This is a genomic window from Bifidobacterium colobi (genome assembly GCF_018555455.1).
GTDB classification, from domain to species: domain Bacteria; phylum Actinomycetota; class Actinomycetes; order Actinomycetales; family Bifidobacteriaceae; genus Bifidobacterium; species Bifidobacterium colobi.
Map to the genome: position 1 here is coordinate 1 of NZ_JAFEJU010000006.1, position 56604 is coordinate 56604.

Here is a 56604-nt window from a genome sequence, read left to right on the forward strand (position 1 = left end):
CGACCTATTCCAGACACACATTATGGCCGACCTCAAGTTCCCCACCAACACAACTTAAACATGAGAAACACTTACTGCCACAAAGGAAAACAAGCCAAAACAGACACACATTTTGGCCTATAACCCCTGATTACAGCGTCGGCATTTTTTTGACTGACGGTTTTTCCACGTTGACTGACGGTTTTCTAACGTTTTTTGTTATAAATCCGTCAGTCGGTGTTATAAATCCGTCAGTCAAAGGTTGTGAGTGACGGTGTAGGCCGCATGGGGGTGGAAGGATGCGCGACCGGCGTGTGAAATGTCAGCAGTGGCGATATACTAGTGGATTGTTGTGTTTCCCTAAGGGGTCCTTCAAAGCGCTATCCCACTCGCCATCGAGGACTTTCAGGGAGCCCACGGATAATGAGGTTCAACGCTTTTTGGATGCGGTCCTAACCAAACCACGCCAAGCAGCCGAGACCCGGAACACAATATATAGAAAAGGTACTCCAGTGAAAACTTTCACTCCGAAGCCAGCTGATCTGACTCACGACTGGTACATCGTCGACGCCACCGACGTGGTGCTGGGCCGTCTTGCCTCCCAGGTTGCAACCCTGCTGCGCGGCAAGAACAAGCCGACCTACGCTCCGCACGCTGATCTCGGCGATTACGTCATCGTCATCAACGCCGACAAGATCGCTCTCACCGGCAACAAGATGGGCAAGGAACTGTATTCTCACTCCGGTCGTCCCGGCGGTCTGCGTCGTGACTCCTACGCCGAGCTGCTTGAGAACAACCCTGAGCGCATCATCAAGGCCGCTGTCAAGGGCATGCTGCCGAAGAACCGTCTGGCCAAGGTGCAGCTTGATCGTCTCCGCGTCTTCCGCGGTGCCGAGCATCCGCACACCCCGCAGCAGCCGAAGACCTTCGAGATCGCTCAGATCTCGCAGCAGGCCAAGTGAAACCTGAGAGGAGATAGATATCATGGCTGAAAACACCAACGACTCCCAGGTTGTCGAGACCGAAGAGGAGCTCACCAACTACACCACCGAGACCAACGCTGGCGCTGGTACCGGCACTTCCGCTATCGAACCGGGCTACGGCACCGGTCGTCGTAAGGAAGCTGTCGCCCGTGTCCGTCTGGTTCCGGGCACCGGCAAGTGGACCATCAACGGCCGCACCCTGGAGGAGTACTTCCCCTCCAAGCTGCTGCAGCGTGAGGTCAACTCCCCGATCGTTCTGCTCAAGCTCGAAGGCAAGTTCGACGCTATCGTCCTCGTTGACGGCGGCGGCACCACCGGCCAGGCCGGCGCTATCCGCCTCGGCGTTGCCCGCGCTCTGAACGCCATCGATCGTGACGCCAACCGCGCCGCCCTGAAGAAGGCTGGCTTCCTGACCCGCGACTCCCGTGTCGTGGAGCGCAAGAAGGCTGGTCTGCACAAGGCACGTCGCGCACCGCAGTTCTCCAAGCGTTAATTTCGCTGCGAACTGTTTCTACCGAGCACAAAGAACCCCTCGTGGATTACCGCGAGGGGTTCTTTGTATGTATTTGTGTATATATCGGGACTGCGGACCGCGGTGTGCTGGTGGCGCTGGCACACCGCGTAGCTTAAGCGTTCCGAGCTGCTAGCGCTGAACCTGCTTCATCAGCGTGATGCTCAGCGCAGGCATCGTCCATACACTGGAGCTCGCAACCGGAGTTTCTTCCGAAGCGTCGGTACCAGTGACAGAACCGTCATTGTTGACACGTTCCGCTGAGGATTGACCGATGGTATTCAGCGTTTCAGTCACCCGCATGAGCTGTTCGGCTTCCATGGTCTCCTTATCGACCGTGGAATCATTGCCGTCGGCAGCATCAGCACTTTTCACTACAGGGAATTCGGCAGTCGCTGTGGACTCCTCGGTATTGAGCTGCGTGGTATGCGACTGCACGGTGCGCGTTGCAGTCGACTCGCCCTGAGCGGCAGACGCATCCACACTAGACTGCTCAGCAGCTGCCGCCTTAGCCCGTGCCTCTTCAGCCAAACGGCGCACGGTTGCGTCGGCGTTCTGCACATGCTGCATCCAGACACTGATATCTTCCGAATCCTGATCAGCCACAATATGGCCGCCTTGCCCGGGCCAAAGCCCATTGACTTCGGCGGAACACCATTTAGGAATCCATGTGCTATCGCTCGGCAGATGGAAGTCGCGGTTTTCAGCCACGCCGTTGACTACAATGCACACATCCACCTCAGTGTTGGACAGCAGTCGCATGGTGAAGCTGCGGATGCCAAGATCGAACCAATCACGCTCAACAGGGGAGGAGCCGTCCGGCAGGAACCATTTCACGCGGCTTGAGGGCTTCAAGAGCCCCAACTGGGTAAGCCTGGTGAAGAAGTCCTCATGATGGTACAGGTCGAGGGATTTACGCAGCGAAACCAGATGCGAGACCGTTTCCAAACGCCGCATTTCACGCGTCTTCTGCGGTGAATACAGCCAATCCCAGTTCATCCAGGTCAGATCATTGTCTTGGCAGTAAGCGTTGTTATTACCGTCTTGTGTGTTGCGGAACTCGTCGCCGGCGAGCATCATCGGTGTGCCGAGCGAGAGCAGCAGCATGCCGGTAAGGTTCATGGCTGCCTGTTCGCGCGAGGCAATGATCTCCGGTTCCGTGGTCACACCCTCCACACCGAAGTTGGCGGAATGGTTTACGGAAGAGCCGTCGTTGTTGTTCTCGCCGTTGGCTTCGTTGTGCTTGGTGCGGTAGCGTGTCAAGTCCGTAAGCGTGAAGCCATCATGGCAGGACACGAAGTTGATGGAGGCCGTGGCGCCGCGGCCGGGGTCGGTGGCGTACAGATCGGCGGAACCACACAGTCGCGTGGCCATTTCCTGCAAGCTGGTGCGGCCATAATCCGCGCTGCCATCCACATCCTCCAGCCAGAAGGTGCGGGCGGTGTCGCGGAAGCGATCGTTCCATTCGGCGAATGGGATGCCGAACTGTCCGGTGCGCCAGCCGAGATTGCCAAGATCCCAAGGCTCCATGATGAGCTTCAAGTTGCCGAGCAGCAGATCGGAACGCAGTGCGTACAGGAATGGGTGATGCTGCGTGAACTCACCGTTGAGACGGGCAAGCGTAACACCCAGATCGAAACGGAAACCGTCGATACCGATGCGCTTGGCCCAGTATCGCAGCGAGTCAACGGCGAACGTCACCACATGGGTGTTCGTGAAGTCGAACGTATTGCCACAGCCAGTGGTGTCTTCCAAACGGCCTGCATTGGACTTCTGATGGCGGTAGTAGGCGATGTCATCCAGTCCACGCCAGCAGACGGTCGGGCCTTCCACGCCACCTTCGCAGGTGTGGTTGTACACCACATCCATAATCACTTCGAAGCCGGCCTCGTGGAGGGCGCGCACCATATTGATGACCTCTTGGCGTACGGCGGTGGCGCCTTTCTCCTGTGCGGCCTTGGTGGCATAGGAGGGTTCGGGGGAGAAGTAGCTTAACGTGGAGTAGCCCCAGTAATTCTTGCGGCCGTGCTCCTGCAGGAACAGCTCATCCTGTTTGGCCTGGATAGGCAGCAGCTCGATGGAAGTGACACCAAGGTTCTGCAAGTAAGCCAATGTGATGGGATGCGCAAGTCCCGCGTAGGTGCCGCGCAGTTCCTCGGGAAGCCATGGTGCGTTGGCGGTAAAGCCTTTGACATGCATCTCGTAGATCACGGTTTTGCGCCACGGCACATGCGGATGATCCGGATCACCCTCGTGCTTATGCACGTCGCGGTCGTCGATGGCCACCGACACCGGCACATGACCCAAAGAATCAATGGTGCTCATGGCTCCATATGCCGAACCGATGACTTTGCGATCCTTAACGGTGCACTCATAGGAGAAAGCAGCCGGATCCAAATCCATGGAGCCCTCAACGCCCTTGCCATACGGGTCGAGCAGGAACTTGTACGGATTGAACCGCACGCCATGCTTCGGATCCCATGCGCCGTCCACACGGTAGCCGTACTGCATGCCGTCCCACGCTTTAGGCAGATGTACATACCACAAGCCGTAATTCGGGCCGGTCATGCGGAAAATAGTCTCGCGCAGATACAGATGCTCAAGAATGCGCGTGCACACGGGGAATTCATGAATCTGTTGAATAAACGAGGTATTTGGATCGGAGAACAGGCGAATCGCGTCTTGGAAGAACGCGCTGGGCTTATCGATAGGCTCAAGCACACACAGCCAGACCTGTTCGGCGGTTTCCGAGCGAACCACGACGTCCGCTCCACCGTCATCGGTGAAATATAAACCTGGGCGAGTGGCATAACGATGCAACGGTGGATTTCTCATACACCCATTGTAGGCGCGGGTATGTGCTTGTGGCTGGAAGGCCATTATGCGAGCTATCGCAGTACACTGACAGTCGACTGTCCGCATGGGCGCTCGTATGTGGATCGCCGTGGCATGGTGATGCTTACGCTGCCGGTATTCTTGGTGCTGACCCTGTTGTTTGTTCAAAGGAGAACGTTTATGGCCAGGCCGATGACCGCATTCACCACTGATTTTCAGCATTCCGGTATGCCGACCGAGCATTTGGACGAGACCATCGAGTTCTACACGAAAGTACTCGGATTCGAACTGTTGGGTGTATTTCCCAACGGGGAGAACCGTTGCGCATTCCTCAAATACGGGCATCTGACAATCGAGACATGGGAGGGTGACCCTGCTCCGGGCATAGCCGGCGCAATCAATCATTGGGCATTCGATACGCCGGATATCGAAGCGGCCTGGGCGAACGCACAGGAACTGGGGCTCACATGCAGGGAAACCGAAATCCAATCGATCCCCACATTCTGGGAGCATGGTATCCGCTACTTCAATGTGTTTGGTCCCAATGGCGAGACCATTGAATTCTGTCAGATTGTGCAGTAAGTGCACTCGGCAGACAACCCACGTTCAGACAGCGAAATAGCTGGAGAATAGCTCGTCAAGATACTGCTGACAATACCGTAATGCTGCGCCGATGATTTCCTGATCCTCGGCGCAGTGGCTTTTCCTCACGATGAAATGCTCGGTGCCGAATGAGCTGCGTTGTATGACGCGCTCGCGAAGTTCGTCGATTTCACTATCGGACAGCAGATCAGCGGCTTCACCGCCAATGATTACGTCGCCGGCCACAATGGAACGCGCGTTCACAATGGCTTGCGCCACATAATCAAGCCATTGGCTCATACGCTCGCGATGATGCCGTTCGCCCTGCTCGAGCACGCTGAAGAAGCCGGGGATGCTTTCGTAATCCTCAGGAAGTGTTTCCAGTGAGCAATAGGCGTCCATGCACCCGCGCTGCCCGCAATAACAGGGGCGGCCATCAGGCACCAGCACCATGTGTTCGATGGCGCCATTGCATTGGTTGGCTCCTTGATGCAGTTTGCCGTCGATGATCAGTGAGCCGCCGGGGCGACGATCCAAATACAGGCATAAGGCATCCTCAACGGTTGGATCGAACCAGAGTTCGGCCATGGCCGCAGCATCTGAATCATGAATCATCAGGCATGGATGGTGCACGGATTGGCTCAACGTGCTCAAAGTAAGCCCAGTGTTGCCCATAACCGGGCCGAATGTGACCGATGATCCATCAGGTGCGATGATGCCTCGTATGGTGAACGCCGCTCCTAGGACATGGCCGAATTTGCGCTCGATATCGGCTGCGAAATTGTCGATGATGCCGCCGATACGTTGGTAGTACACGTTGGTATTGCGGTATGGCAATGGGGTGGTGCTGCGTGCGATAACCGCGCCGAACAGGTTTACCGCGCGCAACTGCACATGATTGTCGTACATGCCTACGCCGATGGCAATGCAATGGTTGGGATTGAAGTTATAACGTTGCGCTTTGCGTCCGCCGGTGGAGTCTTCGAAGGTGCCTTTGGCGATAATATGGTCCGCTTCCAATGCGCGCAGGTTCTGCGTGATGGTTGGAATGCTGAGCTGCAAGTCGCGTTCAAGATCCTGTTTGGTGGCGTGCTGGTTAGTGTAGAGATAGTGGGCGATGGCACTGCGATTGTGTGCTTTGACTTGTGCTGGTGGCAGTGCCTTCATGATGTCCTCCATTGGGCTGTTGTCAGGTAAGTTAGCGATAGCCGAGTCTGTGCATGGTTTGCTGTGTGCATAAGCGTGATTCATGCGCGCAATCGCCGGAAACCTGAGCGTATTGGCACTTAGTAAAACACGTTTTATGGAAATATGCAACCAAGTCATACTTTTAGAAAACGAATTTAATAAAGTTTTGACTGCGGCACTGGTTGACTGTTGTTATTTTTGATAAAAACCGCACAAAATCATTCAAAAAAAGGATAGATGGCCTTGTTTTTGGGTTAAAAATAACAGAAACAAACAAAAAGCGAGCAAAAGCAAACATGAAACGCCGTTGATTTTGTGCGCATGCAGACCATAAACCCGTTCGGTATATTGTGACTCAGGTCACAGTGACTGTGACAATGCAAAAAACACGAATACCAAGCACTTTGCCAACACCCCAAGCGAGATCGAGGAGGACCTAAATTGGCAGAAGCAAAGAAGGTCGAAGCTACGAAGCCGACCCCGGAAGAGAAACTGGCTGCAGCAGAAGCTGAGGTCAACGCGCTGGTTGAAAAGGCGCAGAAGGCATTGGTCGCCTTTGAGGATTTGGATCAGAAGCAGGTCGACCGCATCGTTGCCAAGGCGTCCATCGCCGCACTGAACAAGCACCTCGTGCTGGCCAAGATGGCTGTGGACGAGACCGGCCGCGGTCTCGTGGAAGATAAGGCCACCAAGAACATCTTCGCTTGCGAGCATGTGACCAACTACCTCGCCGGCCAGAAGACCGTCGGCATCATTCGTGAAGACGACGTCATGGGCATCGATGAAGTGGCTGAGCCGGTCGGTGTGGTCGCCGGTGTCACCCCGGTCACCAACCCGACTTCCACCGCCATCTTCAAGTCTCTGATTGCGTTGAAGACCCGTTGCCCGATCATCTTCGGCTTCCACCCGGGTGCACAGAAGTGCTCCGTCGAGGCCGCCAAGATCGTGCGTGACGCCGCTATTGCAGCCGGCGCTCCTGAGAACTGCATCCAGTGGATCGAGCACCCGTCCATCGAAGCCACCGGCGCCCTGATGAAGCACCCGGGCGTGGCCACGATTCTTGCCACCGGCGGTCCGGGCATGGTTAAGGCCGCATACTCCTCCGGCAAGCCCGCCCTCGGCGTGGGCGCCGGCAACGCTCCGGCGTACGTTGATTCCGATGTGGACATCGTGCGTGCCGCCAACGATCTGGTGCTCTCCAAGCACTTCGATTACGGCATGATCTGCGCCACCGAGCAGGCCATCATCGCCCACAAGGACGTCTACGCTCCGCTCATCAAGGAATTGAAGCTGCGTAAGGCTTACTTCGTCAACGCCGAAGAGAAGGCCAAGCTCGAACAGTACATGTTCGGCTGCACCGCTGGCTCCGGACAGACCCCGAAGCTCAACTCCGTGGTGCCGGGCAAGTCCCCGCAGTTCATCGCCAAGGCCGCAGGCTTCGAAATCCCGGCTGACGCCACCATTCTGGCTGCCGAGTGTAAGGAAGTCTCCGACAATGAGCCGCTGACCCACGAGAAGCTCGCTCCGGTGCAGGCCGTTCTGAAGGCCGACAACAAGGAGCAGGCCTTCGAGATGTGCGAGCAGATGCTGAAACTCGGTGCCGGACACACCGCCGCCATCCACACCAACAACCAGGAGCTCGTGCGCGAATACGGCGTCCGTATGCACGCCTGCCGCATCATCTGGAACCAGCCTTCCTCCCTCGGCGGCATCGGCGATATCTACAACGCCATTGCCCCGTCCCTGACCCTGGGCTGCGGCTCCTACGGCGGCAACTCGGTTTCCGGCAACGTTCAGGCCGTGAATCTCGTCAACATCAAGCGTATTGCTCGGAGGAACAACAACATGCAGTGGTTCAAGATCCCGCCGAAGACCTACTTCGAGCCGAACGCCATCAAGTACCTGCGCGACATGTACGGCATCGAAAAGGCCGTGATCGTGTGCGATAAGGTCATGGAACAGCTTGGTATCGTCGACAAGATCATCGACCAGCTGCGCGCACGCTCCAACCGTGTGACCTTCCGCATCATCGACTACGTCGAGCCGGAGCCGTCCGTCGAGACCGTCGAAAAGGGCGCCGAGATGATGCGCGAGGAGTTCGAGCCGGACACCATCATCGCGGTCGGTGGCGGTTCCCCAATGGATGCCTCCAAGATCATGTGGCTGCTCTACGAGCACCCGGAAATCGCCTTCTCCGATGTGCGCGAGAAGTTCTTCGATATCCGCAAGCGCGCCTTCAAGATTCCGCCGCTGGGCAAGAAGGCCAAGCTCGTGTGCATCCCGACCTCTTCCGGTACCGGCTCCGAAGTCACCCCGTTCGCAGTGATCACCGATCACAAGACCGGCTACAAGTACCCGATCACCGACTACGCCCTGACCCCGTCCGTGGCCATCGTCGACCCGGTGCTGGCCCGCACCCAGCCGAGGAAGCTTGCTTCCGACGCCGGCTTCGATGCCTTGACCCACAGCTTCGAGGCCTACGTGTCCGTGTACGCCAACGACTTCACCGACGGTATGGCGCTGCACGCGGCCAAGCTCATCTGGGACAACTTGGCTGAGTCCGTCAACGGTGAGCCGGGTCTCGCCAAGACCAACGCCCAGGAGAAGATGCACAACGCCGCCACCATGGCCGGCATGGCATTCGGCTCCGCGTTCCTCGGCATGTGCCACGGCATGGCCCACACCATCGGTGCACTGTGCCACATCGCCCACGGTCGCACCAACTCCATCCTGCTGCCGTACGTGATTCGCTACAACGGCCAGATTCCGGAGGAGCCCACCTCCTGGCCGAAGTACAACAAGTACATCGCCCCGGAGCGTTACCAGGACATCGCCCGCAATCTTGGTATCGACACCGGCAAGACCCCGGCAGAAGCCGTGGAGAACCTGGCCAAGGCAGTCGAGGACTACCGCGACAACAAGCTCGGCATGAACAAGAGCTTCAAGGATTGCGGCGTGGATGAGGACTACTTCTGGAGCGTGCTCGACCAGATCGGTATGCGCGCCTACGAGGACCAGTGCACCCCGGCCAACCCGCGCATCCCGCTGATCAACGACATGAAGGACATCGCCATCGCGGCATACTACGGTGTCTCTCAAGCCGAAGGCCACCAGATTCGCGTGGAGCGCGAAGGCGAAGCCGCCACGGAGGAAGCCTCCGAGCGCGTCTGAGTCATAAGAGCGCACTGACCGCCTATCGGTTATAAGAAAAGCCCGTCCATCAGGACGGGCTTTTTCCATGGTGTGGTGTTTTCCCGGTATTTTCCCATGGTGTGGCAAAACCTGCATGGTGTGGTGACGTGAAATGGCGGAATTACGCGAATATGTAGGTTTTGTGTTGCCACACCGTGGAGAGTTCCTGTCTTAGGAGCTATAGATATGCCAGTGCATTGGCGATAATGCAGCCGAAAGCCATTACGCTGGTACAGCATTCCGTAATGCCTACGATTACGGGCTTTATCGTATGGCGCCGAGCAATCAGCGGCAAAGCCACAGCACGGGAGAACAGGATCACACCCAATATCACCAGATACCAGCTGTGGCCTGCGGCTGCAATCCACCAAGCCAACAGAGCGATATGCCAAATCCATGATGCGGCAACATAGGAGTGCTTACCGCGTTCCCGAATCATCGTCTTGACAAACAGCACCGAACCGAACTGAGTTGCGGCAAAGCAGAGCACCAACACCAAGCCTGGGAGCGAAACCTGCGGAATATCAGGGGAGTTCGCAGCATAATGAAACGTAATCATCGCCATCACACTGGCCGCAATCACCGCAGCGGCATTAGCCCACAGCGAGCGTTCGCGTCGGAACCATGCACCGGCGAATGCAGCCGCCGCCAACACCATATATAACGGAGCCCATATCAGCACATCGATGTGCATAATCAAGAATGGTATGCCAGCACAGACAAGAGCGGTCGTATAGCCGACCACTGGCGGCAGAAAACGTGAAGCGCCATGGGACTTCAGCCAACGTGCGGCAGTGAATTCCACGCAATAGCACAGCGCCCAACACAAGAGCACCCACCATCCGGCAGCATTCACAGCGGCATCAGGTTTGGCGGCCGACCATACCGAGCCACAGACCGCACCGGCGAGCGCAGGCGCCAATGCCATAACCCAAGCGCCGGGCTGATCAGGAATCCAATCGCGTGCAGTGGTGCGCCGGGGCTGAGGATCGCGCGCAACGTTGCGCCGGGGCTGAGGATCGCGCGCAACGTTGCGCCGCATACCGTTCGGTTGCGGTTGCGGTTGCTGACTGTGCGGGGAAGAATGCTCGCTCATATATATAAGGTATCAATCCGTGCGCGTATCACCCTCGGCACTGGTGATTGCCTCAGCGATATTGTCTTGACTGAAGTCATGGTTGCGATATCCGGGGTCATCCACCGGCAGATGGGTGACCAACGTATCGAATACCTGGCTGTATATCTCGCCGTGTCCGAGTACCGCATCAAGCACATGGCCGCCGAAGGTATGGTCATCGGAGAGGAAGTGTTCATGGAATCCTGCCACTGCGGCACCGTGGAACATCACGGGGGAGAAGTAGCCGAGCATGGTGCCGGTTACGTCGTGGCGCAGAAAAATGGCCTGTCGATCGGCCACTTCCAGCAACGTGGGGTAAGGGGCCTGCTGTTTGATGACGGCCCGGGTTTTCATGAAGCTGAAGGTGCCGTGCACTTTCACTGAGAAGAACGTGTTGGCTCTGCCGTTGGCCTCCACAATGCGATCGTTCAGCTCTTCGAGACCGATGTCGTTGCGTTCGCACTGATATTGGAAAGCAGCCCGGTGAGAATTGGCGAATGGCATGGTGAAATCATCCGGAACCTGTTCGGCGACACCTGACTGCCCGACCTTATAGGCCACGCCATTGAGGATGATGAGTTCGCCGTCCAGCCCCTCTCCGGTGCCGATGCCGGTATCGCCATGCTTGAGCAGTTCGCCGATGGTGGTGGTGCCTTCCAGCAGGCCCGGGACCAGCAACGCCAGTGTGCCGTGCTGATAGAGCACGTTGGCACCGTGCTCGGTGATTGGATGAATGTTCTTGGCCAGTGATTGTGTCACGCTGCTTACCCTAATGCAGCGGCGCTATGCTCACAATTGCCGGTATATAAAACGGTAGGTGACTTCCGTCACGTTCTGCGCAGGCTGATGTATGTCGGCAATGAGGCCGATCGATGAGGCAACACGCCGAAATGAAGGATATGGGATTTAGTCCCGCCTCAATGGTTCAATAAACAAGTTGCCTGATTTGGGCTCGCAAATTGGAATTAAAAATAGCGAGCGCGGGCTGGGAACCACCGCAGGGTGAAGTCCAGAAACCGCGCACTGATGTCGGATGACCGCCAGAGGACGTATGTCCAAGGGAGGCCATGCGTGCCGGTGCCCTCAAGAAGCAGGTTGGTAAACAGTACAACGAATATCGCTAGAAAGGGCGGACGGCAATGGCGGGACAGAAAATCCGCATCAGGCTTAAGTCCTATGACCACGAGGTCATCGACCAATCGGCGAAGAAAATCGTCGAAACGGTGACGAACGCGGGCGCAACTGTGGTTGGCCCCGTTCCGCTGCCGACTGAGAAGAACGTTTTTGTTGTTATTCGTTCTCCTCACAAGTACAAGGATTCTCGCGAGCACTTCGAGATGCGCACTCACAAGCGCCTCATTGACATCGTAGACCCGACCCCCAAGGCCGTGGATTCTCTGATGCACATCGATCTGCCTGCAGACGTCAACATCGAGATCAAGCTGTAAAGGGAGGAGGAAGCATTATGTCTAATCGCAAGGCTCTGCTGGGCAAGAAGATCGGCATGTCCCAGGTGTGGGATGAGAACGGCTTCTTCGTGCCCGTTACTCTCGTCGACGTGTCCACCAACGTGGTGACCGCCGTGAAGACCGAGGAAACCGACGGCTACAAGGCTGTCCAGCTCGGCTACGGCGCCATCGACCCGACCAAGGTGACCAAGCCGCTCGCCGGCCACTTCGCCAAGGCTGGTGTCACCCCTCGTCGTCACCTCGTTGAGGTGCGTACCGACGATGCCGATCAGTTCGAGGCCGGCCAGGAGCTGACCGCCGAAGTGTTCGCTGAGGGTGCTGAAGTCGATGTTACCGGCACCACCAAGGGTAAGGGCTTCGCCGGCACCATCAAGCGTTGGGGCTTCAAGTCCTACCGCCGTTCCCACGGCTCTCACAAGAACGAGCGCCGTCCCGGTTCCGTGGGTGCATGCGCTACCCCGAGCCGTATTCTCAAGGGCAAGCGTATGGCTGGCCGCATGGGTCATGTGACCGCCACCACCCAGAACCTGACCATCGTTTCCGCTGATGTCGAGAACGGCATCCTCGCCATCAAGGGCGCCATTCCGGGCCCGAAGAACGGCATCGTTCTCGTTCGTTCGGCTGTGAAGGGAGCCTGATAAACCATGGCAAACGTTACTCTGAACGTCACCGACGCCAAGGGCCAGGCTGCAGGCACCGTTGAGGCTCCTGCTGAGATCTTCGGCGTTTCCGCTGAAGACGTGCAGGCCCACGTCCCGCTGATTCACCAGGTCGTTATCGCTCAGCTCGCTGCTGCTCGTCAAGGCACCCACGCCACCAAGACTCGTGGCATGGTTTCCGGCGGCGGCAAGAAGCCTTGGAAGCAGAAGGGCACCGGTCGTGCTCGCCAGGGCTCCATCCGCGCCCCGCAGTGGTACCACGGCGGCACCGTGTTCGGTCCGCAGCCGCGCGACTACTCTCAGCGCACCCCGAAGAAGATGAAGGCCGCCGCTCTGCGCTACGTGCTTTCTGACCGTGCCAACGCCGGCCGCGTTGCCGTTGTGGACTTCGGTATCACCGATACCCCGTCCACCAAGGCCGCTCTCGCCGCTCTGACCCCGGTCACTTCGGACAAGTTCACCACGGTCGTCTTCACTCGCGACAACGTCAACGAGTGGCTCTCCGTGCGTAACATCCCGACCGTTCACCCGATTTTCGTCGATCAGCTCAACACGTACGATGTGGTTACCGCTCAGTACGTGGTCTTCACCAAGGAAGCTTTCGAGGCTTTCGTGGCTGCCAAGACCGAGCCGAAGGAGGCCTGATTTAGATGGTCGCTATTCACAAGCCCGCACACGACGTGATCCTGAAGCCCGTCGTCTCCGAGAAGAGCTACGCCGCTTCCGACCGTGGCCAGTACACCTTCGTGGTGGCCAAGGATGCGAACAAGGTTCAGATCAAGCAGGCAATTGAAGAGATCTTCAAGGTCAAGGTGACGAACGTCAACACCCTCAACCGCGCTGGTAAGAAGCAGCGCACCCGCACTGGTTTCGGCCAGCGTGCTTCCCAGAAGCGCGCTATCGTGACCGTTGCCGAGGGCCAGACGATCGACATCTTTGGCAACTGAAGGCTAGCCGAGAAAAGTTAAAGGAAGAACTATATTATGGCTATCCGCGTTTACAAGCCGACGACTGCAGGCCGCCGCAACGCGTCCGTCTCGGATTTCTCCGATCTGACGCGCTCCACGCCTGAGAAGTCGCTGGTTCGCAAGAAGTCCAAGACCGGCGGTCGTAACTCTTACGGCCGTATCACCTCCCGCCATCGCGGCGGCGGTCACAAGCGCCAGTACCGTCTCATCGACTTCAAGCGTTGGGACAAGGACGGCGTGCCCGCCAAGGTTGCTGAGATCGAATACGATCCGAACCGTTCCGCTCGTATCGCCCTCCTGCACTTCGCAGATGGCGAGAAGCGTTACATCATCGCACCGAAGGGCATCAAGCAGGGCGACGTCATCGAGACCGGTGCTCAGGCTGATATCAAGCCGGGCAACAACCTGCCGCTGGCCAACATCCCGACCGGTACCGTGGTCCACGCCATCGAGCTGAAGCCGCTGGGCGGCGCCAAGATCGCTCGTTCCGCTGGTACCTCCGTCCAGCTCGTTGCTAAGGATGGCGCTTACGCTCAGCTGCGTATGCCGTCCGGCGAAATCCGCAACGTCGATGCTCGCTGCCGCGCAACCGTCGGCGAGGTCGGCAATGAGGATCACGCCAACATCCAGCTCGGCAAGGCTGGCCGCGCCCGCTGGATCGGCCACCGTCCGATCACCCGTGGTGAGTCCATGAACCCGGTCGACCACCCGCACGGCGGTCGTACCCGCGGTGGCAAGCCGCCGGTTTCCCCGTGGGGCAAGGGCGAGGTTCGTACTCGTCGTCCGAAGAAGGCTTCGAACAAGATGATTGTTCGTCGTCGTCCGTCTGGCAAGAACCGCAAGTAAGGGAGTATCGAGAAGATGACTCGTAGCATCAAGAAGGGCCCCTTCGTCGACGCCCACTTGCAGAAGAAAGTCGACGAGCAGAACGAGAAGGGCACCAAGAACGTCATTAAGACTTGGTCTCGTCGTTCGATGATCACCCCTGATTTCATCGGACACACCTTCGCCGTTCACGATGGTCGCAAGCATGTCCCGGTGTTCGTCACCGAAGCCATGGTTGGTCACAAGCTGGGTGAGTTCGCCCCCACGAAGACCTTCAAGGGTCACGTGAAGGACGACAAGAAGGCCCGCCGCTAAAGGATAAGGAATAGAACATGGAAGCTAAAGCAATCGCTCGTCACGTCCGCGTGACGCCGCGCAAGGCTCGCCGCATGGTCGACCTCATCCGCGGCAAGAAGGCGACCGAAGCCATCACCATTTTGAAGTTCGCCCCCCAGTCTGCAGCCCTGCCGGTTCGCAAGACCCTGGAGAGCGCCATCGCCAACGCTCGCGTTCTGGCCGACAAGGCCGGCGAGCCGTTCCGCGAGAACGACCTGGTCATCAAGGAGACCTACGTTGATGAAGGTGTGACCCTCAAGCGCTTCCGCGCTCGTGCACAGGGCCGCGCTGCTCGTATCAACAAGCGCACCTCCCACATCACGGTCGTCGTGGCTAACAAGGAAGGAGCCCGCTAAAGATGGGTCAGAAGATCAATCCGTTTGGCTACCGTCTGGGCATCACTGAGAACCACCGCTCCAAGTGGTTCTCCGACTCCAACAAGGCCGGCGAGCGCTACCGCGACTTCGTCCTGGAAGATGATCAGATCCGCAAGGAGATGAACAAGGACCTCGAGCGCGCTGGCGTGAGCAAGATCGTGATCGAGCGCACTCGCGACCGCGTCCGCGTGGACATTCACACCGCCCGTCCGGGCATCGTGATTGGCCGTCGTGGCGCTGAGGCCGAGAAGGTTCGTGCCAAGCTCGAGAAGCTGACTGGCAAGCAGGTCCAGCTCAACATCTTCGAAGTCAAGAACGCCGCGCTGGATGCCCAGCTCGTCGCTCAGGGCATCGCAGAGCAGCTGACCAACCGCGTCACCTTCCGCCGCGCTATGCGCAAGGCTCAGCAGGATGCCATGCACGCAGGTGCCAAGGGTATCCGTATCAAGCTCTCCGGCCGCCTCGGTGGCGCCGAAATGAGCCGTTCTGAGTTCTACCGCGAGGGCCGCGTTCCGCTGCAGACCCTCCGCGCCCTCATCGATTACGGCTTCTTTGAAGCTCGTACCACCTACGGCCGCATCGGCGTCAAGGTGTGGATCTACAAGGGCGACATGACCGAATCCGAGTTCGAAGAGCAGCAGGCTCAGCAGAACAACCGCCCGGGCCGTCGCGGCGATCGCCGTCCGCGCCGTGGCAACCGTTCTGCCGCCCAGCAGCAGTCCGCAGCCAAGGCTGAGGCTCCTGCAGCCGAGGCCGCTCCTGCAGCAGAAACGAAGGAGTGAGCAAGAATGCTTATCCCCAAGAGGACTAAGTACCGCAAGCAGCACCGCCCCGTGCGTTCTGGCATGTCCAAGGGCGGCAACGAGATCAACTTCGGTGATTTCGGTATCCAGGCTCTTGCCCCGGCTTACGTGACCAACCGCCAGATCGAAGCCGCACGTATCGCCATGACCCGCTACATCAAGCGTGGTGGCCGCGTGTGGATCACGATCTTCCCGGATCGTCCGCTGACCAAGCACGCTCTCGGTGCTCGAATGGGTTCCGGTAAGGGTGCTCCGGAGTTCTGGATCGCCAACATTCGCCCTGGTCGCGTGATGTTCGAGATCGGTGGCGTGTCTGAGGACGTCGCCAAGGAAGCTCTGCGTCGCGCTATCGACAAGCTCCCGATGAAGTGCCGCATTATCGCACGTGAAGGTGGTGACATCTGATGGCAAACGGTACCGCTGAATACTCCATCAAGAATCTGAACGAGAAGACCAACGCGGAAATCGAAGGCTTCCTCAAGAAGTCCAAGGAAGAGCTGTTCAACCTGCGCTTCCAGCACGCGACCGGTCAGCTCGACAACACCGCCCGTCTCAAGGCTGTCAAGCGTGACATTGCTCGCATGTACACTGTGCTTCGTGAGCGTGAGCTTGGCATCAGCCAGGAGCCGGCCGCTACCGAATCCAAGGAGAAGTGATTATGGCTGAAGAGCGTAACTTCCGTAAGGTTCGCCGCGGCTACGTCGTGTCCGACAAGATGGACAAGACGATTACCGTCGAGCTCGAGCAGCGTTCGACCCACCCGCTGTACGGCAAGGTCGTTCGTTCCACCAGCAAGGTCAAGGCCCATGATGAACACAACGAAGCCCACATTGGCGACCTCGTGAGTATTATGGAGACTCGGCCTCTGAGCAAGACCAAGCGCTGGCGTCTCGAAAGCATTATCGAGCGCGCCAAGTAAGTAAAGTTCGGCAAGGCTCGCCATTTACCGGGGCACCTCGGGAAACCTAGGTGCCCCGGTAAATGGGGAGAACCAGCTCGGCTAAGGAGAATCAATGATTCAGCAGGAAACGCGGCTTCATGTCGCCGACAACACGGGTGCGAAGGAAATCCTCGCCATCCGAGTGCTCGGCGGATCGAAGCGACGCTATGCCGGCATCGGCGACGTGATCGTCGCCTCCGTCAAGGACGCCATCCCTGGCGGGTCGGTCAAGAAGGGCGATGTGGTGAAGGCTGTCGTCGTCCGTACTGTCAAGGAATCTCGTCGTGCAGACGGTTCCTACATCAAGTTCGACGAGAACGCCGCCGTCATTCTCGGCTCCGGCCGCGAACCGAAGGGCACTCGTATCTTCGGACCGGTTGGTCGTGAACTGCGTGAGCACAAGTTCATGAAGATCGTGTCCCTCGCCCCGGAGGTGATCTGACATGGTAGCCAAGATCAAGAGCGGCGATCTGGTCAAGGTCATCCGCGGCAAGGACCGTGGTAAGGAAGGCACCGTCAAGCAGGTGCTGTCCAACGACCGCCTGATTGTCGAAGGCGTTCAGATCGTCAAGAAGCACGTGCGTGCCACCCAGCAGGGCCAGCAGGCCGGCATCGTGGCTACCGAGGCTCCGATCCATCGCTCCAACGTGATGGTCATCGACCCGGAAACCAAGAAGCCTACCCGCGTGGGTGTCACCATCAAGGAAGAAGCGCGTGACGGCAAGGTCAAGACCGTGCGTGTGCGCGTTGCCAAGAAGTCCGGAAAGGAGCTGGCATGACCGATACCACTATCGAAGCGCCGGCCACCCCGCGCTTGAAGGTCAAGTACAACGAGCAGATCATCCCTGAGCTCGAGAAGGAGTTCAAGTACTCCAACCCGATGCAGGTCGCTCGCGTCCAGAAGGTCGTCGTCTCCATGGGTGTGGGTGCCGCTGCTCGCGACTCCAAGCTCATCGAAGGCGCCGTCAAGGACCTCACCCTGATCACCGGCCAGAAGCCGAAGATCACCAAGGCCAAGAAGTCCGTCGCACAGTTCCACCTGCGCGAAGGCCAGGCCATCGGCGCATACGTCACCCTGCGCGGCGACCGTATGTGGGAGTTCCTGGATCGTCTGCTGACCCTGGCTCTGCCTCGTATCCGCGACTTCCGCGGCATCAACGGCCACCAGTTCGATGGCCAGGGCAACTACAACTTTGGTCTCACCGAGCAGTCCATGTTCCACGAGATCGATCCGGATTCGATCGATCATGTGCGCGGTATGGACATCACCGTGGTGACCTCCACCAAGGACGACAAGGAAGCCTACGCCCTGCTGAAGCAGCTCGGCTTCCCCTTCAAGGAGAACTGATATGGCAAAAACCGCTCTTAAGAACAAGGCGGCCGGCAAGCCGAAGTTCAAGGTCCGCGCTTACACGCGCTGCCAGGTCTGCGGTCGTCCCCACTCCGTCTACCGCAAGTTCGGCCTGTGCCGCATCTGCCTTCGTGAGAAGGCCCACCGCGGCGAGCTGCCCGGAGTTACGAAGTCCAGTTGGTAAACATCGACGCTGAAGGTCCGCGGCCCGTTCCGCCCATCAGGGCGGAACAGCGGCGGAAACCACGGCGAGAAAGGGCATGAAGCCCAAAATGACAATGACAGATCCGATCGCAGACATGCTGACGCGTCTGCGTAACGCGAGCGCGGCTAAGCACGAAACCGTGGATATGCCGTACTCGAAGTTCAAGGCGAATATCGCCGAGATCCTGAAGCGTGAAGGCTACATCCAGGACTTCACCGCTAAGGAAGCCAAGGTCGGCCAGACTCTTGAGGTCACCCTCAAGTACGGTCCGAACGGTGAGCGTTCCATTCAGGGCATCAAGCGCATCTCCAAGCCGGGCCTTCGTCGTTACGCGAAGTCCGACTCCCTGCCGATGCCGCTCGGTGGCCTGGGTATCGCCATCATCTCGACTTCCTCGGGACTGCTGACTCAGAAGGAATGCCTCGACCGAGGCATTGGCGGCGAGATTGTCGCCTTCGTGTGGTGAGAAAGGAGAGCTGAAACATGGCATCGCATATTGGTAAGCTCCCCATCGCCATTCCTGCTGGCGTTGAAGTCAAGATCGAGGGTCAGAACTTCTCGGCCAAGGGTGCTAAGGGTTCCGATTCCTACGTGATTCCGGAAGGCATCTCCGCTGCCGTTGAAGGCAACGAGATTATCGTCACCCCGGCTGATGACCTGCGTCCGACCCGTGCAAAGCACGGTCTGGCTCGTTCCATCATGGCCGGCATGGTCAAGGGCGTGCACGATGGCTACTCCAAGACTCTTGAGATCGTCGGCACCGGTTACCGCGCCGTCGCCAAGGGCCAGGGCATCGAGTTCTTCCTCGGCTACTCCCACACCATCACCGTCAACCCGCCTGCTGGCATCACGCTGAAGGTCACCGATCCGACTCACGTCGTGGTCGAGGGCACCGACAAGCAGACCGTGGGTCAGGTTGCCGCCAACATCCGCAAGCTGCGCGCTCCGGAACCTTACAAGGGTAAGGGTGTCAAGTACTCCGACGAGCACATCCTGCGCAAGGCTGGAAAGGCTGGTAAGTGATATGAGCGTTGCAATTCTCGGAAAGGGCAAGAAGGTCGCCCTCAAGCGCCGTCACGCACGTATCCGCAAGCGCATCTCCGGTACCGCCGAGCGTCCGCGCCTGGTGGTCACCCGCTCCAACCGCCACATGGTTGCCCAGGTGGTGGACGATACCAAGGGCATTACCCTGGTGTCCGCCTCCACCCTGCAGGCCGACTTCGCCGGCTTCCAGGGCACCAAGGTTGAGGCTGCCAAGAAGGTCGGCGAGCTGATCGCTGACAAGGCTAAGGCCGCCGGCATCACCGAGGTCGTCTTCGACCGCGGTGGCAACAAGTACACCGGTCGCGTCGCAGCTGTGGCTGAAGGCGCCCGCGAGGGAGGTCTTGCACTGTGAGCGACAACGAAGCAAAGGAAACCCAAGTGGCTGAAGAAACTCAGAACACTGTGGCGACCGAATCCAACAACGAGGACCGCAAGGGTCGTCGTGGCCAGCGCGGTGAAGGCCGTCGTGGCGAGCGTCGTAACCGTCGTGAAGAAAACCGCGGCGACGAACTGCTCGATCGCGTGGTGACCATCAACCGTGTGTCCAAGACCCACAAGGGTGGTCGTACCTTCAGCTTTGCCGCCCTCGTGGTGGTTGGCGATGGTAACGGCACCGTGGGCGTTGGCTACGGCAAGTCCCGTGAGGTCCCGGCCGCCATCGCCAAGGGCCAGCTGGACGCCAAGAAGCACATGTTCTCCGTGCCTCGCGTCCGCGGCACCATCACCCACCCGGTTCAGGGCCACGATGCTGCAGGCACCGTTCTGCTGCGTCCGGCTGCCCCGGGTACCGGCGTAATCGCCGGTGGCTCCGTGCGCGCCGTCATGGAATGCGCCGGCATCACCGACGTGCTGTCCAAGTCCATGGGCTCCGCCACCGCCGTGAACGTTGTTCGCGCTACTGTGGACGCCCTCAAGCAGCTTGAGGAGCCGGAGGAGATCGCCGCTCGCCGTGGCCTGTCCCTCAATGAAGTCGCTCCTGACGCCCTGCTGCGCGCCCGCGCCGAAGGCATTGCCGAGGCTCGCAAGGCTCGCGAAGAGGCCGCTGCCAAGGCTGCCGAAGAGAAGGACGGTGAGTGATTATCATGGCTAAGAACCTGAAGATTACCCTGCACCACGGCCTCGTGAACCGTACCCCGGCTCAGCGTGCTACCGCCAAGACCCTCGGTCTGAACAAGATCGGCAAGACCGTTGTCCGCCCGGACACCCCGGCCAACCGTGGTCTGGTGAACGCCGTGCGTCACCTGGTCACCGTTGAGGAGGTTGACTGATTATGGCAGATAACGAAATCCTGCAGATGCACGACCTGAAGCCTGCTCCGGGCGCCAACAAGGACCGCACCCGCGTGGGCCGCGGTGAAGGCTCCAAGGGCAAGACCGCCGGTCGTGGCGCCAAGGGCCAGACCAAGCGCAATCACGTGCGTCCTGGCTTCGAAGGTGGCCAGCTGCCGCTGTACATGCGCCTGCCGAAGCTCCGTGGCTTCAAGAACCCGTTCAAGGTTGAGGCTCAGGTCATCAACATCGCCAAGCTCGTGGAGATCTTCCCCGAGGGTGGCGACGTGACCGCAGCCGACCTGGTGGCCAAGGGCGCCGTTCGCGGCAACGCCCCGGTCAAGGTTCTGGGCGATGGCGAGACCACCGTTGCTTTCAACCTCAAGGGTGTGAAGGTTTCGGCTTCCGCTAAGTCCAAGATTGAAGCTGCCGGTGGCTCCATCTCCGAAGACTGATAAGTCTTTGCGTGAGAGCTGACTCAAGCTCATTCGAATAAACCCCCGACACCGACTGGTGTACGGGGGTTTATTCATATCAATGATTAGTATTGTGCGATTATCTTGAGATAAGGGTGTCTTAAGTAGGCACGTTAGACTATGCTCGTTCGATAGTTTGTGATTTTTCGCGCGCGTTCGGTCGCGCTATAGGGAGGCAACCCAGGTGAGGACACTAATCCAGGCCCTGAAGACCAAGGAACTCAGGAAGAAGATTCTCTTCGTCCTGTTCATCATCATCATTTACCGTATCGGTTCGTTCATTCCAACCCCTGGCATTGACTACAACGTGGTGAACGAATGCATGGCCAAGATCGGCAGCTCCACTCAGGAGAACTTCATCGGACTGGTGAACCTGTTCTCTGGCGGCGCCATGCTGCAGCTGTCCATCTTCGCTCTGGGCGTGATGCCATACATCACTGCATCCATTGTGGTGCAGCTGCTGCGCGTGGTGATTCCTCGCTTCGAGGCCTTGCACAAGGAAGGCCAGTCCGGTGAGGCGAAGCTCACCCAGTACACCCGATACCTCACCATCGGTTTGGCTGTGCTGCAGTCCACCACCATCCTGGTGACCGCTCGTTCCGGCGCCCTGTTCAGCTACCAGTGCGATCAGGTTATTCCGGATGGCTCCGTCTGGAGCCTTGTGGTCATGGTGCTCATCATGACCGGCGGCACCGGCTTCATCATGTGGATGGCCGAATTGGTGACCGACAAGGGCATCGGTCAGGGTATGTCCATCTTGATCTTCATGTCCATCTGCTCCGGCTTCCTGCCGCAGCTGTGGGAGATTGGCTACGGCACCAACGGTACCGACGGCGACTGGGGTAAGTTCGCCATCGTGGTTTCCGTGCTCGTGGTCATCCTGATCTTCGTCGACTTCGTGGAACTGTGCCAGCGCCGCGTGCCGGTGCAGTACACTCGCCGCATGATTGGCCGCAAGATGTATGGTGGCTCCTCCACCTATCTGCCGCTGAAGATCAACATGTCCGGCGTTATCCCGCCGATCTTCGCATCCTCCATTCTGGCCATCCCGACCCTGATTGCTCAGTTCGGTAAGTCCGACCAGTCTTGGGTCAAGTGGATCAACAGCAATCTGGCCAACACCACATCCGTGTGGTACATCGCCCTGTACGCACTGATGATTGTGTTCTTCTGCTTCTTCTACACGTCCATCACCTTCAACCCGGATGAGACGGCAGACAACATGAAGCAGTACGGTGGCTTCATCCCCGGTATCCGCGCCGGTAACGCCACCAGCCGCTACCTGACCTACGTGATGAACCGCCTCAACACCGTGGGCGCTGTTTACCTGCTGTTCGTGGCCCTGATCCCGACCGTGCTGATCATGGCGCTTGGCCTCAACGCACAGCTGCCGTTCGGTGGCACCACGATCCTGATTATCGCAGGCGTCGGCCTCGACACCCTGCGTCAGGCAAAGGCTCAGACCGAACAGTTCCAGTACACCGGCTTCCTGCTGGAGAACGTGGACCACAAGGAAGGCAAGTAATTGTTATAGCTCCCCATATCAGTGGGGAGCTATGTTTGTTAGAAAGGACAGAACCATGCGTCTGCTCATCATGGGCCCTCAAGGCGTCGGCAAGGGCACTCAGGCTGCCCTGCTCGCTGAGCACTTCGGCATTCCGACCATCTCCACCGGAGACATCTTCCGCTACAACATCAAGAACAAGACCGAGCTGGGTCTTGAAGCCATGAGCTACACCGACAAGGGTGAGCTGGTGCCTGACTCCCTGACCAACAAGATCGTCAAGGACCGTCTGGCTAAGGAAGATTGCAAGGACGGCTGGATCCTCGACGGTTATCCGCGCAACGCCGCTCAGGTTGAAGCACTGGACACCATGCTCGAAGAGCTGGGCACCCCGCTCGACCATGTTGTGGCGCTGGAAGCCGACCGCGAGGTTCTGCTGGAGCGTATGAAGAAGCGCGCCGCTGAGCAGGGCCGTGCCGATGACACCCCGGAGGCCATCGCCAAGCGTCTGGAAACCTACGAGAAGGAAACCGCTCCGCTGCTGGACATTTACAAGTCCCGTGGTCTGCTGGTGCTCGAGAACGGCGTTGGCGAGATCAGCGAGATCAGCCAGCGCATCATTGACGACCTCAAGTGAGTGGTTGAGTAATCGTCCGAACAGGTGATACTGAACAGGCGATTACCACAGATTTGTTCCGTACCCTTATGCGACACGCCGTGTGTTGCATAAGGGTACCGCTGTATATGCCCCTGTATATATTTGACATTTGGTGTGTCTTCGTATGCACCCGTAGTAATTCGTCCAACGATAGGAAACTAGAGGCATATGGCAAAAGACGGTGTGATTGAAGTCGAAGGTCAGGTAGTGGAGGCACTGCCGAACGCGATGTTCCGCGTTGAGCTCGAAAACAAGCACATCGTGCTCGCCACCATCTCCGGCAAGATGCGTAAGAACTACATTCGGATCCTGCCTCAGGACCGCGTGGTGCTTGAGATGAGCCCCTATGATCTCAACCGCGGACGTATTACGTACCGCTATAAGTAAAGGTACAAGTAAAGGATAACCATGAAGGTCAGCCCTAGTGTGAAGCGAATCTGCGAAAACTGCCGCGTGATTCGTCGTCACGGCCGCGTCATGGTGATCTGCACCAACCCTCGCCACAAGCAGCGCCAGGGCTGAGAGCAGATTCTCCAGCGGCACAAGTCAATAAGGCACTCACTCACAGTGCTTCCCGCAAGGGAACGACACTGAACCACGGGTACGTAGGCCCGTGCCGGATAACCGGGCGAGCGGGTGCAAGACCTACGGAAACAAGAAGGAATCGCAATGGCACGTCTTGCCGGAGTCGACATCCCCAATGAGAAGCGCATCGAGATCGCCCTCACCTACATTTTCGGTGTGGGTCGCACTCGTGCCAAGGAAACGCTTGCCGCGACCGGTATCAACCCGGACATCCGCGTCAAGGATCTTACCGACGAGCAGCTGATCACGCTGCGTGACTACCTCGAAGCCAACTACAAGATCGAGGGTGATCTGCGTCGTGAAATCGATGCGGATATTCGTCGCAAGATTCAGATCAACTGCTACCAAGGCCAGCGTCACCGTAAGGGACTTCCTGTGCGCGGTCAGCGCACCAAGACCAACGCTCGCACCCGTAAGGGCCCGAAGCGCACGGTCGCCGGAAAGAAGAAGGCCACCAAGTAAGCGTGGCATGATTCGAGCCACGGGATGATTTTCATCCCATCGCTCGAACACCAACAACAAAGTTCGTTACTAGGAAACGAGGGTCAATGGCAGCTCCAAAGCAAGCCGCTCGTAAGCCTCGTCGTCGCGATCGCAAGTCGGTCCCGGTCGGCCAGGCTCACATCAAGTCCACTTTTAACAACACGATCATTTCTATCACCGATCCGTCCGGCGCTGTGGTGTCCTGGGCCTCCGGTGGCGATGTCGGTTTCAAGGGCTCCCGTAAGTCCACGCCGTACGCTGCTGGTATGGCTGCCGAGTCCGCTGCTCGTAAGGCCATGGAACACGGTGTCAAGAAGGTCGACGTGTTCGTCAAGGGCCCGGGTTCCGGTCGTGAAACCGCTATCCGTTCCCTGCAGTCCGCGGGCCTCGAAGTTGGTTCCATCACCGACGTCACCCCGCAAGCCCACAACGGCGTTCGTCCCCCGAAGCGTCGTCGCGTCTGAGCACTCAGCAATACCAAATCAATCCAAAACCGCTTAACCGGTGAGTGCACCACCGAGTTCAAGCTGAAAGGATAACCACAGTGCTTATTGCACAGCGTCCGACTCTGACCGAGGAATCCCTGAATCCGCAGCGCTCCCGCTTCACCATCGAGCCGCTTGAGCCTGGCTTCGGCTATACGCTCGGCAACTCGCTGCGTCGCACGCTGCTGAGCTCCATCCCTGGTGCTGCTGTCACCTCCGTGCGTATTTCCGGTGCTCTGCACGAGTTCACCACTCTGCCGGGTGTTCAGGAAGACGTCACCGAGATTCTGCTCAACATCAAGGGCATCGTGCTCACCAGCGAATACGACGAGCCTGTGGTCATGTACCTGCGCAGGAGCGGCAAGGGCGAGGCAACCGCCGGGGATATCACCCCGCCGGCCGGCGTCACCATTGCCAATCCGGATCAGCACATTGCCACCATCGCCGAAGACGGCGAACTCGAGATCGAGTTCACTGTGGAGCGTGGCCGTGGCTATGTGCCGGCTCAGATGAACAAGCAGGACAACGGTGAAATCGGCCGTATTCCGGTTGATTCCATCTACTCCCCGGTGCTCAAGGTGAGCTACAAGGTCGAGGCCACCCGTGTGGAACAGCGCACGGACTTCGACAAGCTCATTCTGGACGTGGAGACCAAGCCCGCCATCTCCCCGCGTGATGCGGTGGCTTCCGCCGGTTCGACCCTGGTGGAGCTCTTCGGCCTGTGCCGTGAGCTCAACACTCAGGCCGAAGGCGTCGAGGTTGGCCCGGCCCCGGTGGCCGAAGAGTCCAACCCTGAGATGGCTGTCCCGATCGAGGATCTCAACCTGACGCAGCGTTCTTACAACTGCCTCAAGCGTGAGGGTATCCACACCATCGGTGAGCTCGTCTCCCACACCGAGCAGGACCTGCTCGACATCCGCAATTTCGGTATGAAGTCGATCGATGAGGTCAAGGAGAAGCTGCAGGCCCTGGGTCTGAGCCTCAAGTCCTCGCCGATGGCCTTCGACACCAATAATCTCGAAGGTGGCACTTTCTTCTCGCCTGAAGACGAGTGATCTGCCTCTTTGACCAACAGTCCGTCAATGGCATGCGGATGTTCGGGCATATGCCCACCTGCATACCAGACGGACAATAAGGAGTAAACCCATGCCTACACCTAAGAAGGGCCCGCGTCTGGCTTCCAGCCCTGCGCATGAGCGCCTCATGCTGGCAAACATGGCGACCAGCCTGTTCCAGAACGGCCGCATCACCACCACGCTGCCGAAGGCCAAGCGTCTTCGTCCGCTGGCTGAGCGCCTGATCACCTTCGCTAAGCGCGGTGATCTGCACTCCCGCCGTCGCGTGATGCGCGTCATCCGCAACAAGTCCGTGGTGCACGTCCTGTTCACCCAGATTGCTGAGCAGATGGAACAGCGTGAAGGTGGCTACACCCGTATCGTCAAGATCGCTCCGCGCGTTGGCGATGCTTCCCCGGCTGCTGTGATCGAGCTCGTGACCGAGCCGGTCGCCAAGAAGGCCGTCGTGAAGGAAGCCGAGGCTGCCACCAAGGTTGCCGACGAGGCTCCGGCCGCTGAGGCTGCTGCTACCGAGGCCACCGAGGCTCCGGCTGAGGAGACCGCAGCTGCTGAGGCTCCTGCCGAGAACGCCGAGTGAGCATCTCGCTAGCTTAAAAAGAGGGTTGGAATCCACGTGATTCCAACCCTCTTTTGCGTATATACATAAAAAGCTTCGCATTTAACCACGGTGTGGCAATTATCCCACGGTGTGGCATTGCAAAACGGCTTTATTCTGCGGTTTATACTGCTCCGCGAACAAATGATTTACCACACCGTGGAGCGTTTTGCTGCATGGTGAGCTCACGGCAATGTGCGTACCGCGCGAATCGCCTCGGCGCGAGATGCCAGCTGATCATCAGCGGGATACGCAATGTGCTCCAACGTCAACCCTTGCGGAGCAATAGGCCCGCTTGATCCTTCACGCACCGGTACAGCCATTTTCCCGGCAAACCAATCCAAGGACTTGCGCCCTGAGCCGACCTTCACACACGAGCCGACCAGCGAACGCACCATATTACGGGCAAAAGCATCGGCGACAATCGTGAATACCAACAAACCGGACTCCAACGTTGGCGTCCGATAAACCTCACCCATCGCCAAGTCCTCTGGTACCAAGGCAGCAGACGGCACACGACGCCAATACGCGGTTTTGACTTCGCGAATCGTAGTGCCACCAGGATTCGGCGTAGCAAACGAACCAAAATCATGAAGACCAATGGTCATTGCTGCAGCCTGATTCATCAGATCTACATCCAATGATTCATTCACCCTAAGTACACAGCCGCGCAGCCGCGGATCGACTTCGCTTAACTGATCAGCCACACGATACACATAGGTGCGCTCCAGGGCGGAGAATCGCGCATCGAAACCATTCGGTGCCACGGCAATCCCATGAATGGCAATATCAGCAGGCAACACCGCTTTGAGACGCCGCGCCAATGCTACGCAAGCCGGTACATCCATATGGCCCACGCACCGCGCCAATACATCGTCGGACACATCAAGATGCGCCACCTGATGCGAGGCATGCACGCCGGTATCCGTACGTCCAGCCACAGTCAGACGCAGCGGCTCATCGGTATCATCAGCCGGCACACGCAGTACCTTATGCAGTGCATTCTCAATCGTCCCCTGCACCGTGCGCAGATCAGGCTGACGAGCCCAGCCAAAGAACCCGCCGCCATCGTATGCCAAATCAATGCGAAGTCGTGTCATAGCCAACCATCTTATCGGGGGCCACCCATCGCCTGCGAACCAATCGCAACACAGACAACCACGCGAGCCTCACCAAGCGCGAACAGACATAGGCGCAAGCGTCCACAAGTGACCTGCCCGTAACACACCCGCACATTTACCGAAACGGTCCGGCCTTAGGTTATAACCATCAAACCCAGTCGCGGTGGGCGTGAGCGTGCGCCAAAGCCGCAACAGCAAGGAGCAAGGCACGATGATTGAATCAGCCGCACACAAGCTGGCCCATGAACTAGTCAACCGACGCGAGGCCATAAACCGTGAGCTGTCTCGTAACGGTGTGCGCTTCGGCATTTACAAGAATAACGAGTATCACGATCGACTGTTCCCCTATGATCCGGTACCTCGCATCATCGAATCAGACGAATTCGATGAGTTGGAGAAGGGCTTGAAACAGCGCGTCAATGCGTTGAACGCGTATTTGAAGGACATTTATTCGGATAAGTCAATCATTCACGACGGCGTGATTCCGGAGGAATACGTCTACACCTCCGCCGGCTACTTCCCGCAGGTCAACGGTGTGACTCCTCCCGGCGGCATCTTCGCGCATATCGCCGGCGAAGATCTGGTGCAGGGCGAGGACGGCCGCTGGTGGGTGCTCGAAGACAATCTACGCATTCCCTCCGGTGCCAGCTATCCACTGTTCGTGCGCGACATCGAACGGCGTATCTCGCCGCGCCTGTTCCGCGATGTACGCATTCGTGACAATCGCGAATATCCGCGTCTGCTGCGCAAGGCCATGGACTTTGTCTCCACCGAAGGCATTGCCGTGGTGCTCACTCCAGGCCGCTACAATTCCGCGTTCTTCGAGCACGCATATCTGGCGGAGAAAACCGGTGCTGCGCTGGCCTTCCCGGAAGATCTCGAAGTGGTGGACAACAAGGTGTACTTCCTCGACTACGCCGGCAAGCGCCATCGTGTGGGCGTGGTGTACCGTCGTTTGTCCGACGAGTACTTGGATCCGTTTGCGTTCAACCCGGATTCGGTGATCGGCGTGCCTGGCATCCTCTCCGCCTACCGTGCCGGCAATGTGGCTATCGTCAACGCGCCGGGCAATGGCGCCGCCGATGATAAGGCCATCTACTACTTCGTGCCGCAGATGATCAAGTACTACCTTGGCGAAGAGCCGATTCTGCACAATGCGCCCACCTATATGCCGATGTTCGAGGCGGACCGCAAGGAGGTCCTCGATCGCATGGGCGAGCTGGTGATCAAAGATGTGGCGGAGGCCGGCGGCTATGGCGTGGTGTTCGGGTCCTCTCTGGATGCTGCCGCTCGCGAGGAGCTGGCAAACCGCATTAAGGAAGATCCGCGTCGCTTCATTGCACAGGAAGTCATCCAATTCCGTGACATCGATGTGGTCGATCCCGAAACCGGCGAAATGTCGCCGCGCAAGTGCGATCTTCGTGCGTTCGTAGTCAGCGGCAAGAGCACGCATGTGTGGTATTCCGGACTGACTCGTTACTCTTCGGTGCCCGGCCAGATGATCGTCAACTCCTCGCAGGGCGGCGGATTCAAGGATACGTGGGTGCTGGCGCCGGAATCCGGCGTGGAGCATGAGCTTGGTGCCGAAGTGCAGATCGCTAATTTGCTCAGCCAGTCCCGCCATCACTCACTGTCCCTGGTGACCGCTTCCAAGGCGGATAACCTCTATTGGCTGGGCCGTTACACCGAGCGTGCCTTCACCACGTTGAACCAGTTCTTCCCGTTCTACGATCGCGTGATGGACACCGATGTGGACGCTTTCCGTCCGTTTGCCCATGCACTTGATCTGCCGGAGGATTTCGAGGACTTCGACGAGTTCGTCAAGAACTTCCTGTACGACGGCAGCAATCCGGATTCCGTGCGCTCGGCAGTCACCGCCGCGTTCAACAATGCGGTGATTCTCCGCCCGGAATTAAGCTCCCGTCTGCTGCAATATGTGGAGCTGGCCATGACCAACGTGACCGATGCAGCCAAGAAGGCGGCGGATGCGGACGATATCTACAATCAGCGTGATATTGCCGATGATATGCTCGCCTTCTGGGGCGGCATTGAGAACTCGCCGGTCGACCCCACGCTGAAGGCCTTTGTGTTCATCGGCAAATATCTTGAGCGCATCGATTTGTACACGCGCTTTGGATTGTCGATGGAGGAGATGGAGGCACCATTGCGCAAGCTTGCATCCTATTCGATGGTGTTGGATGGTATGCCGCTGCCAAGCTGCTTCGCCGATGGCTTGAGCTGGCTGGTCGGCCAGTTGCCCCAACGTGGATACGATCAAGTGGCTACGCTGCTCAAGAAGTACTTGGACGACTACTCCGGGCGTGTCAGTGCCTTGGCAATCAAGGATATGGGCTCCTTAAGCGCCATGAATATGGACGCCAAGCGCTTCTGACGTGTTGCAATGCTATGGTGATATGACACGTAACCGGCTTGTGGATTGCGCAGGCAGACTCCTGCTGTGGAGCCGCATGCCTCGCGCAATCCATATGGGTGCGTCTGATTACCGGAGATATCACAGGAGAATTTGTGAAAAAACTCGTATTTGATTATGAGATGAAACTCTCGTTCAGCGCTCCTGTTACTGACCACCGTTTCCAGCTCCGTTGCATTCCCGCCACGGGACCTCGACAGCAGGTTATTGATGTTGAGGTCAAGATTCAGCCGGATGTTGAGCTGGACACCACCATTGACTCCTTTGACTCAGTGGTGATGACCGGTTTCATTCCCGAACCGCATGACGTGTTCAGCTATTCGGTGACCGGCATCGCTTTTGTGGATAACGCGCATATCAAGAAGGAAATCTACAAGCCGCTGTATCGCTTCAATTCGGCCCTGACCATTCCCGGACCGTACATCGAATCGATGATTGCGGTATGCCGCAACCGTCTCGGCACTTTGCCGTCGTCTGCCACGCCGGTGGAACGCGCCACGGAAGTGATGGACGAGGTGTACAAGGCATTCGTTTACACGCCGGGATCCACCACGATTCGCACCACTGCGGAGCAGGCGCTTGCACAGCGTAAGGGGGTTTGCCAGGATTACGCGCACGTGATGCTTTCCGTGTGCCGCCATGTTGGACTGACTGCCCGCTACATTGCCGGCTTGCTTGGGGGAGAGGGCGCTACCCATGCTTGGGTTGAAGTGTATCAGGATGGCCGCTGGGTTGGTCTCGACCCTACGCATAATCGTCTGGTCGATGACAACTACATCACCATCGCCCACGGTCGTGATTACCGTGATTGCATGCTCGATATTGGCATTTTCTCCGGCTACAACGTGGAACAGAGCCAGTGGGTCAACGCGTCCGTGCACGAGCAGATCTCATAGAGCTGCTTGATAGGCCGACAAACCACGACTTGCGTCGTCGGCAAAGTGTGGCATAATAAACAAGTTGCTTTTTTAAGCAGCATGGATGAATGTCCGAGCGGTCTAAGGAGCACGCCTCGAAAGCGTGTGAGGTGAAAGCCTCCGCGAGTTCGAATCTCGCTTCATCCGCCATCAGGGTTTCAGGTGTTACACCTGAAACCCTTTTTTGTTTGCTCGTGGGGTCTGACCCCACGCTTCGTCCCCCGATGATGGGGTTATAGGGGTTATAGGCCAAATTGTGTGTCTGGTGGTCTAGTCGTTTGACTGCCATTGCAAGGGGAAAATGTCCGTATGTACGCGCGGATAACGAGGTGTGCGCGTACATACGGAGGATTATGGTGCCGAAAATGTCCGTATGTACGCGCAGGGACCGTCAGTTGCGCGTACATGCGGACGAATCAGATGTGAATTGGCGAATCAGAGGCGAATCAGACGTGGAAGTCACGCAAAAGTCACAAAAAATCACACGAACAGTGCCGCGTCACTACTCGGATAGCCGAGCGCGATCGCATTAAAGGCATGTTTGGCAGCCAGTGCCGCCAAAATCAGTGCGGTATTGGTGCTCGGCTTGGATTTGCTTGCGGATACAGCTTTGATTTCCGCGCGGGCGCAATCCATTTCGATGGCAGCTGCGGTAGGTACCTGCTGGCCGCTGGCTTTGTCCATAATCGTCGCAGGATTGGCCAGCAGAGTATCGATGGCGTACACCTTCTGGCGAGGATCGGTATGGGACGATGATTGTTGCGTCGCGCTGCCGTCGCCGGTGCCGTCGCTTGCGGAGTCATGTACCGCATCGGCCAGTGACACCAACTGCCCGGCTGCAGCCTTATGCATATCGCTGAGTTCCAGTGTGGCGCCGGCAGTCTGACCGCGCGCGGCAAGCACCTCGATGGCAAATCCGGCTCGGTCCTCGGCCACAGCCATGGCATCCAATGTCGAAACACTCACCGTTGCAGTAGTCACACCATCCAAGCGGGCTGGCGTCACCTCGGGAGCGGTCTGGCCGTATTTGTCGGCAAGCAGGGTGACCACTGTTTTGGATTGCGCGTTGCGCAGCACCCCCTCGGCAAAGCGATCGGTGCACTGGCCGGCCACATCAATCCATGCCAATGGTGCGGCGAGCTCGGTGAGATAGTAGTGAAGCTCAGGAGTACCCTTGGGCAGGCTGCTGGCTGCGTTTGCTGTGGTCAAGGCAGTCTCGCAAGGACTCATCTGCTGTTCCGCTTCGGCACGGCCCGCCAGCCGAGGCAGTGAGCAGGCAGACAGTGACATGAGCATGGCACCGGCGCAGATGGCGGCAGCGGTACGTTTGATGTTGCGGGTGATGGCACTGCTGTGGATTGTGCTGTTGTGCTCGGACTGAGATATTGCAGGAAAATGCGAGCGGCGTGAGCGCTGCTGCTGGCTGTGAAGCAGCGATGAGGACACGGTACTCCTTGAATCGGTGTGGTGCTCAGTCGAATCGAACTGGGTCGAATCGAACAGTGCCAAACCAAACTGAGGGGAGTGTGTCTGCATGGAAAACTACACTAATATCTAACTGTGACCATTCAAGGCCATGCGCCACATAACTTCATAGGAGGTACGGATCGATGGAACTGGACCTGACAGGAATGCACAAGCTCGCAGCCGAGCAAGGAATCGAACCGGAGACTCTTGATGAGGCGCTGGCTGAAGCCCTTCGCCTCGCTTACCTCAAGACCCCGCACGCAGCCAAGCATGCTCGCGTGGAATTGGACGAACGCTCCGGCAGCTTCACGGTATGGGCAGCCGATGAGATTCCGGTGGAACCCACTGAAGAAGACCCGCACCCCGCTCCGAAGCTCGGCGAAGAATATGACGACACCCCGCATGATTTCGGTCGTCTCGCTGCTGCCACCGCGCGTCAGGTCATCACCCAGCTGTTCCGTAAGGCTGAAGACGAGAAGATTTTCGGCGCTTTCTCCGGCCAGAAGGGCAAGCTGATTACCGGCATCGTGCAGCAGGATGCCTCCGACTCCTCCAATGTGCACGTGGCCATGGGCGATGTCGAAGCGCTGCTGCCGCGTCGTGAACAGGTGCCCGGTGAACGCTACCGTCATGGTGAGCGCATCCGCGTATACGTGGTGAATGTGGCTCGCGGCATTCGCGGCCCGGAAATCGTGGTGTCCCGCTCCCACCCGGAGCTGGTGCGCAAGCTGTTCGAGCGTGAGGTTCCGGAACTGGTCTCCGGCGCTGTGTCCATCATGGCCATTGCCCGTGAAGCTGGCGCTCGCACCAAGATCGCCGTCAAGGCCAACACCGAGGGCGTGAATCCGAAGGGTGCTCTGATTGGCCCCGGTGGCTCCCGCGTGCGTGCGGTGATGGAGAACCTTGGTCCCGAGAAGATCGATATCGTCGATTATTCCGATGATCCGGCCAAGTTCGTGGCCGCTGCGCTCTCCCCGGCAGTGGCAACCGGCGTGCAGGTGATCAGCGAGAAGAACAAGACCGCCATCGCCTTCATTCATGACGACCAGCTTTCCCTGGCCATTGGCAAGGAAGGCCAGAACGCTCGTCTTGCCGCCAAGCTCACCGGCTGGAAGATCGGCATCGAATCCGCTGAGGCGCACGCCAAGAAGGTGGCTGCCGAAAAGGCTGCTCGAGAGGCTGCGGAAGCCGCTGAAGCGCAGGACTGATTGTGATCCGCTGAGGTACTGATTACTAGTCGTATGCAGTGGCAGCAATAGGCCATAGCGAGCGAAAACCGACGATAGAACCGCGAGCTCGTACCAATTGGGGTACGGCTCGCGGTTTTTGTTATGCTATCCAGCGCTATGAGTATGCTTGATGTTCGTATGTGGGTTGTCGCAGTGTGCGTAAAATCGCCCGCACAAAAGCGAGGTAACACGAACATGGTCGAACGATGAGACAGGGTAGGCTTGCCGTCATCACCAACTGACCACGCTCTCGCACGCGTGGTCACAGAATAGGAGTAATTAGTGGGGAAACCACGCGTTTATGAATTGGCCAAGGACTTGCACGTCGATAGCAAGACCGTTCTTGAAAAGCTCAAGGACATGGGAGAATTCGTCAAGTCCGCTTCTTCCACCATCGAGCCGCCGGTGGCTCGTCGTCTGAAGGCCGCATTCGCCAAGGACAATGACAAGAGTGGCGACAAGGGCGCATCCAAGCCCGCCGCCGCAGTGCCGCACAAGCCGGCTGCGCCGAGCGCGACCCCGGCTGCCGCTGCACGCAGCGCTAAGAGCGCACAGAACAATGATCATAAGCCGGCCGCCCCGGCTCCGCAGAACCATCATGCCGCACCCACGCCTGGTGCTCGTCCGGCACGCCCGAACCAGGGCGGTAACGCTCGCCCGCAGAACGGTGCTCGTCCGTCCGCGCCGCAGCCGGCACGTCACGGTGGTCAGCATGAGAACCGTGAGGGTGCTCGTCCGGCACGCCCGGGTCAGGGTCGTCCGAACGCAGGCCAGCCGGGTCAGCGTCAGAACAACCGTAATGCAGCAGCCCGTCCGTCCGCGCCGCATCACAACGCGAACGGCAATGGCGGCAACAATGGCGGCAACGCCGCTTCCAACGCTATTCCGCGTCCGCACGCACAGGGTCCGCGCCCGGGTAACAACCCGTTCTCCCGCAAGCAGGGCATGCGCACGCCTACTCCGGGTGACATTCCGCGCCCGCATCCGATGGCTCGTCCGACTGCCGAAGGCGGCCGCAATGGTCGTCCGGGTCGTCCGGGCCAAGGCCAGGGTCAGGGTCGTGGATTCCGTGGTGGCCGTCCAGGCCAGGGCGGTCCTCGTCCAGGCCAGTGGGGTCACAACCGTCCCGGTCAGGGCGCTGGCGCACAAGGTGGCGCTCAGGGCGGTGCACGCGGTGGATTCCGCGGCGGCGCCGGTGGCAACAACTTCCAGGGTGGCGGTGCTCCGAGCAACGGTCCCGCACGCGGCGGCGGTCGCGGTGGCCGTGGCGGTGCCGCAGGCGCATTCGGTCGTCAGGGTGGCAAGTCCTCCAAGGCTCGTAAGAACCGTCTGGCGAAGCGTCATGAGTACGAAGAGCTGAAAGCACCGACCATTGGCGGCGTTCGCATTCCGAACGGCAATGGTCAGGTCATCCGTCTGCGTCAGGGCGCTTCCTTGGCTGATTTGGCTGAGAAGATCAATGTGAACCAGGCGGCGCTTGTCACCGTGCTCTTCCACCTGGGCCAGATGGCAACCGCTACGCAGTCTCTCGATGAGGAAACCTTCCAGATTCTGGGTGACGAGATCGGCTGGAAGATTCAGCTGGTTTCCGCCGAGGAAGAGGACAAGGAGCTGCTGCAGCAGTTCGACATCAACCTTGATGAGGAAGAACTGCAGAACGACGAGGATCTTGAGCCGCGTCCGCCGGTCGTCACCGTCATGGGCCATGTCGATCACGGTAAGACCCGACTGCTGGACACCATCCGCAAGACCAATGTCATCGCACGTGAGGCCGGCGGCATCACCCAGCGCATCGGTGCCTATCAGGTCACCGTTACGCTGGACGGCGAAAAGCGGAAGATCACCTTCCTCGATACCCCGGGTCATGAGGCGTTCACCGCTATGCGTGCCCGTGGTGCCGAGCTCACCGACGTGGCGATCCTCGTGGTCGCAGCCGACGATGGTGTGATGCCTCAGACCGTTGAGGCCATCAACCACGCTCAGGCCGCCAAGGTGCCGATCGTTGTGGCCGTGAACAAGATCGATGTGCCGGGTGCCAACCCGGAGAAGGTGCGCGGCCAGCTCACCGAGTTCGGTCTGGTGCCGGAAGAATACGGTGGCGACACCATGTTCGTCGACATTTCCGCCAAGCAGAACATCAACGTGGACAAGCTCCTCGAAGCGGTGCTGCTCACGGCAGATGCTGAGCTCGACCTCAGGGCCAACCCGCATATGGATGCCCGTGGCGCCACCGTCGAAGCCCGACTCGATAAGGGCCGTGGTGCCGTGGCCACCGTGCTGGTGCAGCAGGGTACGCTGCACGTGGGCGATGCCATCGTGGCAGGCACTTCGTATGGTCGCGTGCGCGCCATGTTGGACGAGAACGGTCAGAATATGAAGGAAGCCGGTCCGTCCACACCTGTCCAGGTGCTTGGTCTGACCTCCGTGCCTACCGCTGGCGATCTCTTCCTCGTGGCATCCGACGATCGCGCTGCCCGCCAGATTGCTGAGAAGCGTCAGGCCACCGAGCGTGCCGCCCAGCTGGCCAAGCGTCGCAAGGTCGTTTCCCTCGAGGACTTCAAGAAGAAGTTCGCCGAGTCCGAGATCGACATGCTCAACATCGTCATCAAGGGCGATTCCTCCGGTTCCGTCGAGGCGCTGGAAGATTCCTTGATGAAGATCGAGGTGTCCGACGAGGTCGGCATTCAGGTCATCCACCGCGGCGTCGGTGCGATTACCCAGAACGATGTCAACCTGGCCACGGTCGACAAGGCCGTTATCATCGGCTTCAACGTGCGTCCGAACCGTCAGGTCGCCGACCTTGCCGAGCGCGAAGGCGTGGAAATCAAGTACTACTCGGTCATCTACCGTGCGATTGAAGACATCGAGGCATCCCTCAAGGGCATGCTCAAGCCGGAATACGAGGAGGTCGTTACCTCCCACTCCGAGATTCGCGAGATCTTCCGTTCCTCCAAGTTCGGCAACATCGCCGGCGTTATGGTGCAGGACGGCGAGGTCAAGCGTGGTACGAAGTGCCGTATTCTTCGCAACGGCGTTGCCACCGTCAACGACCTCGAGATCTCCTCGCTGCGTCGCTTCAAGGACGATGTGCAGTCCGTCAAGGAAGGCTACGAGGCCGGTATCAACCTCGGCACCTTCAACGACATCGAACTGGGCGACATCATTGAGACCTTCGAAATGCGTGAGGTCGAACGCAAGTAGTTCATGATACGTATAGGCCCCCTCTGATGAGGGGGCTGTCAGCCGCAGGCGAGCTGGGAAGAGACCTTGCATACAAGGTCTCCCGGTCATTGCCTACGTTCGGCAGCCCTGCTCAATCAGAGGGGGCCACATTATTGAAAGGAACCATTTATGGCAGGAACCAACCCCCGTGCCGCACGCATTGCAGCGTTGATTCAGCGCGTTGTAGCCTCCTCCATCGAACGTGAGCTGCATGACAAGCGCCTGACCAACATCACCGTCACTGAAGTGCGCGTGACCAATGATCTGCAGATCGCCAAGATCTACTGGACTCAGCTCGGTCATGAAGGCAAGGAAGCGGGCGAGCGTAAGCGTGCACAGCAGGCTCTTGACCAGGCCAAAGGCCATCTGCGCTCTCTGGTCGGCCACAAGGCCGGTCTTCGTCTGACTCCGCAGCTGCAGTTCGTATTCGATGAAGTGCCGGGTGAAGCCCACGAAATCGAAGATATTCTCGCATTGGCCCGCAAGCGTGACGAGGAACTCGCCAAGGCACGCGCCACCGCCCAGTACGCCGGCGAAGCCGACCCGTACAAGCATGATGACGAGCCTGAAGACGATGCGGATTCCGACTTCGAGGACGATTCAGACGATTTCGAGGATGATTCCTCGGACTCCTCTGAAGAATAAACCGCCAATCCAACGGAGTCGCGGATAATTTCGTTGGCTCCCTCTGACGAAGGAACTGTCAGCGAAGCTGACTGAGGGGAGAGACCCCGCCGAAGGCGAAGGAGAACCATGCCGCAATCCACCCCGTCCGGCCTGCTCATTATCGACAAGCCGCAAGGCGTCACCAGTTTCGACGCTGTGGCCGCGGTGCGAGGAGCCTTGCATATCAAGAAAGTAGGCCACGCCGGCACCCTTGACCCGATGGCCACGGGCGCATTGGTCGTCGCCTTCGTCCATGCCACGCGCCTGCTGAACGCGATCGTAGCGCACGATAAAACCTATGAGGCCACCATTCGCCTTGGCTTCGGCACCACCACCGATGATGCCGAAGGCGAGGTGATGCGTGATGCCGCAGCCGGTACCGGTGCAGTGCGGAACCTCACTGAAGCAATCATTCGCGCAACTATCGATGACCACTTCACTGGTGATATTGAACAAGTACCGAACACCTTCTCCGCCATCAAAATCGACGGCAAACGAGCCTATGATCTGGCGCGCGAAGGCAAAGAGGTGGCACTGAAGGCGCGACCGATCACTATCAGTGAATTTGCGGTACTCGGCACCCGTCAAGGCTATGTACCGGGGGAGCGGGCTGGTGAGCCGTTGCAAGACAATGTACTGGATACCGCTCAGGTTCCGGTGCTGGATGTTGATGTGCGTGTCAGTTGTTCGTCCGGCACATATATTCGCGCGCTGGCTCGCGACCTTGGTACCGAACTAGGTGTAGGCGGACACCTGATTCGATTGCGGCGCACGCGAGTCGGCCGGTTCGCTTTGCCGGATGATACCAGTGGCAGGATCAGCGACGTTGCTATGAGCGAGACTCGTGCACATACGATAACCGCTCATACGGAATTGAAGACGTTCACCAACCGCGAAGGTGACACTATAACCCGATGCAAGTGCGTGCTGGACGCTCCCAGCGAACTGTCGGGAGAAGACCGCCGTGCCTGGTTACTCGATCATGCGTTGACCATGGAACAAGCGGCGCGTGGAGCCATGCCAGCCTTGGACATCAGTGCCGAGGAGGCGGCAGAGCTGCGTTTCGGGCGCCGCATTGAGCGCACGATCAGTGAACCTACCGTGGCTATCGTGCCGCAAACGCATGATGTGGTGGCGATTCTCGAGCGCGCGAGCAGTCACCAGGCCAAGCCGGCTACCGTATTCCCCCTCGCGTAAAGTGGACGCGGTGAGTTTTGCTGTTCCCCTCGCGCTCAGAAGGGCTGTCGCTCGTGCGACTGAGGGATAGCCGATAATCTGCCTTGCGATAATACGAGCAGACTTGAAAAGGAATTGCACGATATGGAAATCACGTACCTGACTCCAGACGAACAGGGTGAAGTCGCTTGGCCCTCGTTTGACAACGATAAGAAATCCGTGGTGACGCTTGGTGCGTTCGACGGCATGCATCTGGGCCATCAGGCTGTCATCAAACGTGTTGTGGAGCTGGCCAAGAAGCATGACGCGTTTTCGGTGGTGATTCTGTTCGATCCACGTCCGGCATTCGTCCATGGATGGGCAGCTCAGCATGATGGTCAGGAGCCCACTGAAGCGAACATTGACGCCGAAGCGTTGACCAGTGTGCATGAGCGACTGCAGCGCATCGAACAGTTGGGTGTGGATCATGTGCTGGTGGTGCGTTACACGCTGGCATTCGCTTCGAAGTCGTACATTTTCTTCCTCGGCCGACTGGTCGGCAAGCTTGGCATGCGTACGCTGGTGCTCGGTCAGGATGCCGCCATGGGCAAGGATCGTGCGGGAGACATCAAGCATATTGCCAATCTTGCTGCTGGTGCCGGCGTGTTCGAATTGGATGTGGTGGATGATCGCGGCCCTGGTGAGGTGCGCATTCCGCGTGACTTCCAGCCGGAAATGCCATCCGAATGGGGCGAGCCATCTGACCCGTTGGCCAATGCCACCAAGGCCGAACGCCGAGCATGGAGCAAGAAGCATCAGGTCAAAGCCATGCGTGCATGGAGCTCCACGAATGTACGCTATCTGTTGGCTCACGGCCGCATTCAGGAAGCCAATGCCATATTGGGCACGCCGCACGCCATTGAAGGTGAAGTCGTGCACGGTGAGGAACGTGGACGCACCATCGGTTTCCCGACCGCCAACCTTGGCACCGAGATTGAAGGCTACATCCCGGTTGACGGCGTATACGCCGGTTGGCTGGTGGATTTGGGTCCGGTTGCCGCAGACACTGATGCATCCGCGGCACAAGCCGGATCACCGACCGAGCGTCGTTGGCCGGCGGCTATTTCCATTGGCACTAAACCCACATTCAGCGAGAAAACCGGTCTCCATGAACGCGTGGTGGAATCCTACTGCATCACCGATGATTGGATTGACCTGTATGGTCATAAGGTTCGCGTGGAATTCGTGGGCTTCCTGCGCCCGCAGGTCAAGTTCGATGGCGTTGACGAACTGACCGATGAACTCAAGCGCAATGTGGAGGAAACCAAGCGCTTGACCGCGGAATAGTCACGATTGTGCATGTTGATAGCAGTTCGGCTCCCCTCACTGAGGGGAGCCGTTATCGTATGACCTGAGCACAACCTGACACCGGTCGAGCTTGCTTATTTCTTGATTCCCAATGCTTCCAAAGCATCAGTCAGTGTTCCCGCCTCAACAAGCCGCAGCCCATCAATATGCACCGGTTTGCGCAGTGGGGGAACAACCGCCACCGTAAAGCCCAATCGAGCCGCCTCGCGCAACCGATATTCCATACGCGGCGCAGGCCGCACCTGACCAGTCAAGGAAATCTCACCAATCGCACAAGTCGTTCTGGCGATTGGCTTGGCGGTTGCGGCGCTCGCCAGCGCGCTCACTATCGCCAAATCCGAGCCGGGCTCCTTGGCCTGACCTCCGGCGATGGTCGAGACATAGAGATCATTGGCCAGTAAATTGAGTTTGCTATGGCGATACAGTACCGCCGTCAACATGGCGATACGACTGGGATCCACGCCGTTGACCGCACGGCGGGGTGTGGGCAGCACGGATTTGGTGACCAACGCCTGCACCTCAATAGGCAGGCTACGGTGTCCATCAAGCGTGAACGTGACGCATGTGCCCTCTACCGGGGCTGATTCAGCGCTGCCCGGCCCTCCACCGGATAGGAACAATCCCGAAGGGTCGGTGACCTCTTCAATGCCTTCGCCGCTCATGTCGAAGCAACCGACCTCGTCGGTCGGTCCGAAACGGTTCTTGATTGCGCGAAGCATACGCAAAGCTGTCTCAGAATCACCCTCGAACTGGCACACCACGTCAACCAAGTGCTCCAACGTACGCGGGCCGGCAATCGAACCATCCTTGGTTACATGACCTACCAAAAACACAGGAATATCAAGCGTTTTCGCAGTGTCGATCAGTGCGCTCGCCACTTCTCGAACCTGTGTGGAGCCACCTGAGATGCCATCGACTTCCTGAGAGACAATCGTCTGCGCAGAGTCCGCAATCACCAATGCCGGACGATTCTGCTCAATCAATCCCAGAGCAGTGGCCAGGTCAGTGGTGGATGCCAACAGCAGGTTCGGCTCCACAGCATTGATGCGTGTGGCGCGCAATCGCACCTGAGCCTGCGACTCTTCGCCGGAGATATAGAGCACTGTATGCGCATCATTACGCCCGGCCTCCGCGTAACCGGCGTTGGCCACGGCTCTGGCCACATTGCCGGCCGTCTGCAACAGCAGTGTGGATTTACCGATGCCGGGTTCGCCGGCGATTAGCGTCACCGATCCCGGTACCACGCCGCCGCCAAGTACACGGTCGAACTCGCTGAACCCGGTGGACAGTCGCGCAACACTCTCCATACCGATCTCCGTAATCGGCTTGGCTGCGGCGCGCGAACCCTCCGACACCGCAACCGACTGCGTACGCGATGTGCGTCCGGGGGCGGCCGTTTTCGAACCAGCGGCCGGACGAGCCTCGTGGAATTCCTCCACAGTGCCCCATTGACCGCATTCAGGGCACTTGCCGTACCACTTCGAGCCGTTCCAGCCGCATTCGGAGCATACGTATTGCACAGTAGATTTCGCCATAACTCAACCCTAACGCCGAATTTCAATAAGGGTAAAAATTTTCCCTCAGCGACGGCAATGGGCAAGCGTCACATGGCTGTGAGAGAATCGGGGTCATGACTAACTCCGAGAATGCTTCAACTACACCATCTCATGGCAAGCTCATCGCGGTAGTGGTTGCCGCCGCTGTGGTAATCATTCTGGCAGTGCTTTCGGCGTTCATCTGGCCGGGCTGGGCTATCGTGACGAAGAGCGGCACCAGTGCTACGCAGACTTCCAAGCAAACCGAACAATCCGAACCCACCAAGCCCACCATCGACCCCACCGCATTGCCGGACGATGCCAGCGAACTGTTGAAGGCCATGCCGGATAGTGTCTTGAACTTCGCTCGTACCAAAGCCGAGGCCTCCACCTCATGGAGCAGCGCATCGCCGCTCGAGGAATATACGGTGACCTACTCCACCGGAGACAAGTCCAAGGACATCACGCTGATTGTGGCCCAGTGGTCAAGCGCCGACAACGCCAAGACCCAGTACGACTCGTTGGCTGCCGCGCAAACCGGTGAGGAACTGGCTTCCGGCAATGTGAAGGTTTCCGGCGATGCCACCGGCTCCTACACGGTGAAGGCCGATGCCTCGGATGCCAAGAAGGCCGTAGCGACATGGCAGAACGATACTGTGGTGTTCCAGGCCAGCGGCAACAAGCAGGCGCTTGAGCGCTTCTACCAGAAGTTCCCGCTGTAAACCATTGCATGGCATTGAGGTAAAGTTCGCGTATACGGCACACGAATTGCCCTGTCTGGCAAAACGTGTAATATAGTGCGAGTTGCAACTTTTACGATTAATCGGAATGGAGGCTTCAGATGGGTTCTGTCATCAAGAAGCGCCGCAAGCGGATGAGCAAGAAGAAGCACCGCAAACTGCTGCGTAAGACCCGCCACCAGCGCAAGTAGTCTTACTTAGCAATCAAGGCATGGAAAACCCCGCAATCATTACGGTTGCGGGGTTTCTTTTTTGCCTGCGTTACCCTGCTGCACAACAGCAGGAAGAGCAACTTGTCCTAATCTAACGGGACTTCAGCCAGATGGCCACAGCATGGCTCAGGGTTTTCGCCCCCAGTTTCTCGCGAATATGGCGGGTATGCGAGCGTACGGTGGCAGTGCTTATGGAGAGCGAATCAGCGATCTCCTCGTTCGAATAGCCTTCCGAGACCGCCGAAAGGATGCGCTGCTCAAGAGCGCTCAATGCGGAGATATTCTCATTTCCTACATTGTGTGCAACGGCATTCGCGCTGGGCAAAGAAAAATCCTGTTCGTGCAGGTGCATGTGTTGGTATGCTTCCGAAGCGGTAAGGAATGCCACATCCGGTATCGGGCTGAATGTCGTTCCGCCAGCCACGGCACGCAATGCGACTGCCATCTGCGCCATATTACCCTTGACCATCAGCCCCTGCGCGCCAGCTTCGGCAAGTTGCTGTGCGTATGTTTTGGGATTATATGAACTGGTGGCCAGCACCGATGGCTTCGCACCTGCCAAACGAATTTGCCGACATACTGCCATAGCCGTCGTGCCGTCCAGCTCAACATCGGCAATCAACAGATCCGGACGCCAGCCGTCATCCAAACACCGACGTAGTGATTCCGGTGCGCTCGTTGTCGACCAGATGATTGACAGGCCAGGCAATAATTTGGGTAGTACGGCGCACAGTCGCTCCAACGCCATACTGTCGTTGTCCAAGACCGCCACGGCGGTGCCTGCGGCAACGTTTTCGATTCCGCTCATATCTCTCCTGTATCCGAGGCACCATGCCAATCAACTCTGTGTTGATTATGATGATGAGACATGACAACGCTGCGCCGCCATTTCGAACACCTCCGAGCTCATCCAACCATAACGTCGATCGCATTATTGGATGTGATGCTTGCCGCTATCGAAATGGCGGCGAACGCTCCAACGGATATGCTGTCTTGGACTATCTTCATTGTGCAGCTGCTCTTCGCGGTTTGCATTGCTTTCTGGGCTGAGGCAGGGTGCGCCATCTCCTTGGCAATCTGCGTGATTGCAGGGCTCCTGCCGAGCGCTCCTTCGTTTTGCACAATGCTTACATTCCCGACCATGGGATTATTGGCGTACCTGCTGCCTCCGGCGTGGGCGTGTGCGGCTGCCATCGCTCTAGGACTTACCCAAAACAACAGTGGTGTTTTCATGTCATTCGCCGGTCCCACCAGCGATATCCGTGTCACCGGATTCATGGTGAACACGGTGTGCTATTTCATAGCCGTAGGTATTGGCGTGACGTTGCGCAGACGCCATGATGCGCAAGAAGCACATAAGCGTCAGGCCATATACGAGCAGTCGCAGCAGGAGTTGAACCGTATTCGGAACAACCAGTATCTTGCCAAGGCGCTGCATGATTCGGTGACTCAGGAACTTTCCGGCATCTCGCTGCTGGCATGGCAATGGGAGCATAATGGTTCCGCCGATGCTGAGGTGCGCCGAGCCATGGGTGTAATGTACCGTGATGCTCAGGCGGCGCTGAATCATATTCATGAAGTTATCGGGCTTATTGATGGAGACCGTGCAGCGCATGCGGCTGAGATATCCGATGATGACACTAGCCCTGCCTCCATTGACTCCGTCGAGGCATTGCGCAGTCTCGTCGCCGCTGAACAACAGTCGATCACCGCATTGGGATTTGCCGGAACATCCACTGTGTGGGCAGACCACCTCACCGTTAGCAAAGCGGTCCGCGTCACTCTCTTTGATTTGATCCGTGAGATTTATGCGAATATCATTCGCCATGCAGTTCCCGGCGTGGATGAATATATGGTCGTCGTCAAAGTGAGCGGAAAACGGCTGATTATCACGCAGACGAACACCGTAGCGGCAAATCAGACCGATCATCCTCTGGCTGAAGTCCGTCATGGTCGTGGACTGGAGGCGCACCGGGCTTCCATCGAACAGCTTGGTGGTCTTCTGAGAACCAGACGAGATGAGGACGGATGGTTCCTTCGCGCTGAAATACCGTTGTCTTAAATACGGTATTCCTTGCGTTCAGTATTCGATGCGTGCAAAGCGGTGACGGGTGCACAGATATAACGCCGTTGCATAAGCTGTGCTCAATGCAGTCATAAGCACTATGGTTGTTGGCAGCCCGAGCGCCGGCAGCAACGAGACATATCCGCTTGGTACAGCGTATCGGGCGGCAGATAGGTGCGGCAAGGTGGCGCATAGGCACAGCCAAGCAATCGAACCGAACATGATGATGCCTGTCGAATAAAGCGTGGCGAGCATACCGGCTATCAGAATAGTGAGGATGTGGGTGAACAGAATGCTGATGATGGAGACGATATCAGCTGATGCGTCGGACATCGATTGTGGCAGCAAGGTGCCGGATGCATAGGCAAGACGCACTATGTACAGGTAGTACACGCCGAATGTAATTACCGTCTGTACCAATGCATACAGCGCATAGATACTCATTAGGGCCAGTATCTTGGCATTGATAATAGCCGTGCGACTCATATCCTTGTAGAGGAACATGCGGCCGGTTGCGAACGGCATATAGATGGTGGATGCGACCAGATAGGCCATCACCACCATTGGTAGCATTAGCATATTTTGCACGCTGAATTCACCAGCTAGAAAATCGAGGAAACTGATGGATTGCGCGGTGCCGCTGATTTTCATGAAGTCGGAGTTGAACAGATTCACGACAGGCAGTATCAGAATGAAGCATGCCATGACGATAAGCATCTTGGCTTCTTTGGTTCGGATGATGTTACTGACGAAGAGTTTGGTCATGATTATTCGTTGTCTCCAAAGTAGTCGTTCAATTGTGCGGATTTGTCATGAATGGAGGCGACTCCCGCCGTGGTGACGAGCATGGACAGCGCAGCGTTCAGATGGGGGTGATCTGCGGCCACCTGGATGGAGACACCATCGAGGGATATCGTCGCGGGCATTGCCTGAGCGAGGCTCGTCAGTGATTTCAACTGAGATTGTTCGGTGTGGGTAAGTGGTCGGGCCAAAGTGATGATGATGGTACCCACGTGATCCGCAGTGAAGGCACTTGCGAGCCGGCCTTGCTTTAGGAATAGGAATCTGCTGCACAACGCTTGCAGCTCGTTCAGTTGATGGCTGGAGATTAGTAACGAGACGCTGCGCTCCGCTACCCATTGTTGCAGTATGGACATCAACTGAAGCACGCCATCTGGGTCAAGACCCACGAATGGTTCGTCAAGAATCAGGAATTCCGGTTCACTGACCAATGCCAGAGCTAATGCAAGGCGCTGCTTCATGCCGAACGAGAAGTCGGATGGCTTCCGATCCCGATACCGCCACATGTCCACAAGCTCAAGAGTCGGACGGATATTACGCTCGCGTGCTGTTTCGCCGTGAATAGCCAGATACCACCGCAGATTATCTTGCGCACTGATATTCGGCACGAACACGGGCTGAATCATAATGCCGAAGCGGCTCAGCATGTTCTCTTGCGAGAAGATGTCTACACCGTTGTAGGTCACGGATCCGGATGTAGGACGCTGGGCTTTGGCCAGCATTTTCATCAGCGTGGTCTTGCCTGCACCGTTTTTGCCGATGAGTCCCACGATTTCACCTGGCTGTATGGAGAAGCTGACGTCTTGGAGCGAGTATGACGGATTACCTCGGTATTGTTTGGACAGATGGCTTACGGTGAGCATACGGCCTCCTTTCCTGGTCGATTCTGTAGTTCATCGGTGTGGCTGATGACTATGAATCTAGCGTTCGGAAACATGCCGATTGCCGTATGCGAGCTTTGCTGTGCACGGATGTGCAGAAAAGACCGAATATTTGCACATATGTGCAATACGCTGGCAATGACGCACTATTGAGTGCCGAACAAGCGCCATACGATGCTGAAAATGCGAAGGGCCGCACCTGCGGTGTGCAGATGCGGCTCTTGACGTAACGTCAGCTATCAGCGGGCATCGCGCCCGCAGTGGCTCACTTGTTGGAGTTGGTCAGCACGCGCGGACCATTCGGATCGCCGACGATGACCTTGTCCACCATGTTGAGGAACAGGCCATGCTCCACCACGCCGACGGTGGTGATGAGATCCTCAGCCAGCTCCTGCGGGTGGTCGATGCGCTCCAGGTGCAGGTCGACCACGAAGTTGTTCTCGTCGGTGCGCACTTCCTTGCCGTCGGCGTCGAGACGCAGCACCGGCTTGTAACCCTTGGCTTCGAACTTCTTGATTACGTGGCCTGCGCCGAACGGAATCACCTCAACCGGCAGCGGGAACTTGCCGATGGTGTCCACAACCTTGGACTCATCCACGATCCAGACGATCTGGTTGGAGTTGGTGGCCACGATCTTCTCCCACAGCAGGGCAGCGCCGCCGCCCTTGATGCCGTTGAAGTTCTTGTCCACTTCGTCGGCACCATCGATGGTGATGTCGATGTGATCCACATCGTCAATGTCCACGATCTTGATGCCGTAGCTTTCAGCCTGAGCCTGGGTGCGGCGAGAGGTGGTTACGCCGGTGAACTCCAGACCTTCCTCCTGGTGACGGCGGCCTAGCTCATCCACCAGGAACTTCACGGTGGAGCCGGTGCCGAGACCGGCGATCATGCCATCCTGAATGAGCTTGGCGGCTTCGATGCCGGCGGCCTTCTTCAGCGCGTCCTGCTGAGCCTTATCCATGGGTGTTCTCCTTTGTTTTCCTTGGGTTCAACCGTATGTGTTAACGGTGTAAAGCCTTCCCTCTTATCCTAACGCGGGTGAGCGAATTTGTGCCCTCGTGTCCGTTTCCTATGCATATGCGTGCGGCTGTGTGATGTGATATTCATCGCACAGCCATGACACGCGGAAGAACATGGGCGGTAGGCCAGCTTATTTACGGTAGAACGGCGCATTGGTGATGACGAGATTTCCGTCACCGTCCACATACCCCTCAATCGCAATGGTGCCGGAGATCGGCATCGGCTGACCATTGAAATACGGGCTGGTTTTCGGTGCAGGGGAGAAGACCAGAGTGCCGGAAACGGTCAGGCCGCTTGGTGTGCCCTGAGCTGAGGCGGGACTTGCACTGATATTCGTTGTTGCGACCTGCTCAGTCGACTGTGCTGATTCGGTTGCTGCGGTGACTGCTGTAGGTTCGTTTGATTTCGACTGTGCGCTGTCTTCCGCAGTACTATCATCGCTGCCGAAGTCAAAATCAGGTACTCCCTCAGGCTCGGCCAGCATATCAGCGAGCGATGGTTTGGATTGTGCTGCTGAGGAACCGGCTGCGCTCGGCGCAGGCTTGCGCAGTTCGGCGGCATCGGCCTTGCCTTCCAGCACCAACTGCACATCCGGCGGCACGTCGGTGCCATGCGCATATTCGGAGTGCAACAATGATTGCCAACCTTCAATCGGCAGGTAGCCATCACGCGCACCGGAGCGGCAATCGCCGGCATACGTGCGCGCGAGCTCATCCACAAGCTCATTACCGGCATTACCGGCGTGCCCCTTGACCCATTTGAAGTTCACCGGACCGGGCCGCTTGGAAATCTCAGCGTCAATCGCCTTGATCAGCTCCACATTCTTGACCGGCTTCTTCTGTGAGTTCTTCCAACCGTTGCGTTTCCAACCCTTCACCCACGTGGTTGAGCAGTTGATTGCGTATTGCGAATCGGATTCGATGAGCAACGGCTCCGAGCCAGGATGCGCGCGTAGTGCTTCAAGCACCGCGCACAGCTCGCCGATCTGGTTGGTGCCGTTCGTGGCGCCGCCGGCATCGTAGCCGTGCTCATCATGCTCATGTCCAGGCGTGCCGCCGGCGTTCTTCGCGTGGTCGGCCCACGCCCAGCCCATTGGGCCATTGGGATTGCCCAGTGCCGAGCCGTCTGTAGATACCACAATCGTGTTTGTGTCAGTCATGTTGTTCACTGTAACGCAAGGCTTCATATCATCGTTCGCCACGCGAGCTATGCGCGGATACTTAGCACTTCGCAACAGAAACTGTGATGTATATCACAGGTATTGACTTTGTGCGCAAAACCTGCCATCGCGCGCGCACGAATACGAAACAAGTACCTCGAAAAACAAGTCTTTTTTTCCAAAAAAATCCCCAATATATTGCGATTGGATTCTGCGGATGTCACCCGTCAGCTACTCATAGGGAATTCGGGGTGAACAGTGCGTGGAACGTTAATGCTCAAATACCGAGAAGACGAGAATGAAAGGAATCACATGTTCTCGAAGGTAACAACACGCTCCGGTCGCTCCGCTGCGGCAATCGCTGCTGCAGCAGTGTCCGTGGCGATGCTCGGCGCTGGTGTAGTGGCACCCACAGCATCGGCCGCCGAAGCCGGTGATCTCAACGCCAGCAACGTCACATTCCAGTGGGGCGTGAACGATGAAACCGGCGGCGGCGCCTACTTTGGCGGCTGCAACTTCCTATCCGCAGGCGAGGCCGGCGACAATGGCGCGGCCGGCATCTGGCCGAACGACAACACGTTCTACAGCACCAAGTCCGGCAATGTGGAAGTGTTGAAGCCCACTGCTGATGGCACACTTGCCGAACCAACATGGAAGACCAAGTGCACCAACCAGTACGGCACCAGCATCAACGGCAAAACCGCTGGCATGACATTCAAGCCCACGAATGCCGCGGCAGGCACGCCCGAAGAGCAGCCGACCTACTCAGGCAACGTGGTGCGCATCTCCAACGGCACCGGTACCGTCAACCCGGATACCGACTCCGCTCACATCGAATGGAAGGGATCCTTCACCATCGTCTATTACGGTGGTATGACCTACTGGTCCATCACCGATCCGGTGCTGGATGTCAAGAACGGCCAGGGTGTGATTACCGCCACCGCTTCCGGCTATGGTGCCGACATGGATGATGCATCCAAGTGGCTCAAGCTGGATCCGCAGGAGATTCACATCGCCGATCTCAAGAACACCAAGGTGGATGTGACCGACAAGGGCATCACCGTGACCCCGGACTTCCTCGGCGTGGAAGTTCCCGAAGATGTGGCCGGTCGCAACGATCAGGCTGAGAAAACCGATGCCAATGCCGCATGGTGGGGTTCCTTCCCTGCTTCCTGGCTGAAGTTCTCGATGCTGACCGGACAGACCTCCTACTGGTGGACTTCCGCAGGCACTGCGAAGTCGATTCAGATTCGTAAGCCGGCCTCGCCGATTACCATCACCTACACAGCTGAAGCTCCTGCAACCGTGCCGGACGCTCCGTCCAAGCCGACAGCAACCGCAGCCTCCACCTCTTCGGTCAAGGTTGATTGGAATGCGCCCGCGAACGACGGCAATTCCGCCATCACCGGATACACCGTGACTCTGATTCCATCCGCCGGCGAGCAAGTCACCAAGGATGTGGATGCCAACACCACTTCCGTGACCTTTGACAAGCTCACCGCACAAGGCATCTCCTACACGGCAACCGTTACCGCCAAGAACGCCCAGGGCGAGTCAGCTCCTTCTGCCGCATCCGACGCCGTGACCCCGAATGCCAATCCGTCTGCTGATTTGTCCGTAACGGTGACGCCTACCGCCGAAGTCGATCCGGACGCCGACACCACGTTCACCGTCAAGGGCACCGGTTTCACCGGTGGTGCAGCCAGCATGGGCGCCTATGTGGTGGTTGCTGACGCCGCCAAGTGGAACAAGGGTCAGACTCCGACCGGCGATCGCGACCAGTTCGTTACCTCTGCTTGGGTCAAGCCAGCCAGCATCGCGAATGGTGAATTCACCACCACCGTTACCGTTCCGGCAGGTACGTTCGATCGAACCAAGAACTACGTCATCGGTACGATGGCCGCACATCAGCTCTCTCTGACCGATCGTCGTCTCGACACCGCTACGGCAGTCACCTTCAAGGCGCAGCCTCAGGCTCCTGAAGCTCCGGCCAAGCCGACCGCATCCGTGCCGGCAGCAGGCTCGGTGCAGGTCGACTGGGCGGCTCCCGCCAACGATGGTGGCTCCGCCGTCACCGGGTACACGGTGACGTTGAGCCCGGTGAATGGTAACGGCGAAGTCAAGACCCAGGATGTTGCCGCCGGTCAGACTACGGTCACGTTCACTGGTCTTACCGCCAAGGGCGTTGCCTACACGGCGACCGTCACTGCCTCGAACAAAGCCGGCACTTCCGCCGCTTCCGAGGCTTCCGATGCCGTGACCCCGACGCCGGCAACCGCTCCTGGAGCAGTCAAGAACGTTCAGATTAAGACTGCCGGTGCCAAGGAACTGTTGGTGAGCTGGGAGCAGCCGGACGACAACGGTGGTTCCGCCATCACCGGCTACACGGTGACGCTTACCGCCGAACAAACCAAGGCTAAGGCTGCATCGCTGAAGCAGACCGTGGATGCCGACAAGCTGCAGGCGCTGTTCACCGACCTTGACCCGGCGGTCAAGTACACCGCAGCAGTGGTGGCGTTGAATGCACAGGGTTCCAGCACTGCTACAGCCAGCGATCTCAACAATGCCGTGGCTCCGCTCGCACCATCCACCGATGGCAACACGAACAACAATGGTGGCGGCCAGGGCACTACCACGCCTGATTCCAACAACAACCAGAACTCTGGCAACAACCAGAACTCTGGCAACAACCAGAACAACAGCAATGCCAACCAGTCTGGTGACGGTAACACCGACACCAACGGCAAGCTGAGCAACACTGGTGTCGCAGTGGCCGGCCTGGCGGCCGTCTCCGTACTGTTCGCCATCGCAGCCGGCGTGGTCACCATCCTGCGCCGCCGCGCATAGGTTGCGGAGCTGCCACCGCGCTCCACATCGCACTATTGAGCACTACTGCGCACTACTGAAGAGTCAGTAATCCAACGGTGTTGTCGCCCTGCCGCACTCGGCAAGGCGGCAACACCGCCCCATCATGAAAGGCATCCCCATGCATCGCGGACATATGATTGCCGATTCCCGCCGCGGCAAAGCCACCACGCTTGCGGCGTTCATCGTGGTCCTATGCCTGACCATGCTCACTGGATGCGCCAACATCGGCACCATTTCCGAGGCCAGCCTCGAATCATGCACGGTGCCGGATGCGTCCACCGAGCCGAATCCGCCGCAGCTGCCGAACGTCACTCAGACACAGTTGCGCGATCCGCGCACCATTGAAGGCCCGACCACCGCCTATACCAGATCCGACCAGATTATTCCCATCAGCAATGTACCGTTCGAGGAACAGCAGTTGCCGGTGACCGTGAAAAGCGCGGATGGGCCCGAGCAAACCGTCACCGATACCAGTCGTATTTTGGCGTTGAACCAGAACGGCGGCCTTGCCGCAGCCGTCTACGCACTTGGTTTTGGCTGCAATCTTGTTGGCCGAGATACCGCAACCGGTTCCTCGGGAATGGACAAACTGCCCAAGGTGACGGTGAACGGCATGGACCTGAATGCGGAAGCCATTCTGGCGTTGGAGCCGACTGTGATCATCACCGACACCAGCATCGGCCCCTATGATGCGCAGCTGCAAATCAGACAATCAGGCATACCGGTGGTGTTCGTGCCATTGGCTTCCGATAAAGGTGTTGCTGGAGTCGGCTCGCAGATTCAGGCTGTGGCCGATGCGCTTGGCGTCAGCGAACTGGGCAAGCAATTGGTCAAACGAACCAACAGCGAAATCAGTCAGACCATCCAGACGATTCAACGCACCATGGCACCGGCTGATACCAAACGCAAACCGCGCATCGTATTCCTCTATGTGCGCGGCAAGTCCATCTACTACTGGTTCGGTGAAGGCTCTGGCGCTGATTCGTTGATTCAATCGATTGGCGCAAACGATGTGGCCAAGGAAGTCGGCTTCCAAGGCATGGCTCCCACGAATTCCGAGGCGCTGATCAAAGCCAAGCCGGATGTGATTCTTGCCATGACCTTGGGCATTCAATCGGCTGGAGGGCTCGACGGCATGCTGGACATGCCTGGCATCAAGGAGACGCCGGCCGGTCAGCATCGACGCGTGGTGGATATGAGCGATTACGAGATCATGAGTTTCGGTCCGCAAACCGCACAGGTGCTCGCCGCGCTCGCTACCGCGGTATATGCCCCGGATCAGGCATATCAGCCCAGCAAGAAACCGGAAGTGATTCAGAAACGTCTTGATGAAATGCAGCAGGAGAGTAACCAATGAGCGCAATGCATAGGCGAACCCAAGCATATACGGTACCCGCTGCGGTGCGTGACATTGCGGGGAATGATCCTGTACTTTCCCCAAGCCGCAATCGCAACGAGCAGGCGGAGCGCGAGCGTGCCGCCAGAATCAGCGAGAACGCCGCCGATCTTGGATTGGCCGGCCGGCAGCATATGGGCAAAACCGCATTGACCATTACCGTGCTGATAGTAGGTCTGGTGGTCATGACATTGGTCTCCGCCTCGCTCGGCCAGCTCATCATCCCATTCGATCAAGTGGTCGGGTCGGTGCTGAACAAGGTTGGTATTCATTGGCTGGAAGGGCCGCAACGGGCATTCGGCAATGAGGCGTTATGGAATGTGCGTTTCCCGCGCATTGTGATGGCTATGGTGGTTGGTGCTTCGCTGGGTGTGGCAGGTGCCGTGATGCAGGGTGTTTTCGGCAATCCTTTGGCTGAACCGGGTACGGTGGGCGTCTCTTCCGGAGCGGCGGTCGGTGCGAGCTGCTCGATTCTTATGGGGTGGAATTTCCTCGGTGCGTTCACCACGCCGTTGCTTGCCTTCTGCTGCGGCCTGTTCACCACGTTGGCCGTGTACGTGCTGGCTCGGCGCAACGGACGCACCGAAGTCGTGACATTGATTCTAACCGGTGTGGCGGTGAACGCCATTGCCGGTGCCCTGATCTCGTTCTTCACCTTTGCGGCTCCCACATCCGCTCGCGATCAGATTGTGTTCTGGCAGATGGGTTCGTTCAACGGATCGCGATGGCAGCAAGTGGCTTTGGTGGCCCCCATGTGCGTTATCGGTGTGATCGCAGTGCAGTTTACGGCTCACCAACTGGATCTGCTATCGCTGGGAGAAAAGCCCGCGCGACACCTCGGTGTGAATGTGGAACGGCTGCGTTTCGTATCGATGCTGATTGTGGCGTTGCTGGTGTCTTCAGCAGTGGCATTTTCCGGCATCATCGCATTCGTCGGCTTGGTGGTGCCGCATCTGCTGCGCATGATTATTGGTCCCGGCCATCGTTCGCTGTTGCCGGCTTCCGCACTGGGAGGCGCATTGTTGCTTACCATCGCCGACTTTGCCGCGCGAACCACCATTCAATTTGCCGATCTGCCTATCGGCATGCTGACTTCCCTGGTCGGCGGACCGTTCTTCTTCTGGCTGCTTCGCCGCAGCCGTTCTAAGTCTGGAGGTTGGGCATGAGCATCGCCATCACCATGCCTTGGCAGCAGATTCACCGAGCACCGCAGCCGCCACAGGTAGGTGATGTGGTGCTCGAACTGGAGCATGTCAGTGTCGATATCGAAGACCGTCATATTTTGCACGATGTGAATTTGGATATTCGAGCGGGCGAATTGCTCTCCGTCGCCGGCCCGAATGGTGCCGGCAAGTCCACCATGCTGAACGCCATCACCGGTGATCTGCCGATTTCCAGCGGGCGAATCAGCGTGTTCGGTGAACCTATCGCCGCATGGGATGCCACGGAACTGGCGATGCGCCGCGCTGTGCTGATGCAGAACGTGGACGTGACCTTCCCCTTTACCGTGAAGGAAATCGTTGCCATGGGGCGCTCGCCGTGGGAAGGCACGCCCGAGGAACTCGATGATGGCATGATCGTGGAATCCGCAATGGCCATGACCGAAGTCACGCCGTTGCAAGACCGCGTCTATACGTCGTTGTCTGGCGGTGAACGCGGGCGCGCCGCTTTCTCACGCGTGTTGGCTCAGGCAACGCCAATCCTCCTGCTGGACGAGCCGACCGCGGCCATGGATATCAAGCATCAGGAGATGCTGATGCGCCTGGGGCGTGATTATGCCGAGGCCGGTTGCGCTGTGGTGGTGATTGTGCATGCGTTGGATGCGGCTGCCGCATGGTCCGATCGCGTAGTGCTGTTGGATGGCGGTGAAGTGCGTGCTGTGGGCACACCGGAGGACGTATTCACTGCGCAACGATTGTCTGATGTGTACCAATGCCCGATTGAAGTGTTGCCTCGTGCGGACGGGGGATTGGTGATTGTGCCCCAGCGGCCGGTGATTGAGCGGCATATCTACGGTAAGCGTGCGTCCCACGATGCTGCCCATATGTCTACACAGGAGTATGAGTCATGATTACGATGTTCAGCGCGCGCAGCCATGAATCCGGTCGTCATGCCGCCCATCGTGCAGGTCATGGTGTTGTGCGGCGTACCGTCCAGATGATGCTGGCCATTGCCTTCGCCGTAACGTGTGCGATGGCGGGCCTGACGACCATTCCCCTCCCGTCCGCTCACGCCGCCGGTGCCACGGTGACCACCAATGTGGAAGGCGGCACCTTGAATCCGGACGGTGAAACCACCGTGGATTTGAGTGGTAGTGGATTCCAGTCGGTGCAAGGCGGTTTCGGCGGCATCTACGTGCTCTTCGGTTGGGTAAGCGATCCTAATGGTGGCGCATGGCGCCCGTCGCAAGGCGGCATTACCGGCGAAAACTACCGCTATGTGCCGGATAACGAGAATAATCCAACTGGTTATGACGTATTCGTGGCATTCCCCGGAAGCTCCACTGAGAGCGCGGCCAACGGCGGAACCATTGCCTCAGATGGCACATGGCATGCCAAAATCACCGTGCCGGGTGCCAAATTCACCAGTTATGATCGTGCCGGCAATCCCGCCGATGTGGACTGCACCACCACGCAGTGCGGCATTATCACCATCGGCGCACACGGTGTGGTCAATGCGAACAATGAAACCTTCACGCCGTTGACGTTTGGCAGCGCACAGGAACAATCCAGCGACAGTGGTGATTCCGCCACGCACAACAATGATGGAACCAATGCGAACACGACTGCAGCACAGGCCAAGAAGTCCAATAACGCCAGTGCAGTCACTGGAAACGGCGGCACTGCCGGAACCGCTGAGGAAGGAACGACTATGACGGTTATGCCTACGCTCGGTATCGCCGGATGGCTTATCGTGGCTGCAATCATCATCCTGGGCATCGCCATCATCGTGCTGGCTGCCGGAGTCGGCGGATACCTTGCCGTCAAATCATTGCTGCTCGGCGTCTCGCCCGCAGCAATGGACAAGGAAATCGCACGGCGAGAACGCAAAGCCGAAGATGTGCGCATACGCGAACAGATGAAATCCATCAAACGTCAGCGGAAACAGTACCAGCAGCTGGCCAAAGCACAGGCGAAAGCCGATCGCATCCAAGGTATCGTGCTGCCGGATGAAGTGCCGGCGCGCGCAGCATCAGCAGTACCGCAGACCGATTCCATGCCGAACGCTCCCGTCACCGGCAATACTGCTGCCGATACTGCTACCAACGCCGTATCAAACGCGGCATTGGCAACCGGGGGAGTGGATGCGGCACAGACCATGGCCCTGCCTGCGATCCATGATCCGTTCGCACAATCGAATGCAGCCGAGTCCCAGTCTCGTGCTGATATTCGAGGATTCTTCACCAATCATCAGGGAGCGCAGGAAGGCGGCAACGTATGAGCATCGCACGCACCATAATGAAAACCATATGTGCCGTAAGCTCGGCCGTGGCGGTCTGCTCCGGATCATTGGCGCTGATTGTGCCGGCATTCGCGCAAGATGGTGATGCAAGCGCAACGCTGAGCGTCAATGATGCTGTCTTTGATTGGGGCGTGAACAACGAATCCGGCGGCGGCGCATATTTCGGCGGCTGTAACTTCCTTTCCGCAGGCGTGGCCGGAGACAACGGTGAAGCCGGCATCTGGCAGGAAAACAAAGGGCTATACCGTACTTCCGACGGCAATGTGTCGATATTGAAGCCCGCGGCTGACGGCAGTTATACAGCACCGGATTGGTCCACCAAATGCACAAACCAATACGGTTCCAATATCAGTGGCAAAACAGCGGGACTTACGTTCACTGCTTCCAACCCT

At 58.2% G+C, this 56604-nt stretch carries 61 protein-coding genes and 1 tRNA gene (1 of these 62 only partly in view); 50 read left to right on the forward strand and 12 right to left on the reverse strand.

The genetic code is table 11. The features are described 5' to 3' along the window. The first annotated feature begins 491 nt into the window (after positions 1-491). Together rplM and rpsI are read left to right on the forward strand one after the other, a co-directional pair. Positions 492-941: a 50S ribosomal protein L13 gene (rplM, locus tag JS530_RS08470; RefSeq protein ID WP_033890532.1), complete on the forward strand. Its 450-nt coding sequence runs from the start codon at positions 492-494 to the stop codon at positions 939-941. Positions 942-963: 22 nt separating this feature from the next. Continuing rightward, entirely contained in the window at positions 964-1455 is a 492-nt protein-coding gene (gene rpsI, locus JS530_RS08475; protein ID WP_214376747.1) for a 30S ribosomal protein S9, read from the forward strand. 150 nt (positions 1456-1605) lie between these two features. Here the strand turns inward: rpsI and glgX are convergent, their stop codons facing one another. Continuing rightward, complete coding sequence (gene glgX, locus JS530_RS08480) at positions 1606-4308, reverse strand: glycogen debranching protein GlgX (protein ID WP_214376748.1); 2703 nt, start codon at positions 4306-4308, stop codon at positions 1606-1608. 180 nt (positions 4309-4488) lie between these two features. Here glgX and JS530_RS08485 point away from each other — a divergent pair, with 180 nt between their 5' ends. Further along, on the forward strand, positions 4489-4890 hold the full coding sequence (locus tag JS530_RS08485) for a VOC family protein (RefSeq protein WP_214376749.1): 402 nt from the start codon (positions 4489-4491) through the stop codon (positions 4888-4890). Between the two features lie 24 nt (positions 4891-4914). Here JS530_RS08485 and JS530_RS08490 read toward each other — a convergent pair whose 3' ends face one another. Next, positions 4915-6057 carry an ROK family protein gene (locus tag JS530_RS08490; RefSeq protein ID WP_214376750.1) on the reverse strand — a complete coding sequence of 381 codons (1143 nt, stop codon included), beginning with the start codon at positions 6055-6057 and terminating at the stop codon, positions 4915-4917. A gap of 462 nt (positions 6058-6519) precedes the next feature. On the opposite strand from JS530_RS08490, the gene adhE reads away from it, so the two are divergent. Next, the gene (adhE, locus tag JS530_RS08495) at positions 6520-9249 is read left to right on the forward strand and encodes a bifunctional acetaldehyde-CoA/alcohol dehydrogenase (protein ID WP_214376751.1); all 2730 of its coding nucleotides are present in this window, start codon (positions 6520-6522) and stop codon (positions 9247-9249) included. 199 nt (positions 9250-9448) lie between these two features. On the opposite strand, the gene JS530_RS08500 is transcribed toward adhE, so the two are convergent. Next, positions 9449-10366 (reverse strand): YwiC-like family protein, encoded by a 918-nt coding sequence (locus JS530_RS08500; protein ID WP_240541165.1) that lies wholly within the window; start codon positions 10364-10366, stop codon positions 9449-9451. A gap of 12 nt (positions 10367-10378) precedes the next feature. Continuing rightward, a complete protein-coding gene (budA, locus tag JS530_RS08505) occupies positions 10379-11146 on the reverse strand; it encodes an acetolactate decarboxylase (RefSeq protein WP_214376752.1) in 768 nt (255 codons plus the stop codon). A 380-nt stretch (positions 11147-11526) separates the two neighbouring features. Between budA and rpsJ the strand changes: the two genes are divergently transcribed. The 29 genes from rpsJ to rplQ all read left to right on the forward strand — a co-directional run bounded on the left by rpsJ (position 11527) and on the right by rplQ (position 26476). After that, positions 11527-11835: a 30S ribosomal protein S10 gene (gene rpsJ, locus JS530_RS08510; protein WP_003808013.1), complete on the forward strand. Its 309-nt coding sequence runs from the start codon at positions 11527-11529 to the stop codon at positions 11833-11835. 17 nt (positions 11836-11852) lie between these two features. Then, positions 11853-12494, forward strand: a complete 642-nt coding sequence (rplC, locus tag JS530_RS08515) for a 50S ribosomal protein L3 (RefSeq protein ID WP_214376753.1) — start codon at positions 11853-11855, stop codon at positions 12492-12494. A 6-nt stretch (positions 12495-12500) separates the two neighbouring features. Further along, positions 12501-13160 carry a 50S ribosomal protein L4 gene (gene rplD, locus JS530_RS08520; RefSeq protein ID WP_214376754.1) on the forward strand — a complete coding sequence of 220 codons (660 nt, stop codon included), beginning with the start codon at positions 12501-12503 and terminating at the stop codon, positions 13158-13160. 5 nt (positions 13161-13165) lie between these two features. After that, entirely contained in the window at positions 13166-13462 is a 297-nt protein-coding gene (gene rplW, locus JS530_RS08525; RefSeq protein ID WP_100493464.1) for a 50S ribosomal protein L23, read from the forward strand. Between the two features lie 36 nt (positions 13463-13498). After that, positions 13499-14329: a 50S ribosomal protein L2 gene (gene rplB / locus JS530_RS08530; protein ID WP_214376755.1), complete on the forward strand. Its 831-nt coding sequence runs from the start codon at positions 13499-13501 to the stop codon at positions 14327-14329. A 15-nt stretch (positions 14330-14344) separates the two neighbouring features. Next, positions 14345-14623 (forward strand): 30S ribosomal protein S19, encoded by a 279-nt coding sequence (gene rpsS / locus JS530_RS08535; protein ID WP_003814508.1) that lies wholly within the window; start codon positions 14345-14347, stop codon positions 14621-14623. Positions 14624-14640: 17 nt separating this feature from the next. Continuing rightward, on the forward strand, positions 14641-15000 hold the full coding sequence (rplV, locus tag JS530_RS08540) for a 50S ribosomal protein L22 (protein WP_214376756.1): 360 nt from the start codon (positions 14641-14643) through the stop codon (positions 14998-15000). A gap of 2 nt (positions 15001-15002) precedes the next feature. After that, positions 15003-15803, forward strand: coding sequence for a 30S ribosomal protein S3 (rpsC, locus tag JS530_RS08545; protein WP_152208940.1), 801 nt, complete (start codon positions 15003-15005; stop codon positions 15801-15803). A gap of 6 nt (positions 15804-15809) precedes the next feature. After that, positions 15810-16229: a 50S ribosomal protein L16 gene (rplP, locus tag JS530_RS08550; RefSeq protein WP_214376757.1), complete on the forward strand. Its 420-nt coding sequence runs from the start codon at positions 15810-15812 to the stop codon at positions 16227-16229. Continuing rightward, positions 16229-16480, forward strand: a complete 252-nt coding sequence (gene rpmC, locus JS530_RS08555; RefSeq protein ID WP_214376758.1) for a 50S ribosomal protein L29 — start codon at positions 16229-16231, stop codon at positions 16478-16480. Before rplP ends, rpmC begins: the two co-directional genes overlap by 1 nt. A 2-nt stretch (positions 16481-16482) precedes the next feature. After that, the gene (rpsQ, locus tag JS530_RS08560; protein WP_214376759.1) at positions 16483-16743 is read left to right on the forward strand and encodes a 30S ribosomal protein S17; all 261 of its coding nucleotides are present in this window, start codon (positions 16483-16485) and stop codon (positions 16741-16743) included. Between the two features lie 94 nt (positions 16744-16837). Further along, positions 16838-17206: a 50S ribosomal protein L14 gene (gene rplN, locus JS530_RS08565; RefSeq protein ID WP_214376760.1), complete on the forward strand. Its 369-nt coding sequence runs from the start codon at positions 16838-16840 to the stop codon at positions 17204-17206. A 1-nt stretch (position 17207) separates the two neighbouring features. Beyond that, complete coding sequence (rplX, locus tag JS530_RS08570) at positions 17208-17543, forward strand: 50S ribosomal protein L24 (RefSeq protein WP_214376761.1); 336 nt, start codon at positions 17208-17210, stop codon at positions 17541-17543. Continuing rightward, entirely contained in the window at positions 17540-18112 is a 573-nt protein-coding gene (gene rplE / locus JS530_RS08575) for a 50S ribosomal protein L5 (RefSeq protein WP_214376762.1), read from the forward strand. The genes rplX and rplE overlap by 4 nt, the downstream gene beginning before the upstream one ends. A gap of 1 nt (position 18113) precedes the next feature. Then, positions 18114-18299, forward strand: coding sequence for a type Z 30S ribosomal protein S14 (locus JS530_RS08580; RefSeq protein WP_003814530.1), 186 nt, complete (start codon positions 18114-18116; stop codon positions 18297-18299). Between the two features lie 88 nt (positions 18300-18387). Beyond that, positions 18388-18786, forward strand: coding sequence for a 30S ribosomal protein S8 (gene rpsH, locus JS530_RS08585; RefSeq protein ID WP_100493749.1), 399 nt, complete (start codon positions 18388-18390; stop codon positions 18784-18786). Positions 18787-18803: 17 nt separating this feature from the next. Continuing rightward, positions 18804-19343 (forward strand): 50S ribosomal protein L6, encoded by a 540-nt coding sequence (gene rplF, locus JS530_RS08590; RefSeq protein WP_214376763.1) that lies wholly within the window; start codon positions 18804-18806, stop codon positions 19341-19343. Between the two features lies 1 nt (position 19344). Next, positions 19345-19716, forward strand: coding sequence for a 50S ribosomal protein L18 (rplR, locus tag JS530_RS08595; RefSeq protein WP_033890505.1), 372 nt, complete (start codon positions 19345-19347; stop codon positions 19714-19716). Continuing rightward, entirely contained in the window at positions 19713-20441 is a 729-nt protein-coding gene (gene rpsE, locus JS530_RS08600; protein WP_034534734.1) for a 30S ribosomal protein S5, read from the forward strand. Before rplR ends, rpsE begins: the two co-directional genes overlap by 4 nt. A gap of 5 nt (positions 20442-20446) precedes the next feature. Then, entirely contained in the window at positions 20447-20632 is a 186-nt protein-coding gene (rpmD, locus tag JS530_RS08605) for a 50S ribosomal protein L30 (protein ID WP_033890761.1), read from the forward strand. Positions 20633-20634: 2 nt separating this feature from the next. Then, the gene (rplO, locus tag JS530_RS08610) at positions 20635-21087 is read left to right on the forward strand and encodes a 50S ribosomal protein L15 (RefSeq protein WP_214376764.1); all 453 of its coding nucleotides are present in this window, start codon (positions 20635-20637) and stop codon (positions 21085-21087) included. A gap of 205 nt (positions 21088-21292) precedes the next feature. After that, positions 21293-22633, forward strand: a complete 1341-nt coding sequence (gene secY, locus JS530_RS08615; RefSeq protein ID WP_214376765.1) for a preprotein translocase subunit SecY — start codon at positions 21293-21295, stop codon at positions 22631-22633. A 55-nt stretch (positions 22634-22688) separates the two neighbouring features. Next, positions 22689-23249 (forward strand): adenylate kinase, encoded by a 561-nt coding sequence (locus JS530_RS08620; RefSeq protein WP_214376766.1) that lies wholly within the window; start codon positions 22689-22691, stop codon positions 23247-23249. Positions 23250-23438: 189 nt separating this feature from the next. After that, positions 23439-23657 carry a translation initiation factor IF-1 gene (gene infA / locus JS530_RS08625; RefSeq protein ID WP_003808114.1) on the forward strand — a complete coding sequence of 73 codons (219 nt, stop codon included), beginning with the start codon at positions 23439-23441 and terminating at the stop codon, positions 23655-23657. Between the two features lie 21 nt (positions 23658-23678). Further along, a complete protein-coding gene (gene rpmJ, locus JS530_RS08630) occupies positions 23679-23792 on the forward strand; it encodes a 50S ribosomal protein L36 (RefSeq protein WP_003814578.1) in 114 nt (37 codons plus the stop codon). Positions 23793-23939: 147 nt separating this feature from the next. Continuing rightward, positions 23940-24317, forward strand: coding sequence for a 30S ribosomal protein S13 (gene rpsM, locus JS530_RS08635; protein WP_014484255.1), 378 nt, complete (start codon positions 23940-23942; stop codon positions 24315-24317). 86 nt (positions 24318-24403) lie between these two features. Further along, the gene (gene rpsK, locus JS530_RS08640) at positions 24404-24802 is read left to right on the forward strand and encodes a 30S ribosomal protein S11 (protein WP_003829907.1); all 399 of its coding nucleotides are present in this window, start codon (positions 24404-24406) and stop codon (positions 24800-24802) included. An 80-nt stretch (positions 24803-24882) separates the two neighbouring features. Further along, the gene (locus JS530_RS08645) at positions 24883-25878 is read left to right on the forward strand and encodes a DNA-directed RNA polymerase subunit alpha (protein WP_214376767.1); all 996 of its coding nucleotides are present in this window, start codon (positions 24883-24885) and stop codon (positions 25876-25878) included. Positions 25879-25969: 91 nt separating this feature from the next. Further along, a complete protein-coding gene (gene rplQ, locus JS530_RS08650) occupies positions 25970-26476 on the forward strand; it encodes a 50S ribosomal protein L17 (protein WP_214376768.1) in 507 nt (168 codons plus the stop codon). A gap of 203 nt (positions 26477-26679) precedes the next feature. On the opposite strand, the gene JS530_RS08655 is transcribed toward rplQ, so the two are convergent. Beyond that, on the reverse strand, positions 26680-27594 hold the full coding sequence (locus JS530_RS08655) for a tRNA pseudouridine synthase A (protein ID WP_214376769.1): 915 nt from the start codon (positions 27592-27594) through the stop codon (positions 26680-26682). A 232-nt stretch (positions 27595-27826) separates the two neighbouring features. On the opposite strand from JS530_RS08655, the gene JS530_RS08660 reads away from it, so the two are divergent. From JS530_RS08660 to JS530_RS08670, 3 genes are all read left to right on the forward strand, one after another. Beyond that, positions 27827-30007, forward strand: coding sequence for a circularly permuted type 2 ATP-grasp protein (locus JS530_RS08660; protein WP_214376770.1), 2181 nt, complete (start codon positions 27827-27829; stop codon positions 30005-30007). Between the two features lie 134 nt (positions 30008-30141). Continuing rightward, positions 30142-30942, forward strand: a complete 801-nt coding sequence (locus JS530_RS08665; RefSeq protein WP_214376771.1) for a transglutaminase family protein — start codon at positions 30142-30144, stop codon at positions 30940-30942. Positions 30943-31025: 83 nt separating this feature from the next. After that, positions 31026-31113: transfer RNA gene (locus JS530_RS08670), tRNA-Ser, on the forward strand. Positions 31114-31443: 330 nt separating this feature from the next. On the opposite strand, the gene JS530_RS08675 is transcribed toward JS530_RS08670, so the two are convergent. Continuing rightward, positions 31444-32193 (reverse strand): hypothetical protein, encoded by a 750-nt coding sequence (locus JS530_RS08675; RefSeq protein WP_214376833.1) that lies wholly within the window; start codon positions 32191-32193, stop codon positions 31444-31446. Positions 32194-32573: 380 nt separating this feature from the next. Between JS530_RS08675 and nusA the strand changes: the two genes are divergently transcribed. The 5 genes from nusA (at position 32574) to ribF (ending at position 40049) form a co-directional block, all read left to right on the forward strand. Next, positions 32574-33638, forward strand: a complete 1065-nt coding sequence (gene nusA, locus JS530_RS08680; protein ID WP_214376772.1) for a transcription termination factor NusA — start codon at positions 32574-32576, stop codon at positions 33636-33638. Between the two features lie 303 nt (positions 33639-33941). Then, positions 33942-36860, forward strand: coding sequence for a translation initiation factor IF-2 (gene infB, locus JS530_RS08685; protein ID WP_214376773.1), 2919 nt, complete (start codon positions 33942-33944; stop codon positions 36858-36860). Between the two features lie 150 nt (positions 36861-37010). Continuing rightward, entirely contained in the window at positions 37011-37526 is a 516-nt protein-coding gene (gene rbfA, locus JS530_RS08690; protein WP_214376774.1) for a 30S ribosome-binding factor RbfA, read from the forward strand. Positions 37527-37634: 108 nt separating this feature from the next. After that, on the forward strand, positions 37635-38744 hold the full coding sequence (gene truB / locus JS530_RS08695; RefSeq protein ID WP_214376775.1) for a tRNA pseudouridine(55) synthase TruB: 1110 nt from the start codon (positions 37635-37637) through the stop codon (positions 38742-38744). A gap of 123 nt (positions 38745-38867) precedes the next feature. Further along, positions 38868-40049 (forward strand): bifunctional riboflavin kinase/FMN adenylyltransferase, encoded by a 1182-nt coding sequence (ribF, locus tag JS530_RS08700; RefSeq protein ID WP_214376776.1) that lies wholly within the window; start codon positions 38868-38870, stop codon positions 40047-40049. A gap of 95 nt (positions 40050-40144) precedes the next feature. Here ribF and radA read toward each other — a convergent pair whose 3' ends face one another. Then, positions 40145-41605: a DNA repair protein RadA gene (gene radA / locus JS530_RS08705; RefSeq protein ID WP_214376777.1), complete on the reverse strand. Its 1461-nt coding sequence runs from the start codon at positions 41603-41605 to the stop codon at positions 40145-40147. A 95-nt stretch (positions 41606-41700) separates the two neighbouring features. Here radA and JS530_RS08710 point away from each other — a divergent pair, with 95 nt between their 5' ends. Together JS530_RS08710 and JS530_RS08715 are read left to right on the forward strand one after the other, a co-directional pair. After that, the gene (locus JS530_RS08710) at positions 41701-42327 is read left to right on the forward strand and encodes a hypothetical protein (protein ID WP_214376778.1); all 627 of its coding nucleotides are present in this window, start codon (positions 41701-41703) and stop codon (positions 42325-42327) included. Between the two features lie 119 nt (positions 42328-42446). Next, entirely contained in the window at positions 42447-42536 is a 90-nt protein-coding gene (locus JS530_RS08715) for a 30S ribosomal protein bS22 (RefSeq protein ID WP_004268639.1), read from the forward strand. 112 nt (positions 42537-42648) lie between these two features. Here JS530_RS08715 and JS530_RS08720 read toward each other — a convergent pair whose 3' ends face one another. Further along, the gene (locus JS530_RS08720) at positions 42649-43365 is read right to left on the reverse strand and encodes a response regulator transcription factor (protein ID WP_214376779.1); all 717 of its coding nucleotides are present in this window, start codon (positions 43363-43365) and stop codon (positions 42649-42651) included. A gap of 423 nt (positions 43366-43788) precedes the next feature. Between JS530_RS08720 and JS530_RS08725 the strand changes: the two genes are divergently transcribed. After that, entirely contained in the window at positions 43789-44619 is an 831-nt protein-coding gene (locus JS530_RS08725; protein ID WP_214376780.1) for a sensor histidine kinase, read from the forward strand. Positions 44620-44637: 18 nt separating this feature from the next. On the opposite strand, the gene JS530_RS08730 is transcribed toward JS530_RS08725, so the two are convergent. From JS530_RS08730 to JS530_RS08745, 4 genes are all read right to left on the reverse strand, one after another. Then, on the reverse strand, positions 44638-45387 hold the full coding sequence (locus JS530_RS08730) for a hypothetical protein (protein WP_214376781.1): 750 nt from the start codon (positions 45385-45387) through the stop codon (positions 44638-44640). 2 nt (positions 45388-45389) lie between these two features. Further along, a complete protein-coding gene (locus JS530_RS08735) occupies positions 45390-46286 on the reverse strand; it encodes an ABC transporter ATP-binding protein (RefSeq protein ID WP_214376782.1) in 897 nt (298 codons plus the stop codon). Positions 46287-46569: 283 nt separating this feature from the next. Then, positions 46570-47268 carry a ribose-5-phosphate isomerase RpiA gene (gene rpiA, locus JS530_RS08740; protein WP_214376783.1) on the reverse strand — a complete coding sequence of 233 codons (699 nt, stop codon included), beginning with the start codon at positions 47266-47268 and terminating at the stop codon, positions 46570-46572. Positions 47269-47457: 189 nt separating this feature from the next. Then, entirely contained in the window at positions 47458-48420 is a 963-nt protein-coding gene (locus tag JS530_RS08745) for a ribonuclease H family protein (RefSeq protein WP_240541169.1), read from the reverse strand. Between the two features lie 378 nt (positions 48421-48798). Between JS530_RS08745 and JS530_RS08750 the strand changes: the two genes are divergently transcribed. From JS530_RS08750 to JS530_RS08775, 6 genes are all read left to right on the forward strand, one after another. Next, positions 48799-51333, forward strand: a complete 2535-nt coding sequence (locus tag JS530_RS08750) for a fibronectin type III domain-containing protein (RefSeq protein ID WP_214376784.1) — start codon at positions 48799-48801, stop codon at positions 51331-51333. A gap of 139 nt (positions 51334-51472) precedes the next feature. Further along, positions 51473-52711 carry a heme/hemin ABC transporter substrate-binding protein gene (locus JS530_RS08755; protein WP_214376785.1) on the forward strand — a complete coding sequence of 413 codons (1239 nt, stop codon included), beginning with the start codon at positions 51473-51475 and terminating at the stop codon, positions 52709-52711. Continuing rightward, positions 52708-53916 (forward strand): FecCD family ABC transporter permease, encoded by a 1209-nt coding sequence (locus tag JS530_RS08760; protein WP_214376786.1) that lies wholly within the window; start codon positions 52708-52710, stop codon positions 53914-53916. Before JS530_RS08755 ends, JS530_RS08760 begins: the two co-directional genes overlap by 4 nt. Then, the gene (locus JS530_RS08765) at positions 53913-54821 is read left to right on the forward strand and encodes a heme ABC transporter ATP-binding protein (protein WP_214376787.1); all 909 of its coding nucleotides are present in this window, start codon (positions 53913-53915) and stop codon (positions 54819-54821) included. Before JS530_RS08760 ends, JS530_RS08765 begins: the two co-directional genes overlap by 4 nt. Further along, on the forward strand, positions 54818-56191 hold the full coding sequence (locus JS530_RS08770) for a hypothetical protein (protein WP_214376788.1): 1374 nt from the start codon (positions 54818-54820) through the stop codon (positions 56189-56191). Before JS530_RS08765 ends, JS530_RS08770 begins: the two co-directional genes overlap by 4 nt. Beyond that, positions 56188-56604, forward strand: partial view of an HtaA domain-containing protein gene (locus JS530_RS08775; protein ID WP_214376789.1) — the beginning only. It continues 1908 nt past the right edge of the window; 417 of the gene's 2325 nt are visible here — the first part of the coding sequence; its start codon is at positions 56188-56190; the stop codon falls past the right edge of the window. Before JS530_RS08770 ends, JS530_RS08775 begins: the two co-directional genes overlap by 4 nt.

Excerpts from the sequence above, each read along its gene's own strand:
- rpsI (WP_214376747.1), top strand. The coding sequence starts at position 964 with ATGGCTGAAAACACCAACGACTCCCAGGTTGTCGAGACCGAAGAGGAG.
- glgX (WP_214376748.1), bottom strand. The coding sequence starts at position 4,308 with ATGAGAAATCCACCGTTGCATCGTTATGCCACTCGCCCAGGTTTATAT.
- JS530_RS08485 (WP_214376749.1), top strand. The coding sequence starts at position 4,489 with ATGGCCAGGCCGATGACCGCATTCACCACTGATTTTCAGCATTCCGGT.
- JS530_RS08490 (WP_214376750.1), bottom strand. The coding sequence starts at position 6,057 with ATGAAGGCACTGCCACCAGCACAAGTCAAAGCACACAATCGCAGTGCC.
- JS530_RS08500 (WP_240541165.1), bottom strand. The coding sequence starts at position 10,366 with ATGAGCGAGCATTCTTCCCCGCACAGTCAGCAACCGCAACCGCAACCG.
- rpsJ (WP_003808013.1), top strand. The coding sequence starts at position 11,527 with ATGGCGGGACAGAAAATCCGCATCAGGCTTAAGTCCTATGACCACGAG.
- rplC (WP_214376753.1), top strand. The coding sequence starts at position 11,853 with ATGTCTAATCGCAAGGCTCTGCTGGGCAAGAAGATCGGCATGTCCCAG.
- rplD (WP_214376754.1), top strand. The coding sequence starts at position 12,501 with ATGGCAAACGTTACTCTGAACGTCACCGACGCCAAGGGCCAGGCTGCA.
- rplW (WP_100493464.1), top strand. The coding sequence starts at position 13,166 with ATGGTCGCTATTCACAAGCCCGCACACGACGTGATCCTGAAGCCCGTC.
- rplB (WP_214376755.1), top strand. The coding sequence starts at position 13,499 with ATGGCTATCCGCGTTTACAAGCCGACGACTGCAGGCCGCCGCAACGCG.
- rpsS (WP_003814508.1), top strand. The coding sequence starts at position 14,345 with ATGACTCGTAGCATCAAGAAGGGCCCCTTCGTCGACGCCCACTTGCAG.
- rplV (WP_214376756.1), top strand. The coding sequence starts at position 14,641 with ATGGAAGCTAAAGCAATCGCTCGTCACGTCCGCGTGACGCCGCGCAAG.
- rpsC (WP_152208940.1), top strand. The coding sequence starts at position 15,003 with ATGGGTCAGAAGATCAATCCGTTTGGCTACCGTCTGGGCATCACTGAG.
- rplP (WP_214376757.1), top strand. The coding sequence starts at position 15,810 with ATGCTTATCCCCAAGAGGACTAAGTACCGCAAGCAGCACCGCCCCGTG.
- rpmC (WP_214376758.1), top strand. The coding sequence starts at position 16,229 with ATGGCAAACGGTACCGCTGAATACTCCATCAAGAATCTGAACGAGAAG.
- rpsQ (WP_214376759.1), top strand. The coding sequence starts at position 16,483 with ATGGCTGAAGAGCGTAACTTCCGTAAGGTTCGCCGCGGCTACGTCGTG.
- rplN (WP_214376760.1), top strand. The coding sequence starts at position 16,838 with ATGATTCAGCAGGAAACGCGGCTTCATGTCGCCGACAACACGGGTGCG.
- rplX (WP_214376761.1), top strand. The coding sequence starts at position 17,208 with ATGGTAGCCAAGATCAAGAGCGGCGATCTGGTCAAGGTCATCCGCGGC.
- rplE (WP_214376762.1), top strand. The coding sequence starts at position 17,540 with ATGACCGATACCACTATCGAAGCGCCGGCCACCCCGCGCTTGAAGGTC.
- JS530_RS08580 (WP_003814530.1), top strand. The coding sequence starts at position 18,114 with ATGGCAAAAACCGCTCTTAAGAACAAGGCGGCCGGCAAGCCGAAGTTC.
- rpsH (WP_100493749.1), top strand. The coding sequence starts at position 18,388 with ATGACAATGACAGATCCGATCGCAGACATGCTGACGCGTCTGCGTAAC.
- rplF (WP_214376763.1), top strand. The coding sequence starts at position 18,804 with ATGGCATCGCATATTGGTAAGCTCCCCATCGCCATTCCTGCTGGCGTT.
- rplR (WP_033890505.1), top strand. The coding sequence starts at position 19,345 with ATGAGCGTTGCAATTCTCGGAAAGGGCAAGAAGGTCGCCCTCAAGCGC.
- rpmD (WP_033890761.1), top strand. The coding sequence starts at position 20,447 with ATGGCTAAGAACCTGAAGATTACCCTGCACCACGGCCTCGTGAACCGT.
- rplO (WP_214376764.1), top strand. The coding sequence starts at position 20,635 with ATGGCAGATAACGAAATCCTGCAGATGCACGACCTGAAGCCTGCTCCG.
- JS530_RS08620 (WP_214376766.1), top strand. The coding sequence starts at position 22,689 with ATGCGTCTGCTCATCATGGGCCCTCAAGGCGTCGGCAAGGGCACTCAG.
- infA (WP_003808114.1), top strand. The coding sequence starts at position 23,439 with ATGGCAAAAGACGGTGTGATTGAAGTCGAAGGTCAGGTAGTGGAGGCA.
- rpmJ (WP_003814578.1), top strand. The coding sequence starts at position 23,679 with ATGAAGGTCAGCCCTAGTGTGAAGCGAATCTGCGAAAACTGCCGCGTG.
- rpsM (WP_014484255.1), top strand. The coding sequence starts at position 23,940 with ATGGCACGTCTTGCCGGAGTCGACATCCCCAATGAGAAGCGCATCGAG.
- rpsK (WP_003829907.1), top strand. The coding sequence starts at position 24,404 with ATGGCAGCTCCAAAGCAAGCCGCTCGTAAGCCTCGTCGTCGCGATCGC.
- rplQ (WP_214376768.1), top strand. The coding sequence starts at position 25,970 with ATGCCTACACCTAAGAAGGGCCCGCGTCTGGCTTCCAGCCCTGCGCAT.
- JS530_RS08655 (WP_214376769.1), bottom strand. The coding sequence starts at position 27,594 with ATGACACGACTTCGCATTGATTTGGCATACGATGGCGGCGGGTTCTTT.
- JS530_RS08660 (WP_214376770.1), top strand. The coding sequence starts at position 27,827 with ATGATTGAATCAGCCGCACACAAGCTGGCCCATGAACTAGTCAACCGA.
- JS530_RS08675 (WP_214376833.1), bottom strand. The coding sequence starts at position 32,193 with ATGAGTCCTTGCGAGACTGCCTTGACCACAGCAAACGCAGCCAGCAGC.
- nusA (WP_214376772.1), top strand. The coding sequence starts at position 32,574 with ATGGAACTGGACCTGACAGGAATGCACAAGCTCGCAGCCGAGCAAGGA.
- rbfA (WP_214376774.1), top strand. The coding sequence starts at position 37,011 with ATGGCAGGAACCAACCCCCGTGCCGCACGCATTGCAGCGTTGATTCAG.
- truB (WP_214376775.1), top strand. The coding sequence starts at position 37,635 with ATGCCGCAATCCACCCCGTCCGGCCTGCTCATTATCGACAAGCCGCAA.
- ribF (WP_214376776.1), top strand. The coding sequence starts at position 38,868 with ATGGAAATCACGTACCTGACTCCAGACGAACAGGGTGAAGTCGCTTGG.
- radA (WP_214376777.1), bottom strand. The coding sequence starts at position 41,605 with ATGGCGAAATCTACTGTGCAATACGTATGCTCCGAATGCGGCTGGAAC.
- JS530_RS08710 (WP_214376778.1), top strand. The coding sequence starts at position 41,701 with ATGACTAACTCCGAGAATGCTTCAACTACACCATCTCATGGCAAGCTC.
- JS530_RS08715 (WP_004268639.1), top strand. The coding sequence starts at position 42,447 with ATGGGTTCTGTCATCAAGAAGCGCCGCAAGCGGATGAGCAAGAAGAAG.
- JS530_RS08720 (WP_214376779.1), bottom strand. The coding sequence starts at position 43,365 with ATGAGCGGAATCGAAAACGTTGCCGCAGGCACCGCCGTGGCGGTCTTG.
- JS530_RS08725 (WP_214376780.1), top strand. The coding sequence starts at position 43,789 with ATGTCATTCGCCGGTCCCACCAGCGATATCCGTGTCACCGGATTCATG.
- JS530_RS08730 (WP_214376781.1), bottom strand. The coding sequence starts at position 45,387 with ATGACCAAACTCTTCGTCAGTAACATCATCCGAACCAAAGAAGCCAAG.
- JS530_RS08735 (WP_214376782.1), bottom strand. The coding sequence starts at position 46,286 with ATGCTCACCGTAAGCCATCTGTCCAAACAATACCGAGGTAATCCGTCA.
- rpiA (WP_214376783.1), bottom strand. The coding sequence starts at position 47,268 with ATGGATAAGGCTCAGCAGGACGCGCTGAAGAAGGCCGCCGGCATCGAA.
- JS530_RS08745 (WP_240541169.1), bottom strand. The coding sequence starts at position 48,420 with ATGGGCTGGGCGTGGGCCGACCACGCGAAGAACGCCGGCGGCACGCCT.
- JS530_RS08750 (WP_214376784.1), top strand. The coding sequence starts at position 48,799 with ATGTTCTCGAAGGTAACAACACGCTCCGGTCGCTCCGCTGCGGCAATC.
- JS530_RS08755 (WP_214376785.1), top strand. The coding sequence starts at position 51,473 with ATGCATCGCGGACATATGATTGCCGATTCCCGCCGCGGCAAAGCCACC.
- JS530_RS08760 (WP_214376786.1), top strand. The coding sequence starts at position 52,708 with ATGAGCGCAATGCATAGGCGAACCCAAGCATATACGGTACCCGCTGCG.
- JS530_RS08765 (WP_214376787.1), top strand. The coding sequence starts at position 53,913 with ATGAGCATCGCCATCACCATGCCTTGGCAGCAGATTCACCGAGCACCG.
- JS530_RS08770 (WP_214376788.1), top strand. The coding sequence starts at position 54,818 with ATGATTACGATGTTCAGCGCGCGCAGCCATGAATCCGGTCGTCATGCC.